The following is a 56,049-nucleotide window of genomic DNA, read 5'->3' as shown; positions in this document are numbered from 1 at the left end:
CTCTTGCCAGGCAAGAGCGCCCTTGTTCAGTTTTCTGACGGCCGACCGGCCCTGGAATCCTGAGAAGCGCCGAGATGGGGTGAACATCGGCTGGTTTGCATGAGAGAGATGCAGGTTGCGGAGTGCTGACGCGCGACAGAACGACGCGACGAATCAAACGAAAAACATTGGTTCATTATCTGGTATCACCTCCACACCGCCCTGCGACAGGGTCGGCGACAAGCCAAAGCTATACATACCGGGCAACAGGCGCTACGCCGCTGCGAGATTCTGTAAATACAGACTGCTTAACCCGGCTGGAAGTGGCACCACAGGGCCATGCCCCGTGCGCTTTTTTAATGAGCCGCGCGCGGCGTTTTATACCGAGAAGCGGGGTAAAAAGCAAAATAAAAATGTGCCTGTTTGCGCGGTTGTCAGGAAATTTTGCCAGGCGGGTTTTCCCATAAATGCGACCGCCATCAAAAAAGGCTGGAAATGGGCTCAAGATTTGACCTAAAATGGCCGTCCAGAAGTTAATCCGTCTATACTGATTAACACTCAGACTGCTCGTGTCGCTACCTGCGCGGCTTTGCGCTGATTATCCACCAAAGCCACATTACACAACAGTATGAGCTATCCGAATCGTCCACAGGTGAAATAAAATATGGCAAAACACCTTTTTACGTCTGAGTCCGTATCAGAAGGGCATCCTGACAAAATTGCTGACCAAATCTCCGATGCCGTGCTGGATGCGATCCTCGAGCAGGATCCAAAAGCGCGTGTCGCATGTGAAACCTATGTCAAAACCGGCATGGTGCTGGTAGGCGGCGAAATCACCACCAGCGCATGGGTTGATATCGAAGAGATCACCCGCAACACCGTCCGCGAAATTGGCTACGTGCATTCCGATATGGGCTTTGACGCCAACTCGTGCGCCGTACTGAGCGCCATTGGTAAACAGTCTCCGGACATTAACCAGGGCGTTGACCGTGCCGATCCGCTGGAACAGGGCGCCGGCGACCAGGGGCTGATGTTTGGCTACGCCACTAACGAAACCGACGTGCTGATGCCGGCGCCGGTGACTTACGCTCACCGTCTGGTGCAACGTCAGGCTGAAGTGCGTAAAAACGGCACCCTGCCGTGGCTGCGCCCGGATGCGAAAAGCCAGGTGACCTTCCAGTATGACGACGGCAAAATCGTCGGCATCGACGCGGTCGTTCTGTCGACTCAGCACGCGGAAGATATCGATCAGAAATCCCTGCAGGAAGCAGTGATGGAAGAGATCATCAAGCCGATTCTGCCGACCGAATGGCTCAACGCGTCCACCAAATTCTTCATCAACCCGACCGGCCGTTTCGTTATTGGCGGCCCGATGGGCGACTGCGGTCTGACCGGTCGTAAGATCATCGTTGATACCTACGGCGGCATGGCTCGCCACGGCGGCGGCGCGTTCTCCGGTAAAGATCCATCTAAAGTTGACCGTTCCGCAGCCTACGCGGCGCGCTATGTGGCGAAGAACATCGTTGCCGCAGGCCTGGCCGATCGTTGCGAAATTCAGGTTTCCTACGCTATCGGCGTTGCAGAACCAACGTCCATCATGGTGGAAACCTTTGGCACCGAGAAAGTGCCTTCTGAACAGCTGACCCTGCTGGTGCGCGAGTTCTTCGACCTGCGTCCATACGGCCTGATTCAGATGCTGGATCTGCTGCACCCGATCTACAAAGAAACCGCAGCCTACGGTCACTTTGGTCGCGAACATTTCCCATGGGAAAAAACCGACAAAGCGGCGCTGCTGCGGGAAGCGGCCGGTCTGAAATAATATCCGCGCTTCCTCTCTTCAAGGCCAGCCTCGCGCTGGCCTTTTTATTTACGCCCCCCTTTTCTGCGCCCCCATTTCAACGCGCGGCCGCCACAAAATGAAAGCGATTACATAGTAAAGACTGTCACCTTCTGCCCAAAGACGCTATCTCCTGTACCCATTTTTCACAATGTTACATATTGTTTCGGTCAACTCTGATTACCGTTTTTCAAAATGTCGTCTATCCTTGTTTATATTGCTGATTTAAAAAGCATTTAATGAATTACGTTTCTTTACCTTTGTGGAAGCGATTACACAGCCGTGATTATAGTCACGTTTTTTTACCGACGAGTGTCCTACCCTAACCATCGACAGAATCAATAACTCAACTGGAGGGCGTTATGCCTGACAACAAAAAACAAGGGCGTTCGAACAAGACTATGACGTTCTTCGTCTGTTTCCTCGCCGCGCTGGCTGGCCTGCTGTTCGGCCTTGATATCGGTGTTATTGCGGGTGCCTTACCCTTTATTGCCAATGAGTTCCAGATTTCCGCCCACACCCAGGAGTGGGTGGTCAGCTCCATGATGTTCGGGGCTGCCGTCGGCGCGGTCGGCAGCGGCTGGCTCTCTTTCAAACTGGGCCGGAAAAAGAGCCTGATGATCGGCGCCATCCTCTTCGTCGCCGGTTCGCTGTTCTCTGCCGCCGCGCCAAACGTCGAGATCCTGCTGGTTTCCCGTGTGCTGCTCGGCCTGGCGGTGGGCGTCGCCTCATATACGGCTCCGCTGTATCTGTCGGAAATCGCCCCAGAAAAAATTCGCGGCAGTATGATTTCCATGTACCAGCTGATGATCACCATCGGGATCCTTGGCGCCTATCTCTCTGACACCGCTTTCAGCTACAGCGGCGCATGGCGCTGGATGCTCGGGGTTATCATCATTCCGGCGGTATTGCTGCTGATCGGTGTTATCTTCCTGCCGGACAGCCCGCGCTGGTTCGCCGCCAAACGTCGCTTTGTCGATGCGGAACGCGTGCTGCTGCGCCTGCGCGATACCAGCGCCGAAGCGAAACGCGAGCTCGATGAAATCCGTGAAAGCCTGAAGGTAAAACAGTCCGGCTGGTCGCTGTTTAAAGACAACAGCAACTTCCGCCGCGCGGTGTTCCTCGGCATCCTGCTGCAGGTGATGCAACAGTTCACCGGGATGAACGTCATCATGTACTACGCGCCGAAGATCTTTGAGCTGGCGGGTTATGCCAACACCACTGAGCAAATGTGGGGGACAGTGATCGTCGGTCTGACTAACGTGCTGGCCACCTTTATCGCCATCGGTCTGGTCGACCGCTGGGGCCGTAAACCGACGCTGATCCTTGGCTTTATCGTGATGGCCGCGGGTATGGGCGTCCTGGGTACCATGATGCACATCGGCATTCACTCCTCTACCGCCCAGTACATCGCCGTCCTGATGCTGCTGATGTTCATCGTCGGTTTCGCCATGAGCGCCGGCCCGCTGATTTGGGTACTGTGCTCCGAAATCCAGCCGCTGAAAGGCCGCGACTTCGGTATCACCTGCTCCACAGCGACCAACTGGATTGCCAACATGATTGTCGGCGCCACCTTCCTGACCATGCTCAACTCGCTGGGCAGCGCCAATACCTTCTGGGTGTACGGCGGTCTGAACGTGCTGTTTATCCTGCTGACGCTGTGGCTGATCCCGGAAACCAAAAACGTCTCGCTGGAACATATTGAACGTAACCTGATGCAGGGTCGTCCACTGCGCGAGATCGGTGCCCGCGATTAACCTTCCTGAGCTTCCTCCCATCCCGGGAGGAAGCTTCCTCTTGCTCTCCCCCCTCCGCCGCACTATCCTCTGGCGCTATGAAAACGCCCCGTATTCCCATCGCTATTCAGCAGGCCGTCATGCGCAGCCTGCGGGAGCATCTCGCCAATGCGAATCGCAAGCTGGAACGCCGCTATGCGGAACCGACGCTGGTCTACCAGCAGCGTGGTACTTCCGCCGGCACCGCCTGGCTGGAGAAAAACGAAATTCGTTTAAACCCGGTGCTGCTGCTGGAAAATCAGCGGGAGTTTATCGATGAAGTGGTGCCGCATGAGCTGGCGCACCTGCTGGTCTGGCAGCATTTCGGCCGCGTCGCGCCGCACGGGAAAGAGTGGAAATGGATGATGGAGAGCGTCCTTGGCGTTCCCGCGCGTCGCACCCACCGCTTTGAACTCGCTTCGGTCCGCCAGAACACCTTCCCCTATCGCTGTCGCTGTCAGCAGCACCAGCTCACCGTCCGTCGCCATAACCGGGTGGTTCGCGGCGAGGCCACCTACCGCTGCGTTCGCTGCGGCGATCTGCTGGTGGCTGAAAAATAACCATCGGAATTAATTAGAAACTTTCTGATCTGACTGATTGCATCCGGCACCCTCATTCGCTACGTTGCGGGCTCGTTTTGACACGGAGTTAACGATGTCCCGTATGCATGTTTTAGCCGTAGCGGTATTGAGCGCGGCAGTCAGTGGTCCGCTTGCGGCCGCTGGTATTAATAGTTTTTCCCAGGCCAAAGCCGCTGGCGTCAAAGTGAATGCCGACGTTCCGGGCGATTTTTATTGCGGCTGTAAAATCGACTGGCAGGGGAAAAAAGGCGTTATCGATTTGGAATCCTGCGGCTATAAAGTGCGTAAAAATGAGAACCGCGCCAGCCGGGTTGAATGGGAGCACGTAGTGCCGGCATGGCAGTTCGGCCATCAGCGTCAGTGCTGGCAGGAGGGTGGACGTAAAAACTGCGCCAAAGATCCGGAATACCGCAAGATGGAAAGCGATATGCACAACCTGCAGCCGGCGGTGGGAGAAGTGAATGGCGATCGCGGCAACTTTATGTACAGCCAGTGGAACGGCGGTGAAGGCCAGTACGGCCAGTGCACCATGAAGGTCGATTTTAAAGATAAAATTGCCGAGCCCCCTGCCCGCGCTCGCGGCGCCATCGCCCGCACCTACTTCTATATGCGCGACCGCTATCAGCTGAATCTTTCCCGCCAGCAAACTCAGCTGTTTACCGCCTGGAATAAACAGTACCCGGTCACCGCCTGGGAATGTGAACGTGATGAGCGCATCGCGAAAGTGCAGGGCAACCATAATCCGTATGTCCAACAGGCTTGCCAGGCGCAAAAGAGCTAACCTACACTAGCGGCAATTGTTAATTTGCAGCCCTGTGCTTCCCGCCCGATGGCGGGAAGCTGGCATCTGCGCAACGAACGGAATATCAAGCATGCGCATTCCTCGCATCCATCATCCAGAACGCCTCATTGTCGGCAGCCAGATCGCGCTGAGCGATGACGCGGCCAACCACGTCGGCCGCGTCCTGCGCATGACCGCCGGTCAGCACCTACAGCTTTTTGACGGCAGTAACCAGGTGTTTGACGCGGTCATCACCGAGGCCGGTAAGAAAAACGTTACGGTTGAGGTGCTCAGTGGCGAACCTGACGATCGGGAATCGCCGCTGCATATCCATTTAGGCCAGGTGATGTCCCGCGGCGAAAAAATGGAATTCACCATCCAGAAATCGATCGAACTCGGGGTAAGCCTCATAACGCCACTGTTTTCCGAGCGCTGCGGCGTTAAACTGGATGCCGAACGTTTGCAGAAAAAGATCCAGCAGTGGCAGAAAATCGCTATTGCCGCCTGCGAACAGAGCGGTCGTAACGTGGTACCGGAAATACGTCCGGCGATGCAGCTGGAGGCGTGGTGCGCCGAGCAGGACAGCGGGCTGAAGCTCAACCTGCACCCGCGCGCCAGCGCCAGCATTAACACGCTGCCGCTGCCGGTTGAACGCGTCCGTCTGCTGATTGGCCCGGAAGGCGGGCTGTCGGCTGAAGAGATAGCGATGACCGCGCAATACCAGTTTACTGATATCCTGTTGGGACCGCGCGTTCTGCGTACAGAGACTACTGCGCTCACCGCCATCACCGCCCTACAGGTGCGTTTTGGCGACTTAGGTTGAGGCGTTAACGGAGAAGAACCATGATCAAGCTCGGCATCGTGATGGATCCCATCGCAACCATCAACATCAAGAAAGACACCAGCTTCGCTATGTTGCTGGAGGCGCAGCGTCGCGGCTATGAACTCCATTATATGGAGATGAACGACCTCTATTTGATCAACGGCGAAGCCCGCGCCCGGACGCGCACGCTGAGCGTCGAACAGAACTACGATAAATGGTATGACTTCACCGGCGAGCAGGATCTGCCGCTGGCGGACCTTGACGTCATCCTGATGCGTAAGGATCCGCCGTTTGATACCGAATTTATTTATGCCACCTACATCCTGGAGCGAGCGGAAGAGAAAGGCACGCTTATCGTCAACAAGCCGCAGAGTCTGCGCGACTGTAACGAGAAGCTGTTCACCGCCTGGTTCTCTGAACTGACTCCGGAAACGTTGGTCACCCGCAATAAAGCCCAGCTGAAAGCCTTCTGGGAAAAGCACGGCGATATCATCATGAAACCGCTCGACGGCATGGGCGGCGCCTCTATTTTCCGTGTTAAAGCCGGCGATCCAAACCTTGGGGTGATTGCCGAGACGCTGACCGAACTGGGCAGCCGCTACTGCATGGCGCAGAACTATCTGCCGGCCATTAAAGATGGCGACAAGCGCGTGTTGGTAGTGGATGGAGAGCCCGTGCCTTACTGCCTGGCGCGAATTCCGCAGGGTGGCGAGACCCGCGGCAATCTGGCCGCCGGCGGCCGCGGCGAAGCCCGCCCGTTGACCGAAAGCGACTGGGAAATCGCCCGCCGCGTCGGCCCGACGCTGAAGGCCAAAGGCCTTATCTTCGTCGGCCTGGATATCATCGGCGACCGTCTGACGGAAATTAACGTCACCAGCCCCACCTGCGTACGCGAAATCGAAGCCGCCTTCCCGGATATTTCGATCACCGGTATGCTGATGGACGCTATCGAAAGACGTATCGATAAATAAGCACGACGGCGGACCAACGTCCGCTTTTGGCGCAGCGAGCGCGGATTACCGCGCTCGTGAAACGTTGCCAGCCTGACGCCACTCGGGCGCCGGCCAGATAAAGTGCATCGACACCATTCTACTTTGCCCGCATACTGGGTGTTGCTTTTTTGAACCAGGAACGAACCTCTGACAATGAATTTACAGCATCACTTTCTGATTGCCATGCCCGCGCTTCAGGACCCCATTTTCCGCCGCTCCGTAGTCTATATCTGCGAGTACAACGACGAGGGTGCCATGGGCATTATTATCAATAAGCCGCTGGAAAATCTGCAGGTGGAAGGGATCCTTGAGAAGCTCAAAATTGTCCCGGAGCCGCGCAATCCAGAGATCCGTCTGGATAAACCGGTGATGCTGGGAGGCCCGCTGGCGGAAGACCGCGGCTTCATTTTGCATACCCCGCCCTCTGACTTTTCCTCGAGCATTCGCATCTCGGATAACACGGTGATTACCACCTCGCGGGATGTTCTTGAAACCTTAGGAACCGATCGGCAGCCGGGCAACGTGCTGGTTGCGTTGGGCTACTCTTCGTGGGAGAAAGGGCAGCTGGAGCAGGAGATTTTAGATAATGCCTGGCTCACCGCCCCGGCGGATCAGAATATTCTTTTCCGTACGCCGATCGCCGATCGCTGGCGCGAGGCGGCTAAACTAATTGGTATCGACATTGTGACGATGCCAGGCGTCGCGGGGCATGCGTGATGAGCGGAACCTTTCTCGGCTTTGACTTTGGCACCAAAAGCATCGGCGTGGCGGTGGGACAACGCATCACCGCGACCGCACGACCATTACCGGCGCTGAAGGCGCAGGATGGTAAACCGGACTGGAACGTCATCGAAAAACTGCTTAAAGAGTGGCAGCCTGAGGCGGTAATCGTCGGCCTGCCGCTCAATATGGACGGCACCGAGCAACCGCTGACGGCGCGCGCGCGTAATTTCGCCAATAAAATTCATGGCCGCTTTGGCGTCGCGATCCTTCTCCACGATGAACGGCTGAGTACGGTTGAGGCCCGCGCGGGCCTGTTTGAACACGGCGGCTACCGGGCGCTGAATAAAGGCAGCGTCGATTCAGCCTCTGCCGTAGTCATACTGGAAAGCTACTTCGAGCAGAGCTTTTAAACTCTGCCCTCCTGCGCCGCCGGCGGACCGCTGACGGCGCACGTTTACCCGCTTAGTGGCGCAGATGTTCGTTAGCCCAGCTCACCGCCTGGGTGCGATTTTTCACGCTCAGTTTACGAAACACATTGTACAGGTGCGTCCGCACCGTGTTCTCGCTGATAAACAGCGCGCGGGCGATATCCAGGTTCGTTGCGCCGCAGCGCAGTTCGTTGAGGATCTCGCATTCCCGCTCGGTCAGCGGCGAGTTCTCTACTGGAGTCGATGCATGGTCCGCAGCGTACATCGCCGGGTGCATCACGCTCAATTCAGCCGTCTGCTCGCCGTTCAGCACGGCCTTAACGCCCTCAATTAAGCGCGATTCATCATCGTCATGACGGAACACGCCATATAAAGCCGGCCACTGCGCCATTTCGTATAGCTCATACTTTTGTGCGCTATTAATAATCAACAAACGAGGATTATCTGCCTGCAGGCGAATAATATCCCGCCACACCCCGTTTAATTTCTTATTTGACACTGCAATATCAAATAATATTACAGAATCTTTTGCCAAACTCTGCGCCAGCGGTTTATTAATATTTTGTAAAACCACCGGTGCCATCAGGGTTTCGCTCAGATAGCTGGCAAAGGCTTTGCTTTGAATAGACGGGTGGGTAATAAAGGTTACCTGACGAGAAGATGATGAATTTCCATTTAAATTAATCACTTAAAACTCTCCTTAGCTGTTACCCACCGCCATGGTGGTTAAATGAATAAAAAAAGATACAAACAGTCGTGAATTTATAAATCACCAAGGTAATTTACAAACTGAAACGTTATTCCATGAGAATCATCCTATTCCCACAAACAGCATAAATCGAATGACTCAAAGCTGTCAAAAGATAATCAAACTTTTTTCCTGGAAATGCGTATTCACTGTCGACATATCTAATCTGAATGTGTTATTTGAATTTATAATCAAAAGTTATTTGTATTACCAAATAATATTAATAAACAACAAATAAACATTCATCTAACATATCATTTAACCTGTCATATCAATCTCTTTCTCATCTTATAGCGCGCCTGCAGCGACACGTTGCTGAAAACTCTGGGTAAAGGTCAACATTCCGGCCTGCATCCCGGTCTGCATCACACCAGGCAATTGATGTACTTTTCCTTCACGGATCAAATTCGCCACCGCTGGCGTGTTGACCAGAAGCTCGTATAGCGCAACTCTCCCGCCCTGACGTGCAGGTAACAATTTTTGCGCCAGCACCGCGCACAGGCTTCCGGCAAGCTGGCTACGAACCTGATCTTTCTCCTCCGCCGGAAAGACATCGATCAATCTCTCCACCGCCGGCGCCGCGCCGCGGGTATGTAATGTCGCCATTACCAGGTGCCCGGTCTCCGCCGCGGTTAACGCCAGGCGAATGGTTTCGCTGTCGCGTAGCTCCCCGAGCAGGATCACATCCGGATCCTGGCGCAGCGCCACGCGGAGCGCCGCGGCGAACGAAGGACAGTGACGGCCAACTTCCCGCTGCTGGATCAGACAGCGCTCGCTGTGATGAATAAATTCCACCGGATCTTCAAGCGTCAGAATATGGCCATCAAGATGCTGATTGAGGTGCCCCACCATTGCCGCCAGGGTGGTCGACTTGCCGCTGCCCGTCGCTCCGGTGACCAACAGCAAACCACTCTCTTCCGCCAGCAGTTCGCTCAGCGCAGGCGGGGCGCCGAGCGTGTCCAGACGCGGGCACTGTTCAGGAAGGAGGCGCAGCACCAGCGATATCCCACGCGTATGGGCGAAGGCGCTGGCGCGCAGCCGCGCACCGCAGGCCAGGGTCAGCGCAAAGTCAATCTGGCCGTGTTCCTGCCAGTGCAGTAACTGTGCGGCATCGAGCCAGTCGTTGAGTAAATTCGCAATATCCGGCGCGGGAAAGGGCGCGGGCTCCAGCCTGCCCTGCCGCCGCCAGCGTGGTGCGGCGGAATTGCACAGGTGTAGATCGGAGACATTATGCTTTACACTAAGGGCTACGATTTCTTCCAGCTTCATAACTCATCCTCGGAATATGAACGATATTGCGCATAACCTGGCACAGGTCCGGGACAAAATCTCCGGTGCTGCCGCCCGATGCGGGCGTGCGCCAGAAGAAGTGACATTGCTTGCAGTGAGTAAAACGAAACCTGCGAGCGCGATCGAAGAAGCCATTGCGGCAGGCCAGCGGGCATTTGGTGAAAACTACGTCCAGGAGGGCGTGGAGAAGATTAACCATTTCCAGCAGGCTGGCGTCAGCGGGCTGCAGTGGCACTTTATTGGCCCCCTGCAGTCCAACAAAAGCCGGTTGGTGGCAGAGCATTTTGACTGGTGCCACACCGTCGATCGGCTGAAAATCGCCACCCGCCTGAACGAGCAGCGCCCGGCGCATTTGCCGCCGCTGAAGGTGCTGATTCAAATTAACATCAGCGATGAGCAGAGCAAATCCGGCATCCCGCTGGAAGCGCTCGACGGCTTAGCGGCGGAGATCGCTGAGTTACCTCATCTGGAACTGCGCGGCCTGATGGCCATCCCCGCGCCTGAGTCAGAATATGTAAGGCAGTTTGCCGTCGCCCGGCAAATGGCGGTAGCATTTGCGCGATTAAAAACGCGGTACCCCACGGTCGATACGTTGTCTCTGGGAATGTCGAACGATATGGAAGCCGCAATCGCGGCGGGAAGCACGATGGTGCGCATCGGTACTGCCATTTTTGGTGCGCGCGACTACAGCAAATAATAAGGAATCTGAGGAACGCCATGAAGACGTTGACTTTCCTGCTTTCAACGGTCATTGAGCTTTACACGATGGTCGTGTTGTTACGCGTCTGGATGCAGTGGGCGCGCTGCGACTTTTACAACCCGTTTTCGCAGTTTGTGGTGAAAGCCACGCAGCCGATTGTCGGACCGCTGCGCCGGATTATCCCGGCAATGGGGCCGATTGACAGCGCCTCGCTGCTGGTGGCATTTATTCTCTGCGTCATCAAAGCGATCGTGCTGTTTATGGTGATCACCTTCCAGCCGATCATCTGGATCTCCGCTCTGCTTATTCTGCTGAAAACCATCGGCTCGTTGATCTTCTGGGTACTGCTGTTGATGGCGATCATGAGCTGGGTCAGCCAGGGCCGTAGCCCGGTGGAGTATGTGCTGATGCAGCTGGCGGACCCGCTGCTGCGCCCTATCCGCAACCTGCTGCCGTCGATGGGCGGTATCGATTTCTCGCCGATGGTGCTGGTATTGCTGTTGTACGTAATCAATATGGGCATCGCCGAAGTGCTGCAGGCCACCGGTAATGTACTGCTGCCGGGGCTGTGGATGGCGCTATGAGTGCCGTTGAAACCTGCGCTGACGGGCTGGTGCTGAGGCTGTACATTCAGCCTAAGGCCAGCCGCGATAGCATCGTGGGCGTACATGGCGACGAGCTTAAAGTCGCCATTACCGCCCCGCCCGTTGATGGCCAGGCCAATGCCCACCTGGTGAAATTTCTCGCCAAACAGTTCCGCGTCGCCAAAAGCCAGGTACTGATTGAAAAAGGCGAGCTGGGCCGCCATAAGCAAGTTAAAATCATCGCCCCACAACAGATCCCGACTGCGGTCGCGGCGCTAACTGAATAAACAGGATTCATCATGCAAAAAGTCGTCCTCGCTACCGGCAACGCCGGCAAAGTGCGCGAACTGGCCTCGCTGCTGGAAGATTTTGGTCTCGATATCGTCGCTCAGACCGAGCTGGGCGTGGACTCTGCGGAAGAGACCGGCCTGACCTTCATTGAAAACGCGATTCTGAAAGCGCGCCACGCGGCGCAGATCACCGGCCTGCCAGCCATCGCTGACGATTCCGGTCTGGCCGTCGATGCTCTTGGCGGCGCGCCGGGTATTTACTCCGCCCGCTATTCCGGCGTCGACGCCAGCGACCAGCAGAATCTTGAGAAGCTGCTCGACGCGTTAAAGGACGTGCCGGACGACCAGCGTCAGGCCCAGTTCCACTGCGTGCTGGTCTATCTGCGCCATGCCGAAGATCCCACGCCGCTGGTGTGCCACGGCAGCTGGCCTGGGGTAATCACCCGACAAGCCGCCGGTCATGGCGGCTTCGGTTACGACCCGATCTTCTTCGTCCCGTCAGAAGGGAAAACCGCGGCCGAACTGAGCCGTGAAGAAAAGAGCGCCATTTCCCATCGCGGGCAGGCGCTGAAACTGTTACTGGAAGCATTACGTAATGGCTAATTTGCCGCCGCTGAGTCTCTATATCCATATTCCCTGGTGCGTGCAGAAATGCCCGTACTGCGATTTTAATTCGCATGCGCTGAAAGGCGAGGTGCCGCATGATGACTACGTCCAGCATCTGCTGAACGATCTGCAGGCTGATGCGCACTATGCCCAGGGACGGGAAATAGGCACTATTTTTATCGGCGGCGGAACGCCGAGCCTGCTGTCCGGCCCGGCCATGCAAACCCTTCTGGATGGCGTCCGCGCCTGCCTGCCGCTGGCCGCCGGGGCGGAAATCACCATGGAAGCCAACCCGGGTACCGTGGAGGCCGATCGCTTCGTTGATTATCAGCGCGCCGGGGTGAACCGCATCTCCATCGGCGTACAAAGCTTTAGCGAACCGAAGCTGCAGCGCCTGGGGCGGATCCACGGCCCGGAGGAAGCCAAGCGCGCAGCACGTCTCGCCAGCGGCCTCGGCTTGCGCAGCTTCAACCTCGACCTGATGCACGGTCTGCCGGACCAGTCGCTGGAGGAGGCGCTGGACGATCTGCGTCAGGCGATTGCCCTCAACCCGCCGCACCTGTCGTGGTACCAGCTGACCATTGAGCCGAACACCTTGTTCGGCTCCCGGCCGCCGGTGCTGCCGGATGACGACGCGCTATGGGATATTTTCGAGCAGGGGCATCAGCTGCTGAGCGCCGCCGGCTATCAGCAGTACGAGACGTCCGCCTATGCTAAGCCAGGCTTCCAGTGTCAGCATAATCTCAACTACTGGCGCTTTGGCGACTACCTCGGCATCGGCTGCGGCGCGCACGGCAAGATCACCTTCCCTGACGGACGCATTCTGCGAACCGCCAAAACCCGCCACCCGCGCGGGTATATGGAAGGCCGTTACCTTGAGCGTCAGCATGATGTGGAAGAAGCGGATAAACCGTTTGAGTTCTTTATGAACCGTTTTCGCCTGCTGGAGGCCGCGCCGCGCGCTGAATTTAGCCGCTATACCGGACTTGAGGAAGCGGCGATCCGCCCGCAGCTGGACGCGGCGATAGCCCAGGGCTACCTGCAGGAAGACGAGCAGAACTGGCAGATTACCGAGCACGGTAAGCTGTTCCTGAATTCCCTGCTTGAGTTGTTTCTGAACGAGTAAACGCAGCGGCGGTCCTGCCGGGAAGCGGACCGCCATGGCATTATTTCAGCGAGCCAACCAGCGCTTTGCGGCTGTCCTCCAGCGATACCACCCGGCTGCAGACGTCCTTACCAAACTGCTGGAAATCGGCCTCCTGGTTTTTCCATTCCTCCTGAATCGCCGTTTGCAGGCCGCCGAGGCTGCCGAGAATGCCCTGTAGCGGATTACCGCCGCCTTTGAGCACCGCTTTGGCGCCCATCTCGTTAATGCTGTCCTGCAGAATGCCGCCCATCGCCTGATTCACCAGCTGCTGGCCATCGGCGCGTACCTGGTCGATGGCTTTATAGTGGAAGGTCAGGCCATCGCTGCGGCGCTCAATTATGCGGTTCATCTGTTCTTTCAGCTGCGCGTCCAGTTTGGTCAGGCGACCGTGCATGCTGCTGTTGGCGCCAACCTGTTCGGTAATGATTTTATCCAGCGCCTTGCGGCTTTTTTCGACTCGCGAACGCGCGCCTTCGTCAATCCACGGCAGGCTGCTGCGCAGGCTGGCCTGATAATCCTGCGCCTGTTCGCGCTGGGCGGCGCTGAGCGCATAGGCCTTGCCGTTAAAGGTCAGATTGCCGTCCGGCTTTATCACCAGATCGCCGTTTTCCCCTTTCACCTGCACCTGCTGCGGGCTGAGGATCACATCGTCACGCGGCGTGACGCTACACTGGTAGTCCGCATGGGCAGACAAAGCGGTGACGGAGAGCGCCACCGCCAGCAGCGTTTTACGCATCATAAAACTCCCTTAAGACAAAACGGGCCGGCAATTGCCGACCCTTGTCAAACTTAGTCCCACCAGACGTCAAAAAGTTCGCTGGTGCGCACATCCTCTAACTTACGCGCTTCCAGCCATTTGCGTACGATAGCCTGATGCTCTTCAGTGCACTTACCAATCTCCTGCATGCAGATGAGCCCTTCCCAGGAGAGATAACCGCTGCCGTCGAAGGCCAGCTTGTTCGGCTCTATCACCTCTTCGATCAGATCGTTGACCGTCTGGTCGATCTGCTCTTCGCTGGTCCCTTCCGGGAAACGCCAGGCGACGGAGAAGCCTAACTCCTGAAACTCATCGATATGCATTTTTTTACGCAGACGACGGCTACGATTCTTGGCCATTATTTCACCCTCTCGAACATTAAGTCCCATACGCCGTGGCCGAGACGATGGCCACGCTGTTCAAATTTGGTTACCGGGCGCGATTCCGGGCGCGGTACGTAATCGTTGCTTGCCGACTGGTTACGATAGCCTTCCAGCGAGGACATAACTTCCAGCATATGCACGGCATAGGCTTCCCAGTCGGTCGCCATATGGAAGACGCCGCCGAGCTTCAACTTGCTTTTCACCAGCTCAGCGAAAGGCGGCTGCACGATACGACGTTTATTATGACGCGCTTTATGCCACGGATCAGGGAAAAACAGTTGCACCATATTCAGCGAGTTATCCGGGATCATGGTATGCAGCACTTCCACCGCATCGTGACACATTACGCGCAGGTTTTGTACGCCTTCTTCTTCCGCAGAAGCCAGACAAGCGCCAACGCCCGGGGAGTGTACTTCAATGCCGAGGAAATTCTGTTCCGGTTTGGCTTTCGCCATCGCCACCAGCGAGGCGCCCATCCCGAAGCCAATTTCTAAGGTGACCGGCGCGTCACGGCCAAACAGGGCGGCGAAATCGAGCGGCGCATCGTTGAATTCAACGCCCATCACCGGCCAAATGTTATCCAGCGCATGCTGCTGCCCTTTCGTCAGGCGGCCCTGGCGACGGACGAAGCTACGAATACGGCGCAGCGGGCGACCGTTTTCATCGAATTCCGGAGAGATGACGTCGTTTTTCATAAAAGTTTGGTCTGCTTGTGAATGTGTTCGGAAAACGGGCATTATCCAAAGTTACCCGGCGGATGCAAGGGTTTACAGCCACTCGCCCTTATGCTGCAATCTGCCCCCCTGTAATCGCGATCCCGGAGCCGTAGCTTTGACTTTTCTCGCCACGCAATTTTCAGCCCAGGTTCTGGACTGGTACGATAAATACGGGCGTAAAACCCTGCCCTGGCAAATCGCCAAGACGCCCTACAAAGTATGGCTCTCCGAAGTGATGTTGCAACAAACCCAGGTGACCACGGTAATCCCCTATTTTGAACGCTTTATGGCGCGTTTCCCCACGGTGGTGGATCTCGCCAACGCGCCGCTGGATGAAGTGCTGCATCTGTGGACCGGTCTGGGCTACTATGCGCGGGCGCGCAACTTACATAAAGCCGCACAGCAAGTCGCCACACTGCACGGCGGGGAATTCCCCCGGACCTTTGACGAAGTGGCGGCGCTGCCCGGCGTCGGGCGCTCAACGGCGGGGGCGATTTTATCCCTTTCGCTCGGTCAGCATTATCCGATTCTCGACGGCAACGTGAAGCGCGTGCTCGCCCGCTGCTATGCTGTCAGCGGCTGGCCGGGGAAAAAAGAGGTGGAAAAACGGCTGTGGGACATCAGCGAAGAGGTCACCCCGGCAGAGGGCGTCGAGCGCTTCAACCAGGCGATGATGGATCTCGGGGCAATGGTTTGCACCCGCTCGAAGCCGAAGTGCGAGCTGTGTCCGCTGAGCAACGGCTGCGTGGCCTACGCGAACCATTCATGGGCGGAATATCCGGGCAAAAAACCGAAGCAGACCCTCCCGGAACGCACCGGCTACTTCCTGCTGATGCAGCACGGCGACGAGGTGTTTCTTTCCCAGCGTCCGCCGGTGGGTCTGTGGGGCGGGTTGTTCTGTTTTCCGCAGTTTGCAGACGAAGCGGAGCTACGCGAGTGGCTGGCGCAGCGCCAGATTAAGGCCGATAATCTGACGCAATTAACCGCTTTTCGCCACACTTTCAGCCATTTCCACCTGGATATTATTCCGATGTGGCTTACAGTGCACTCATCTGGCGCATGCATGGATGAAGGCAACGCACTCTGGTATAACTTAGCGCAGCCGCCGTCGGTCGGTCTGGCGGCCCCCGTGGAGCGCTTGTTGCAACAGCTAAAAGCCGGAGCGCCGGTATAAATTTTTCGGCTATCAAAGAGGATTAATTATGAGCAGAACCATTTTTTGTACCTTCCTGCAGCGTGAAGCGGACGGCCAGGATTTCCAGCTGTATCCGGGCGAGCTCGGAAAGCGTATTTACAACGAAATCTCCAAAGAAGCCTGGGCGCAGTGGCAGCACAAGCAGACCATGCTGATCAACGAGAAAAAGCTCAGCATGATGAACCCGGAGCACCGCAAACTGCTTGAGCAGGAGATGGTGCAGTTCCTGTTTGAAGGGAAAGACGTGCACATCGAAGGCTACACGCCGCCGGAAAAACAGTAAGGGCCCTGCGGCCTTTAAAAAAACAAACACAACACGCACGCCCGGAATGATGAAAAAATACTTAGCGCTCGCGCTGATTGCGCCGTTGCTCGTTTCGTGTTCCAGCTCCAATAAAAAAGGCGCCGAATACAACGAGGCCTGGGTCAAGGACACGAACGGATTCGATATTTTGATGGGCCAGTTCGCCCACAACATCGAGAACATTTGGGGGTACAACGAAGTCCTGCTCGCCGGGCCAAAGGACTACGTCAAGTACACCGACCAGTATCAAACCCGCAGCCACATCAACTTCGATGAAGGGACGATCACCGTCGAGACCATTGCCGGCACCGACCCTCGCGGACGACTGCGCCAGGCGATCATCAAAACCCTGTTGATGGGCGATGACCCCAACTCCATTGACCTCTATTCCGATGTCGATGACATCCAGATCTCCAAAGAGCCGTTCCTCTATGGCCAGGTGGTGGATAACACCGGGGCGTCGATTCGCTGGGAGTGGCGCGCCGCGCGCTTTGCCGACTATCTGCTGCAAACCCGTCTGAAGAGCCGCAACAACGGCCTGCGCGTGGTCTACAGCATCACCATTAACCTGGTGCCGAACCACCTCGACAAACGTGCGCATAAATACCTCGGCATGGTGCGTCAGGCCTCGCGTAAGTATGGGGTTGATGAGTCGCTGATCCTCGCGATTATGCAGACCGAATCCTCCTTTAACCCCTATGCGGTCAGCCATGCCGACGCCATGGGGCTGATGCAGGTGGTCCAGCACAGCGCCGGCAGAGACGTCTTCCGCTCCCAGGGTAAATCCGGCCTGCCAAGCCGCAGCTATCTGTTTGACCCGGCGAATAACATCGACACCGGTACCGCCTACCTGGCGATGCTGAACAATGTTTACCTCGCCGGCATCGATAACCCCACCTCGCGTCGCTACGCGGTGATCACTGCCTATAACGGCGGCGCCGGCAGCGTACTGCGGGTCTTCTCCAGCGATAAAGTGCAGGCGGCCAATATTATCAACAGCATGGCGCCAGGGGACGTCTACCAGACGCTGACCACCCGCCATCCGTCGGCGGAATCGCGCCGCTATCTGTACAAAGTTAATACGGCGCAGAAAAGCTACCGCCGTAAATAGCCCTCCTCCCGACTCCGGCCTCAGCCCCGCGCTGAGGCCGCGCTTATTCTCCGCCATACTCTGTAATATCTTTCGGTTTTCTGCGGCAGTTAACAGAAGCATTAAGCTAGTGAATGATAGAATCGCATCAAAATAACGGGATTAATGTTATTTTAAAAACATAACAAGCCCACATTCGTGAGGATAACTACATGAATCTTAAGCTGCAGCTCAAAATACTGTCGTTCCTGCAGTTCTGCCTTTGGGGGAGCTGGCTCACCACGCTTGGCTCGTACATGTTTGTCACGCTGAAGTTTGACGGCGCGGCAATCGGCGCAGTGTATAGCTCGCTCGGTATCGCCGCGGTGTTGATGCCGACGCTACTCGGCATCGTCGCCGATAAGTGGATCAGCGCCAAATGGGTATACGCCATCTGCCACCTGGTCGGCGCGTTAACGCTGTACCTCGCGGCGCAGGTCACCACGCCGGGCGAGATGTTCCTCGTGATCCTGCTTAACTCGCTGGCCTATATGCCGACGCTTGGCTTGATCAATACCATCTCCTACTACCGCCTGCAGTCGGCGGGGCTGGATATTGTCACCGATTTCCCGCCAATTCGTATCTGGGGCACCATCGGCTTTATCCTCGCCATGTGGGGCGTGAGCTTCTCCGGCTTTGAACTGAGCCATATGCAGCTGTACATTGGCGCGACGCTGTCGGTCCTGCTGACTCTGTTCACCCTGACGCTGCCGCATATTCCGGTCGCCAACGCCCAGCGCAATCAAAGCTGGACGGAGATGCTCGGCCTGAACGCTTTTGCGCTGTTTAAAAACAAGCGTATGGCTATCTTCTTTATCTTCTCGATGATGCTCGGCGCCGAGCTGCAAATCACTAACATGTTCGGTAACACCTTCCTGCACAGCTTCGATAAAGATCCGCTGTTTGCCGGCAGCTTTATCGTCGAGCACGCGTCAGTGCTGATGTCGATTTCGCAGATTTCCGAAACGCTGTTTATCCTGACCATCCCATTCTTCCTTAGCCGCTACGGCATTAAGAACGTGATGCTTATCAGTATTGTGGCGTGGATGCTGCGCTTCGGCCTGTTCGCCTTTGGCGACCCGACGCCGTTCGGCACTGTACTGCTGGTGCTGTCGATGATCGTCTACGGCTGCGCCTTCGACTTCTTTAACATCTCCGGTTCGGTGTTCGTTGAGAAAGAGGTGCGCCCGGAAATCCGCGCCAGCGCTCAGGGGATGTTCCTGATGATGACCAACGGCTTCGGCTGTATTCTCGGCGGGATGGTGAGCGGCAAAGTCGTCGAACACTTTACCGTCGAGGGGATCACTGACTGGCAGAGCGTGTGGCTGATTTTCGCCGGCTATTCGCTGGTGCTGGCCTTTGCCTTCGTGGCGCTGTTCAAATACAAACACGTCAGACAACCGACCGCCGCCCAGCAGAGCGTGTGATCGGCAAAAGTAAAACGCCCCGCCTGTTCGGCGGGGCGTTTTTTTATCCCTTCAGCACGTAGCCATACAGCCGCTTAATGCCGTCCGGATCCGTCTCGCTGTAAACCCCCTGCAGCTCCGGCGAGAAGCCAGGCAGCATATTGACTCCCTCCTCCAGCGCGAGGAAATAGCGCAGCACGGCGCCGCCCCAGACCTCGCCGGGCACCACGCACAGCACGCCCGGCGGATACGGCAGCGCCCCCTCCGCCGCGACGCGGCCTTCCGCCTCGCTCAGACGCACCAGCTCAACGTTGCCGCGAATAAACTCGTGGTTGGCATCCTGGGGATTCATCACCACCCTTGGGAAGCTCCGTTTACGGAACATCTCTTTTTGCAGGCTCTTCACGTCAAAGCTAACGTACAGATCGTGCATCTCCTGGCACAGCTCGCGCAGGGTATAGTCGCGATAACGCACCGGATATTTGTTATAGATGGTCGGCAACACATCGGCCAGCGGCGTATCCGCTTCAATATGCTGTTCAAACTGCCCGAGCATCGCTACCAGCTGCGCCATTTTTTCGGCACTTTCCGCCGGCGTCAGCAGGAACAGAATCGAGTTGAGATCGCACTTCTCCGGCACGATGCCGTTTTCACGCAGATAATGCGCCAGAATAGTCGCCGGAATGCCGAACTCACTGTACTCCCCACTCTCCGCGTCGATGCCCGGGGTGGTCAGCAGCAGCTTGCACGGGTCGACAAAATACTGGTCGTCCGCATAGCCCTCAAAACCATGCCAGCGCGCGCCCGGCTCGAAGCTGAAGAAGCGGCGCTCCCGGGCGATCGCCTCGGTCGGGTGATCCTGCCACGGGCGCCCCGCCACCATCGGCGGAATAAAGGGCTGGATCATCTTGCAGTTGGCGATGATCGCTTTGCGCGCCTCAATGCCCAGCGCCACACACTCGGCCCACAGGCGACGGCCGCTCTCACCTTCATGGATTTTAGCGTTGACGTCCAGTGCGGCGAACAGCGGATAGAACGGGCTGGTGGAAGCATGCAGCATAAAGGCGTTATTCAGCCGCTTGTGCGGACAGAAGCGCGCCTGGCCGCGCAGATGGTTATCCTTTTTATGGATCTGCGACGTCTGTGAGAAGCCGGCCTGCTGCTTGTGCACGGACTGGGTGACAAAAATACCCGGATCGTCGGGGGTCAGCTCCAGCAGCAGCGGCGAGCAGTCGGCCATCATTGGGATAAACTGCTCATAGCCCACCCACGCCGAGTCGAACAAGATGTAATCGCAGAGGTGGCCGATCTTATCCACCACCTGGCGGGCGTTATAGACCGTGCCGTCATAGGTTCCGAGCTGGATCACCGCCAGACGAAACGGGCGAGAGGCCGTGGCTTTCTCTGGCGACGCTTCGCGGATGAGATCCCGCAGGTAATGCTCATCAAAGCAGCGCTCGTCAATGCCGCCGATAAAGCCGAACGGATTGCGCGCAGCTTCCAGATAGACAGGCGTCGCTCCCGCCTGGATCAGCGCCCCGTGATGGTTTGACTTGTGGTTGTTGCGATCGAACAGCACCAGATCGCCGCGGGTCAATAGCGCGTTGGTCACGACTTTGTTGGCCGCCGAGGTGCCATTGAGGACGAAGTAGGTTTTATCCGCGTTGAACACCTTCGCAGCGAACTTCTGCGCGTGCTTGGCCGATCCTTCGTGGATCAGCAGATCGCCTAATTTCACATCGGCGTTGCACATGTCGGCGCGAAAGACATTTTCGCCAAAAAAGTCATAGAACTGACGGCCTGCAGGGTGCTTTTTGAAAAACGCCCCGTGCTGATGCCCCGGACAGGCAAAGGTGCTGTTATCCATCTCGACGTACTGGGTCAGGGTATTGAAAAACGGCGGCAGCAGACGCGCTTCATAATCACAGGCCGCCGCCTCCAGCTCCAGCCACTCCTGATCTTTACCGGCGATCACCGCCTGCACCCCCTCCGGCTTGTCGACCGCCGTCTCACTCAGCAGGTAGACCGGCAGGTTAAATCCGCTACGCCTGAGGAGAGTAAGGATGCCGCTGCGACTGTCGGCCACGGAGATGACGACTGCCGCCACATCGGTAAAATCGGTACTGTCCAGCGCCACAACGCGACGGTGGGTGGACAAGCGGGTGACCAGCTCGCAGCTGGCGGCAATGTGCATGGATTTCATAAGCGCAAATGCCCGTATCGGGAGTGTAAAAATCTCAGACAAGGGAGACCTTGCCCAACGATGTGTCCGGGTCTGACGGATTCAGCTCCGACCGCCGGACATCAGTAAAAGCAGACGCGTCCGATCTTACTGTTGCCCTACAGTGAGCATACGTGTCCTTCACCGCATGGTGAACAGAGGGGTAAGCGTAGCAAGATGAGGCAGCCCGCGCATCTGGGCGCGGCGTCGCTGGCGAGATAATGGCTGTGTCGTCATCGGCGGCCTCATATCAGGGAGGAGAAAATTCGCGCAATCATGGCACCTTTCCCGAACAGGCGCAAGATGAAAACCGTATGCACTTATATCACGGATACACAAGCTTTCCCGGTAAGTTAACGCCATAATAATGCGGTTATCAGGGATTTTTAACAGGAGTCAGCGTGGTTACAGGACCTTTTATTAACGCCAGCGCGGTGCTGGTCGGCGGTGTGCTGGGCGCCTTACTCAGCCAACGGTTGCCGGAACGGATCCGCACCGCAATGACCTCTATTTTTGGCCTGGCGTCATTGGGCATCGGCATTTTACTGGTCATTAAGTGCGCCAATCTGCCGGTGATGGTGCTGTCGACCCTGGTGGGGACGCTGCTCGGCGAAATATGCAATATGGAAAAAGGCATCAATACGCTGGTCAGTAAACTCCAGCAGTTGATGTCAGCGAAAGGCAAGAAAAAGGCTTCGGCTCATGAGTCTTATATTCAGAGCTATGTGGCGATTATCGTCCTGTTCTGCGCCAGCGGCACCGGCGTCTTCGGCGCCATGCGCGAAGGGATGACCGGCGACGCCAGCATTCTGATTGCCAAAGCGTTTCTCGACTTTTTCACCGCCACCATCTTCGCCTGCACCCTGGGCATTGCCGTCGCCGCCATCAGCGTACCGATGCTGCTTATCCAGCTGACTCTTGCAGCCTGCGCGGCGCTCATTATGCCGCTTACCACGCCGATGATGCTGGCGGATTTCAGCGCCGTCGGCGGCATGCTGCTGGTGGCCACCGGGCTGCGCATCTGCGGGATAAAAATGTTTGCCGTAGTGAATATGCTGCCTGCGCTGGTGCTGGCGATGCCAATTTCCGCGGCCTGGACGCTGTTTTTTGCCTGAAAACGCGTGCTTTTAGCGCAATGTGGTGATAGATTGTTCAGTCTGCTGCAAAACAGATAAATTTCGTTGACGAGGCGCGGCGATTACGGTTTAATGCGCCCCGTTGCCCGGATAGCTCAGTCGGTAGAGCAGGGGATTGAAAATCCCCGTGTCCTTGGTTCGATTCCGAGTCCGGGCACCACTATTTAAAGAACCCGCCCAAAAGGCGGGTTTTTGCTTTTCTGCATACGGACTCTCCATCGAACTGCGTTAACCCGTGATTTCCCTGCTGCGTTTTTCTCCTGGCCAGCCCGCTGCTAGTTAACGACAAGCGCAGGCCTATTCTCCATAGAATCTTTTCGCAAATACATTTTCAGATATCAGATAACACACTGATTAAAATCGCCATTTTCCCGCTAAAAGCGGCTAGAAACGCCCTTTTCTGGAAATCGATCCGCCCAGGTGGCTGCCCTGCTTTCCCTCCAGATGGCCAAATAGCATCTTATATTCCATTTTGCGCTAAATGACAGAGAAATATTCTTTAAATAACCGTTTTCACAGCTCTAGCATGCAAAAATATCTTAAACGAGTGGGTAAATGGTTATGTCACTGTTTCATTCCGTGAGCGACCTGATCGGTCATACTCCCCTGCTCCAGTTGCACAAACTGGATACCGGGCCCTGCAGTCTGTTTTTAAAACTGGAAAATCAGAACCCCGGCGGGTCAATTAAAGATCGGGTTGCGCTGTCGATGATTAATGAAGCCGAGCGCCAGGGAAAACTGGCGCCCGGGGGAACGATTATCGAAGCCACCGCCGGCAATACCGGCCTCGGTCTGGCGCTGATTGCGGCGCAGAAAAATTACCGCCTGATCCTGGTGGTGCCGGACAAAATGAGCCGCGAGAAAATCTTTCACCTTCGGGCGCTGGGCGCGACGGTGCTGCTCACCCGCTCCGACGTCAATAAAGGCCACCCGGCCTACTACCAGGATTATGCCCGCCGCCTTGCCGATGAAACGCCGGGCGCCTTTTATATCGACCAGTTTAATAACGACGCCAATCCGCTGGCCCATGCCACCTCCACTGCGCCGGAGCTTTATCAGCAGCTGGAGGGCGACATCGACGCCATCGTCGTCGGCGTCGGCTCCGGCGGCACGCTGGGTGGGCTTCAGGCCTGGTTTGCTGAACACTCGCCGAAAACGGAATTTATTCTCGCCGATCCGGCGGGTTCGATCCTTGCCGATCAGGTCGATACCGGACGCTACGGCGAAACGGGATCCTGGCTGGTCGAAGGGATCGGCGAAGATTTTATCCCGCCGCTGGCCAGGCTGGAGGGGGTACATACCGCGTATCGCGTCAGCGACCGCGAAGCGTTCCAGACTGCGCGCCAGCTGCTGCAGGTCGAGGGCGTGCTGGCCGGCTCTTCCACCGGCACCTTGCTCAGCGCCGCCCTGCGCTACTGCCGGACGCAAAGCCGTCCGAAGCGGGTGGTGACCTTCGCCTGCGACAGCGGCAATAAATACCTGTCCAAAATGTTCAACGACGACTGGATGCGCCAGCAAGGACTGATCGCCCGCCCCGAACAGGGCGATCTCAGTGATTTTATCGCCCTGCGCCATGACGAAGGCGCTACCGTCACGGCCGCGCCGGACGACACCCTGGCCGCGGTCTTTACTCGCATGCGGCTGTATGACATCTCCCAACTGCCGGTACTGGAGGATGGCCGCGTGGTCGGCATCGTCGATGAGTGGGATTTGATCCGCCACGTACAGGGCGATCGCCAACGCTTCTCCCTGCCGGTCAGCGAAGCGATGAGCCGCCATGTTGAAACTCTCGATAAGCGTGCGCCAGAGAGTGAACTGCAGGCCATTCTCGATCGCGGTCTGGTGGCGGTGATCGCTGACAACACCCGTTTTCTTGGCCTGGTCACCCGCAGCGATGTATTGACCGCCTGGCGTAACCGAGTCGCACAATAAGGAATTTTTTATGTCATCTATCCACACCCTGAGTGTACATAGCGGAACCTTCACCGACAGCCATGGCGCAGTGATGCCGCCGATTTATGCCACCTCCACTTTTGCTCAGCCAGCGCCGGGGCAGCATACCGGTTATGAATATTCCCGCAGCGGGAATCCCACCCGTCACGCGCTGGAGACGGCGATCGCCGACCTGGAAAACGGCACGCGCGGCTACGCGTTCGCCTCCGGGCTGGCCGCCATCTCCACCGTGCTGGAGCTGCTGGATAAGGACAGTCATCTGGTGGCGGTCGATGATGTGTATGGCGGCACTTACCGCCTGCTGGAAAACGTTCGCCGCCGTAGCGCTGGTCTGCAGGTGAGCTGGGTGAAACCCGACGACCTGGCGGGAATTGAAGCGGCGATCCGCCCCGATACGCGCATGATCTGGGTGGAAACGCCCACCAACCCGCTGCTGAAGCTCGCGGATCTCAGCGCCATCGCCGCCATCGCGCGCCGCCATAACCTGATCAGCGTCGCCGATAACACCTTTGCTTCGCCGGCGATCCATCGCCCGCTGGAGCATGGGTTTGATATTGTGGTGCACTCCGCGACCAAGTACCTCAACGGCCATTCCGATGTCGTCGCCGGCCTGGCGGTGGTTGGCGATAACTCCGGGCTCGCGGAAAAGCTTGGCTATCTGCAGAATGCGGTAGGCGGCGTGCTTGACCCGTTCAGCAGCTTCCTGACGCTGCGCGGCATCCGTACCCTGGCGCTGCGGATGGAGCGCCACAGCGCGAACGCGCTGCAGCTCGCCGAATGGCTGGAACAGCAGCCGGAAGTGGAGCGAGTCTGGTTTCCCTGGCTGGCCTCGCACCCGCATCATCAGCTGGCGCGCCAGCAAATGGCCCTGCCCGGCGGCATGATTTCGGTGGTGGTGAAGGGCGATGAAGGTTACGCCGAGCGCATCATCAGCAAGCTGCGCTGGTTTACGCTTGCGGAGAGCCTGGGCGGCGTGGAGAGTCTGGTGAGCCAGCCCTTCAGCATGACCCATGCCTCGATCCCGCTGGAGAAACGCCTGGCGAACGGTATCACACCGCAGCTGATCCGCCTGTCGGTGGGGATCGAAGATCCCAACGATCTGATTGCCGACTGGCAGCAGGCGCTGCGGGCGGAGTGATTATTCCGACGCGCGGGTCGTTGTCAGCGCGTCGGCCATTCCCTGCTGAAGGTGGGCGATAAACTGCGTCAGCTTCGGCAGGGGCCGACGATCCTGGCGCCAGAGCAGATGCACAGGCCGCGGCTGCGGAGTCCACGCCTCCAGCACGCGCACCAGGCTGCCGCTGGCCAGCGCATCGGCCAGCAGTACCTCCGGCTGCATCAGCAGCCCGGCCCCGGCGATCGCCGCCTGGCGCAGCGCGTAGCCATCGTTGCAGCGCAAAACCGCATCGCGTTTCCAGCGCACTTCTCCCTCTACGCCCGGCAGCCGCCACTCGTTGCGGGCGGTCCAGACCGTATGGGACAGGCAGAGATGATCGGTGAGATCTTCCGGCGTCCCGGGCGTTCCGTAACGCGCCAGATAAGCCGGCGCGGCGCAGATCACCATCCGATACGGCGCCAGGTAGCGAGCCACCAGATCCTCCTGATGGATCTCGCCGATACGGATCGCCAGATCGACCCCCTCATCCACCAGATCGACCATCCGGTTAGTCAGATCCAGTTCCACCCGGACCGCAGGCCAGGCCTGCAGGAAGGTGGCGGTCAGGGGCGCGATCACGCTGGCGCCGAACGAGGTGGGAGCGCTCACCCGCAGGGTGCCGGCCGGCGCCAGCCGCAGCCGCTCGACCGCGCTTTCGGCGATGGAGACCTGCTCCATCACCCGTTTCGCTTCGTCAAAATAGACTCGCCCGGCGTCGGTGAGGCTCTGGCGTCGGGTGTTACGCTCCAGCAGACGCGTCGCCAGCTGGCTTTCCAACTGGGCGATATATTTCCCAACCATCACCGCCGACAGCCCCAGGCGCGACGCCGCCCCGGTAAAGCTGCCGCACTCCACCACGGCAATAAACGTCTCCATCCCTCGTAATTTGTCCATATTGCTAACCTCTGGTTAGTAATGTTCTAACTTTTAGCCAGTTTATCCGAGATTACTTTTATTAAAAAATAGCCTCTCACCTCATCAGGAGTCTGCCATGAAAATTATCGTTATCGGTGCCAGCGGCACCATCGGTCGCGCGGTCAGCGAAGAACTGAGTCAGAGACATGAGGTTATCCGCGTCGGCCGCACCCGGGGAGATTATCAGGTGGATATCACCTCGCAGGAGAGCGTCGAGGCGCTATTTGCCCAAACGGGTGAAGTAGATGCCATCGTCTCCACCACCGGCAATCTGCACTTTGGGCCGTTAAGCACCATGACCGACAGCCAGTTCAACCTCGGTCTGCAGGACAAGCTGCTGGGGCAAATTCGCCTGGCGCTGGTCGGCCAGCATTTTCTGCGCGACGGCGGGTCGATTACCCTGGTCAGCGGTATCGTCGCGCAGGAACCCATTGCTCAGGGGGTCAATGCCACGACGGTCAACGCCGGTCTGGAAGGCTTTGTCCGCGCCGCCGCCTGCGAGCTGCCGCGCGGGATCCGCATCAATCTCATCAGCCCCACCGTGCTCAGCGAGTCGCTGGCAGCCTACGGCGACTTTTTCCCGGGCTTCCCCAGCGTTCCCGCCGCCGCCGTGGCGCAGGCCTATCGCCGCAGCATTGAAGGCGTTCAGACCGGCCGCATCTACCCGGTCGGCTACTAGCCTGTGCCGGCCCGCCGGGGCCGGCGCTTACATCAGGCCGTCGTTGCAGGTACACTGACGGCTGATTGTCTCCGGCCGAAAAACTGATGTTGAAAAAATTATCCTTAATTATCCCGCTACTGGCGCTTATCGCGCTGCTGATCTGGTGGTTCACCCCGCATTACACCGAGGAAGATGAAGCTTACTACCGGGCGGTATTTTGCATAATCGATCATGACGACAGCCGCCAGTTCCTCCACGATATGCAGAATATCGTCGAGGGGGGAAATTCTGACTACGCGCTGCATAAAACCCATTACCTTCCGGCGCTGGGGCAGCGGATGCTGGATACCTGGCGCCAGCTCAGCCCGCAGGAACAGCAGGCGCTGCGTCAGGACAAGCAGCGCTGCGGCGAGATATTGCGCGAAAAACAACAGGGGAAATCATCCTGACGAGTTGGCAAAATTGCAGCATATCGCCAGCGTCGAATAAGATTGTGCTGTTGATGACCGGATCGCTGTCACAAAATATCCGGTCGTCGTCGCGTCACAGTACGACGTTTTTTCTGCGGCGGAATACGATAAAAAGTAGTTGATCTGGTACGAACTAACTCTTATTTTGCTTCACAGTTTTCAAAATGAGATAAAACTGATGCCTGTCATTATTGCCAGTAGTGTTAAAGAAGCCAAAGCGTTAATTAACGGTGGAAAATACAGGGAAATTATTCTTAACTTCGATATTGATGCCGATGACTTTTTCTCTCTCGCCAGCCATTCCGCCGGAACTAAAATCTCCATCGCCGACCGCAACGATCGCTCTCCGGTAGAATCAGCAAAATAATTAACCCGCGAGGGACGTCTATGTGGTTGTTTATTGGAACCTTTGCGCTGGCTTTTCTCGCAGCGCTGATGCTGGTCTGGCTCGATGACCGGATCGCCGAAACGGATTGACCCTGCGCTGGACGTTAACGTCACGCAGGGCTGCGCGCCGCCGAAAAGCGGCGCACAGCAGAGACGTTACAGGGAGGCCGCCAGCCGCTCAACGGCCGTCAGCAATCCGGCTTCTGACACCGTGGAGTAAGAAAGACGCAGGGTACGGGTATCCGGCTTATCGTGATAGAACGCTTCACCCGGGACGTACACCACGCCGTTTTCCAGCGTTTTCTTCATCCATTCCATGGTATCGAACGGATAGCGGAAACGCGCCCACAGGAACATCCCCCCCTGCGGGCGGCTGAATTCCAGGTGCTCGCCAAGGCGGCTTTCCAGCGCATCGGCCAGCGCCACGCACTTCTTGCGGTAGTCTTCGCGAATCAACGCAATCTGGTTATCCAGCCGGTTCAGACTGAGGTATTCCGCAGTGATCACCTGCGACAGCATATTGGTATGCAGATCCGCCGCCTGCTTCACAATCACCGTCTGCTGCGCCAGCCAGTCCGGCATGACGATCCAGCCGATGCGCATTCCCGGCGCGAGGATCTTCGAAAAGGTCGAGGTGTAAACCACCTGATCTTCACAGCCCAGCTCGACAGCATGCTGATAGAGCGGGCGCCGAACGGCGTCAGTAAAGCTAATTTCGCCGTAGGGATCGTCTTCCAGAATGACGAAATCATATTTTTTCGCCAGCTCAACCAGCCGGCGACGACGCGCCTCGCTCAGCGTTTTGCCGCCGGGATTGCCGAACGTCGGCACCAGGTAAACAGCTTTGACGCGGGTGGTCTCCAGCAGGTCGGCCAGCTGCTCCACCAGCATCCCGTCATCGTCGGTGTCAACGCTGAGAATATTGGCCTGCGCCAGCTGAAATACCTGCAGCGCCGCCAGATAAGTGGGACGCTCAACGACGATAGTATCGCCCGGATCGAGCAGCGTACGGGTAACGATATCCAGCGATTGCTGGGAGCCGGAGGTGATATAGACCTGGGCGGCTGAACAGGCGACGCCACGGGAGTGGCAAATTTCACTCACCGCCTGGCGCAGCGGCGGGTAGCCTTCCGTCAGACCGTACTGGAATGCGTCATTAAAACGCTCGCTCATCACCTTCTGCACCGCCAGCTCCAGGCCTTCGGTATCAAACAGTTCCGGGGCCGGAATGCCGCCGCCAAGCGAAATCACGCCGGGCAGTTTACTGTGCTTGAGAAGTTCGCGGACGGCGGAGGGCTTGAGTTCACCCGCGCGGGCGGCGAGACGCCGATCGTGCATACTATTTTCCTTTTCTGTCTTGTTGTTGTGTTAATTATCTTGGCTTTGTTGCAGGTGCTCCCCGGCAGCGCTTACCATGCCGGGGCTATCCTTTTCAGTACGTTGTCACCCGGACAGGGGTATGCCGCTACCCGGGTTTCGTACGTCATGCTTTGTCTTTCAAAACGATTAACGGCTCGATATCGCTCTCTTTTTTCACCACCAGCGACGAATCGCCGCGCAGGCAGGTACCGCCGTAGTTACCGCCGACGGTAAATGTGCACACCTGAATGTACTTACCGTCCACTTTCGGCAGGCACCACAGCTGCTGGTAGATATTCTTGCGATCGACAAACTGGCCGCTGGTCTTATCCAGAAGTTCATCCTGAGGGCCGATCAGGTCGATATTGTTCCCGCAGCGCCCGGAAATAGGCTTCACCGCATAGCCGGTTTTCGCCAGCTCGTCGTTAACCTCAAAATCGGTATCCAGCAGATAGCGATGATGCGGGAACAGCGACCACAGCACCGGCAGAATGGCTTTGTTGCCGGGGATCACCGTCCACAGGGGTTCGAATACCAATACTTCAGGACGCAGCAGGACGTCAATCAGCCGCACCTCATTCTGCGGATGTCCGGTACGAATCGGTACCGCCGCGTACTCCTCGGCGCTGACTTCACGCACCTGCTCAATGGCGGTTTCCCATGCCCAGGTTTTCCAGACGCAGTTGACCAGCCGCCCGTCGGCGTCGATCAGCTGACCGGCAGCGTCCCAGCGCAGCTCATCAAGGCCAAAGAGAATTTTGCTCTCAAAACCGGCCTGGGTCAGCGAACGCTGAATAAACTGCGCGTGGTAGTTCTCTTCCAGATCCTTGTCCTGCATGATGTGGACGAAGGGCCGCGCCCGGCTGTGTTTCCACGCCCCCGCCAGCTCATCGAGCAGACCTTCCGCCGGATTGTGGCCGGTGCCGTAGTAGCCCTGCTTCAGCCACTGTTCGAGGATCAGCCCGCCTTCGGTATGGCAGGAAGCGGAATCGGCATTGTACTCGTACACCTTCAGCCCGCGCTCGTCCATGCAAAAATCCATGCGCCCGGTGATCATATGATGACGGCGGCGCTGCCACGAGAGGCGCAGACGAGGCCAGAGAATTTTCGGAATATCGAACAGCGCCAGCAGGTTGTCATCCTTCATCACCTTATCGGTGGCGTGCAGATACATCAGGTGCAGCTCGTTGGTGGCTTTGATCAGCTCCTGTTCGGCACTTTCGCTGATGGTGAAATACTGATAGGGATCCTGGTTGATGAAATGACCGTTGGCTGCCACATAGGCTTTCTGCAGCGGGTCTTTCTCGTTCAGCCATTTACCGCGAAACTGGCCGTTGTTTGGCAGCCGCGCGCCTTTGATGGCCATCGCCTCGCCCGGCAGCACCGGCTGCGGCAGGCTGTGTTCGGTATCGGCGGTCTGGATCATCCAGCCTAAAATTTCGGTATCGGCAAAGGTATCTTTGATGGTGTACCGGCCGTCGTTGACCTCGAGGGTCAGCTCGCGGGTCCACTGCTGGCCCTGCGGCAGCGGCGAGTGAATCACGTTCTGCTCGGCGATACGCACCTTATTGCCGACAAGCTGGGTGATCACCGCCACATGGCCGGTGTGCTTAAACTCGCCCCCCTTCTGCCAGATCAGCAGCGAACCAGCGATAGGCGGACGGCGGGAGCCGTTGGCGAAGGCCTGCAGCGGCAGAATATTGTCATTGACCACTTCGCGCAGGAAACGCAGGGAGAAGATTTCATAAGCCATCCCCACATCGGTGAAGACAAAGCCATAGGTCAGGAACAGAAAGCGGCGCGCAAACTCCACGCACTGCCATTTATGCCCCATATACTCATTACCGATGTAGCTGCGAAACGTCGCGTCATCCGGGTAGTCCTGCGGATTTAAGCTACTGTAATTCGATGAATAAATCGCTACGCCACCGGGTGCATAGCCTAACAATGTCCCAAACGGGGCGTCACTGCTTGTCGATCCTTTGCTCATTTAGCCTGACCTCAAATTAATGCAGCCCGGGCAGTTGGCGAAACAAAACTCCCTCTTCTTATCCTGCCGCAGGCACTTACCAGACAGAGGTGTAACGATGATACCACTCATTCGTTTCGCTAATCGTGCCGTTAAGGAAAATAACCCTGCAGCCGGAAACAAAAGTGATATCGTTATCGGTGATATAACAAAAAAACAACGCAACATCAGGAGTCGACAATGAGCACACCCTCGCATCTGAATGCCCAACCGCTGGTCTGGGGACACGGCCCGCGGACGTTTGAGGTGTTCCTTGAGCCCACCTGCCCCTACTCTGTCCGCGCGTTTAATAAACTCGACGATCTGCTCGATAAGGTCGGCGCCGATAACGTGACCATCAAGATACGCCTGCAGTCGCAGCCGTGGCATCTGTTCTCCGGGGTTATCGTCCGCTGCATCCTCGCCGCGTCCACCCTGCCGCACGGCAGAGAGCAGGCGCATAAGGTGATGCAGGCCGTGGCCGACCATCGGGAAGAGTTTGAGTTTACCGATCACTGCAGCGGGCCGAATATGAACGCCACGCCGCAGCAAATCATTGAGCGCATTGAACGCTACAGTCACGTGCTGCTGGGGGCCGCCTTTGCCCGCCCGGAGCTGCAGGACGTGATCAAGTGGCACAGTAAATACGCCCGTCAGAACGGCATCCATGTCTCGCCGACCTTTATGGTCAACGGCCTGGTGCAGCCGGATCTGGGCAGCGGCGATGATGTCAGCGTGTGGGCCGCGCGGATTATGGCCTGAGGTCACCTGCTACACTTTTTGTACATCCACGAAAAAGGCAAACCAGCATGTCAGAGCAAAACTACCAGCCACCAAAAGTGTGGGAATGGAAGCAAAACAGCGGCGGCGCGTTCGCCAACATCAACCGTCCCGTTTCCGGCGCGACTCATGAACGCGTCCTGCCGGTGGGAACCCATCCGCTCCAGCTATACTCACTCGGCACGCCCAACGGCCAGAAGGTGACGATCATGCTGGAAGAGCTGCTGGCGCTGGGCGTCAGCGGCGCGGAGTACGACGCCTGGCTGATACGCATTGGCGAAGGGGATCAGTTTTCCAGCGGCTTTGTCGAGATCAACCCGAACTCGAAGATCCCGGCCCTCAGCGACCATTCCACCACGCCGCCGACCCGGGTATTTGAGTCCGGCAACATTCTCCTGTATTTAGCGGAAAAATTTGGTTTCTTCCTGCCGAAAGATCCTGCCGGTCGCACCGAAACCCTCAACTGGCTGTTCTGGCTGCAGGGCGCGGCACCGTTCCTCGGCGGCGGCTTCGGCCACTTCTATAACTATGCGCCAGTGAAGATCGAGTACGCGATCGACCGCTTTACGATGGAAGCCAAACGCCAGCTCGACGTGCTGGACAAACAGCTCGCCCGCGGTCGCTATGTGGCCGGCGAGGAGTACACCATCGCCGATATGGCTGTCTGGCCGTGGTATGGCAACGTAGTGCTGGGCAATGTCTATAACGCGGCGGAGTTCCTCGACGCCGGGAGCTATAAAAACGTGCTGCGCTGGGCGCAGGATGTCGGCAACCGCCCGGCCGTCAAGCGCGGACGCATCGTCAACCGCACCAACGGCCCGCTCAATGAGCAGCTGCATGAGCGCCATGACGCCCGCGACTTTGACACCCAAACGGAAGATAAGCGCCAGGCGTAAGATCTTCACCCTTTCCCGTTGACGGGAAAGGGTTCCCACTACAGGACGGTTCCGCCTGCGAAGCCGTCCTGTTTAGCTTTCCAGCCGATAGCCCGCCAGAAAATAGCGCATCGCCATACCCGACCCACCTTCTTTGAAGAAATCCATCACCATATCCCTGTCCAGGCCATAGCGACGGGTGAGGATCCCCGCTTCCCAGGCGCTGAGCTGGCGGTCGCCGGTTTTTTCAAACATGCGGTGCGAGTAGCCGAGCACAAACCCGCGTTTATAGTCGGCGCAAAAATTCGCCGCATGCGCGGCGGTGTCAGCATAGGATGCCTGTAGCCCCGCCATTAAGCCTTTGCCAAAATGATTTTCCATCGCGCCCTCCCAATCGTTATATAATAAATTATATAGCGTTTTTTTGAGCGAGCGGTAGCGCTATTTATGACGGTTGCGCTAGCGTAAATACTTCTCAAACCATGCCAGCGTGCGTTGCCAGGCCAGATCAGCCGCAGCCCGATCGTAGCGCGGCGTGGAATCATTATGAAAGCCGTGATTCACGCCCTGATAGAAATAGGCCTCGTAGACTTTATGGTGTTCCTTCAACGCCTGTTCATAGGCAGGCCAGCCTTCATTAATGCCGCTATCGAGGCCGGCATAGTGCAGCAGCAGCGGTGCTTTAATTTTATCAACCTCCTTCAGCGGCGGCTGGCGACCGTAAAACGGCACCGCGCAGGCCAGCTCCGGGATAGCCACCGCCGCCGCGTTGCTGACGCCGCCGCCGTAGCAAAAACCGGTGATACCGACCTTCCCCGTCGCCTGTGGATAGTTCGCCATAAACGCGACCGCCGCAAAAAAATCATTCATCAGCTTCACGGGATCGACTTTCTGCTGTAGGGCGCGGCCTTCATCATCATTCCCCGGATAGCCGCCGACGGCGCTCAGGCCATCCGGCGCCAGCGCGATGTACCCCGCTTTCGCTACCCGCCGGGCTACATCTTCAATATAGGGGTTCAGGCCGCGGTTCTCATGCACCACCACCACAGCGGGCGCTTTGTCGGCTATTTTTGTCGGCGTCACCAGGTAAGCCCGCACTTCGCCGTGACCGTCAGGAGAGGGATAATGAATATACTCCGGGCGGATATCCGGGTCGGTGAACGGTACCTGCTCTGCCAGGGCATAATCGGGCTTCAGCAGATTAAACAGCGCCAGCGCGGTCATCCCGCCGACAGTATATTTCCCCGCCAGCTGGAGAAACTCGCGTTTACTGATTTTGCCGTGGGCATAGTAGTCATAATATTCGAGCAACTGCTGCGGGAAATCTTTGGCCGTTAATCGCGTCATCACCCTGCCTCCGTTGTTAAGCGCTCTTTAAGCAAAGCAGAAGCCCGGACATACGCCAGCCCAGAAAAGCATGATACGGGGAGAAACAGCCCAGCGGCTAACACCGCCGGGAGAGAAGGGATCAGTGTTTCACTTTGGTCAGACGATCAAGGTAGCCCATCACAAAGGCCGAAAGCACGAAGGTCAGGTGGATAATCACGTACCACATCAGCTTATTGTCCGGGACGTTTTTCGCATCCATAAACACCCGCAGCAGGTGAATAGAGGAGATCGCCACGATGGAGGCGGCAACCTTATTTTTCAGCGAAGTCGCGTCCATTTTGCCCAGCCAGCTGAGTTTTTCTTTACCCTCGTTAATATCCAGCTGCGAGACAAAATTTTCATACCCGGAGAACATCACCATCACCAGCAAACCGCCCACCAGGGTCATATCCACCAGCGACAGCAGGGTCAGAATCATATCCGACTCGCTGACGCTAAAAATATGCGGCAGTATGTGGAAGATCTCCTGAAAAAATTTGATGGTCAGCGCAATCAGACCGAGCGAGAGGCCAAAATAAACCGGCGCCAGCAGCCAGCGCGAGGCGTACATAGCATTTTCCAGAAAGCGTTCCATAAGATCCTGTCAGTTAACATAAACGGCCGCCATTATATCGCAACAGGGTAACGCTTATGCAACATCAGCCGCCCGCGTCATCTGCAGGCGGCCAGAAACGGTTTCTTTAAAGTATGACCTCAAAGTCCTGCAAAGCGGAGTAGCCCTCGCTTTGTAGGCCAACCATTGAAGCAGCCAGCAGGCCAAATTTCGCGCCGACCCATTTTCCCTTCCCGGCAGCAAAACAAAGAGGAACCTTCCGCCACTCCTCCTCGGCTCGCCAGGAAAATTGACACAGTCCGCCTTCGCCTACGGCCACCTGCAGCTGACACTTGCCGCACTTAAGCTCAGCAAGAACCTGACGAGTTTCGCGCACCACGCCCGCATCGCTCATCCAACCGTGTCGCCACACGAGCCGGTAACTCCCTTGCCTAAACTCCACCAGCAAAGCGGCGTAGCGTTCGCCGTATACGATCAGGCCTCCGGCATCACCGTCCTGAGCGGCATATAACGTTACGCTTGTTTTCGCGCTAAAAGTTAGCGCCGGGAATTTCTGCAGCAACAGCTGCGGTGCCCAGTATAACGCTCTCTGTCCATCGACTTCGGATAATGGGACGCAGCGTAATCGAAGTTCGCCTTTCGCCGGCAGCAGCCACTCAGGGCTAGGGTTAGCCTGCCACTGCCACTGTATTCCCGGTTGGCCTTGCGCAAAATAGTCGCTGGTTTGCGGCGCCAATGCCGGTGAAGGCGTTAACCCTTTAGGACGAGGCCAACGTAAAACCGGCTGTCCGACGCCGCAGTTGCCAATCTGCTCCCCGATACGCGGCCAGCCATCGTTACCCCAGGACATCGGCTGGAGGTGAACCACGCGGCCATAGAGGTGTAAGTCCTGGAAATGAACAAACCAGCATTCGCCCTCCTCACCCTCCACCCAGCCGCCCTGATGTGGTCCGTTTATCGAGGTGTTTCCCTGGAAAAGCACGTTTTTGGCTTCCCAGGGCCCCGTCATCTGGCGCGCGCGCAGTACCGTCTGCCAGCCATTTTCAACCCCGCCCGCAGGAGCAAAGATGTAGTACCAACCGGCGCGTTGATAAACCTTTGGCCCCTCAAGGGTAGGTAAATCGCAGCAGCCGTCATAGATAATCTGCCCTTCGCCCAGCAATTCGCTGGCGTCCGGCGCCATCGCAAACAACTGCAGTTTATGCTTGATGCCGCTGCGGCTATGGGCGAAGGCATGTACCAACCAGGCCTGACCATTGTCGTCCCAGAACGGGCAGGGATCTATCCAACCTCTGGCCTCGCGCAGGCAGTGCGGAGCGCTCCATTTCCCCCACGGATCCTCGGTATGGCAGATAAAAATACCTTCATCTGGCGTGCTGAAGCAGACCCACAGCTTGCCATCGTGCCAGCGAATCGACGGCGCCCATACGCCCTTACCCGGCTGATACCGGTCATAACCAGGTAGCGGCAGTTCATCCATAACGTGGTTGATGATAGTCCAATTAACCAGGTCCGTTGAATGCAGGATCGGTAAAGCGGGCACATGGTTAAAACTGGAAGAGACCATAAAGAAATCATCGCCTACGCGCACGATATCCGGGTCGGAATAATCGGCGCATAAGATAGGATTTTGGTATTCAGAAGGGGTCATATTTCGCATCTCCTCAGGCCTTTTCCGGAACGGCGTTTAGCGGCAAATGCGTCTCTGAATGCCCCTGCTGCTGACGCATGGACAGCTCGCGCTGAATTGTCTGCATCATTTTGTCATCCAGCTTATAGAAACGCGCCAGCCACCACAGGAGCAGGTAAGATAGTGATGGACCGAGGGTTAACAGCCCCACAATTCCCATTGTCGCCAGCGGAGTCTGCGCCGTTACGCCCGCCTGATAGCCAAATAGCCCAAGCGAAAAACCTACGGCGGCGCCAGCAACCGCCATGCCCATTTTCAAAGCAAACAGATTACCGGAATAGGATAATCCCGTGATGCGACGGCCAAACTTCCATTCGCCATAATCGGCAGCGTTGGCCATCATGTTCCATTTAAACGGCTGGTACATCGGATGGAAGAAGCCGACCAGGAAGTATAAAGGGAACACCACCGGCAGCCAGGTCGGCGGCACAAAGAACATTACGACGCCAACGAGGACCAGCAGGAGGTTGATATTTTTAAACAGCGATACCGCGCGATAGCGCTTGGCCAGCCATCCGGCGGCGATGCTGCCGATAATCGTGCCAACGACGCTGGTGGAAACAAATGCTGATTTCATGGCCGTTCCCGCCGCTGACTCCACACCGCCTAACATCAGGTAGGTTGCATAATAGAGCGTGGCGGCGCTGCGCATAACCCCGGCCATACTGGAGAAAAAAGTAATTATCGCCACAATACGCCACTGGTCATTCGCCAGCAGCTGACGGAGGTCTTCGCGTATGCTCCCCTGCTGTTCAACAGCTGGAGCCACGCGTTCTTTGGTAGAGAAGAAGCAAAAAGCCAGCATTACAATAGCGATCGCGCCCATGATTCCCATTGTCGCCTGAAAACCAAACTGCTTATTTTCTTTACCGAAAAAATCCACCAGGAACAGGGTTGCGACAGAAACCATCAGACCGGCCAGAGATGAGATCGTAAAACGATATGACTGGGCTGAAAGGCGATCCTTCTCATCACGCGTAATGACTCCGCCCAATGCGCAGTAGGGAATATTGATAAAGGTGTAACACAGCATGAGTAAGGTGTAGGTCAGGTAGGCATAAACCAGTTTACCCGATGCGCCAAATTCCGGAGTCGTGAAGGTCATTACCGCCAGCACGGCATAAGGTACGGCAAACCAGATAAGCCACGGGCGAAAATGGCCCCAGCGGGTCTTTACACGGTCTGCAACAATGCCGGTTAGCGGATCGGTAATCGCATCCAGAACCCGCGTCACCAGGAACATCACTCCGACTGCGGCAGCAGAAAGCCCGTAAATATCCGTATAAAACCATGTCAGAAACATGGTTACCGAAGAGTAAACGATACCGCAGGCTGCATCCCCCATGCCATATCCCAGCTTCTCCGCAAATGACAGTTTATTATCGTGATTCACAATATAATCCCTCTCAGATGAAGTGGTATTCACTGTAGAGGCAGGATAAAAACTATCCTATTGTCATTTTTCGCATCGGGTTTATGTTTTCTGTTAACTGAGAAAGTTGTCACACATCTATAAGATTGGTCTTACAAGTTATTGCGCCACCTATTAAAAAGCTGGCGCAAGGCCAGCCTGAGGAGAAAAGTGGAAAGGGGGAGGTTACTTCGCTTTGACGGTCTCTTCGCCCACCAGCCCGATCTTGAGATAGCCCGCCTGATGCAGGGTATCCATCACTTTCATCATCGTCTCGTAATCGACGGTTTTATCCGCGCGGAAGAAGACGGTGGTATCTTTTTTGCCGGCGGTCAGGCTATCCAGGGCGTTAATCATATTCGCTTCGGTAACCGGGTCGTTGCCGAGGAACATGCTCTTATCCGCCTTCACCGACAGGTAGATGGGTTTTTCCGGTCGCGGTTGCGGCTGGCTGGAGGAGGCCGGCAGATTGACCTTCACGTCGACCGTCGCCAGCGGCGCGGCCACCATAAAGATAATCAGCAGAACCAGCATGACGTCGATAAACGGCGTCACGTTGATCTCATGCATTTCGCCGTTATCGTCCAGGTTTTCATTAAGACGCATCGCCATAGCCGATCAACCTACCCGTAATTTCTGCGCGCTGCGCACCGGCTTCACGCCGCTGGCGCTGAGGTCCAGATCGCGGCTTTGCAGCAGGAGTACCTGAGCGGCGACGTCGCCGAGCGAGGCCTTGTAGCTGCCGATCATGCGGGCGAAGATGTTATAGATGACCACCGCCGGGATGGCGGCGAACAGGCCGATGGCCGTCGCCAGCAGCGCTTCTGCGATGCCCGGCGCTACCACCGCAAGATTGGTGGTCTGGGTCTGGGCGATGCCGATAAAGCTGTTCATGATGCCCCAGACGGTACCAAACAGGCCCACAAACGGGGAAATGGCGCCGATGGTCGCCAGATAGCCGTTACCGCGCCCCATATGGCGACCGACCGCCGCAACGCGGCGCTCAAGTCGAAAACCGGTTCGTTCCTTGATGCCTTCATTGTCTTCGGCACCGGCAGAGAGTTCGAGTTCGTTCTGCGCTTCATTGATAAGCTGGGTGGTGAGGCTTTTCGCCTCAAAGGCGCTGGCGATATCGCTGGCCTGATCGAGAGAGCGGGCTTCCGCCAGCTGCTGCTGTTCACGTTTGAGGCGACGCTTGCTGGCGAGGATTTCCGCCCCTTTACCGAAGAAGATGGCCCATGTGACGACCGACGCCAGAATCAGGCCAATCATCACCACCTTAACGACAATATCGGCATGATGATACATACCCCAAACGGAGAGATCCGCCTGCATCAAATTATTACCCACGCTCTATCTCCACGACGATAATCACAAAATCTGCCCACAATAATATCAAAACGACATCGAATTGATAGTGGTTCTCATTAGTATTTACACTGTGCAGCAAATCACGTTTATTTTCCTTGCGCTTACGCAGTAAAAAAGCGGCTAACCGCGGGCCTGGTAAAATTTTCGCCTGTATCGGCGGTGCGCTGGTACAGAAAAGCAGATTCATGTTAGTTTAGACGTCCAGACGTATAAAAACAGGTCCGTCAACATGGCTGATAAACATCTTGATACCGCGCTGGTCAACGCCGGGCGGAGCAAAAAGTACACCCAGGGCTCAGTGAACAGCGTTATCCAGCGCGCGTCATCGCTGGTTTTCGACACCGTCGAGGCCAAAAAGCACGCCACCCGCAATCGGGCCAACGGCGAGCTGTTCTACGGTCGTCGCGGCACCCTGACCCATTTCTCGCTGCAGGAAGCGATGTGCGAGCTGGAAGGCGGCGCCGGCTGCGCCCTCTTCCCCTGCGGCGCCGCGGCGGTGGCTAACACTATCCTGGCGTTTGTCGAGCAAGGCGACCATGTGCTGATGACCAATACCGCCTATGAGCCAAGCCAGGACTTTTGTACCAAAATTCTCGCCAAACTCGGCGTCACCACCAGCTGGTTCGATCCCTTAATCGGCGCCGATATCGCCCGTCTGGTTCGCCCTGAGACCCGCGTGGTGTTCCTCGAATCGCCCGGCTCGATCACCATGGAAGTGCACGATGTGCCGGCGATAGTCGCCGCCGTGCGTCAGGTCGCCCCGGAAGCGATTATCATGATCGATAACACCTGGGCGGCGGGGATCCTGTTTAAAGCCCTGGATTTTGGCATTGATATTTCCATTCAGGCAGGCACCAAATACCTGATCGGCCATTCCGACGCCATGGTGGGCACCGCGGTGGCGAACGCGCGCTGCTGGCCGCAGCTGCGTGAAAATGCCTACCTGATGGGGCAAATGCTGGACGCCGATACTGCCTATATGACCAGCCGCGGCCTGCGCACCCTGGGCGTGCGCCTGCGTCAGCATCATGAAAGCAGCCTGCGCATCGCCGAGTGGCTGGCGCAGCACCCGCAGGTGGCGCGGGTAAACCACCCCGCCCTGCCCGGCAGTAAAGGTCATGAGTTCTGGAAACGTGATTTCACCGGCAGCAGCGGGCTATTCTCGTTTGTGCTCAGCAAGCGCCTCAATGATGCCGAACTGGCGGAGTACCTCGACAATTTCAGCCTGTTCAGTATGGCCTATTCGTGGGGCGGCTTTGAGTCGCTGATTCTCGCCAACCAGCCGGAGCAAATCGCCCACATTCGACCGGATGCTGAAGTCGACTTCAGCGGCACGCTGATCCGCCTGCACATTGGTCTCGAAAATGTTGACGATCTGCAGGCGGATTTAGCAGCGGGCTTCGCGCGTATCGTGTAAAGTGACAGTCAGTGGCAACAATAGCGGACGCTTTTTAGCAAAGCGGCCGCTTTTGTTGCGCCCGGGATCAAGGTGCTCGGGCCTCTTCAGGAGTACACTAGTCAACAATACGGTACCACTTAGGAAAGTCCATGGTTGTCATTCAAGAGATTGTCGCCGCGCTGTGGCAACATGATTTTGCCGCATTGGCGAACCCTCACGTTGTGGGCGTTGTATATCTGGTTATGTTCGCGACCCTGTTTCTGGAAAACGGGCTGCTGCCCGCCTCCTTTTTACCGGGAGACAGCCTGCTGCTGCTCGCCGGCGCGCTGATTGCTAAAGGCGTCATGGACTTTGTGCCCACTATCGCCATTCTGACCGCCGCCGCCAGCCTCGGCTGCTGGCTGAGCTATGTGCAAGGGCGCTGGCTGGGCAATACGCAAACGGTGAAAGGCTGGCTGGCGCATCTGCCGCATAAGTACCATCAGCGCGCCACCTGCATGTTTGACCGCCACGGCCTGCTGGCGCTGCTCGCGGGCCGTTTTCTGGCGTTTGTCCGCACCCTGCTGCCAACCATGGCCGGGATTTCTGGCCTGCCGAACCGCCGCTTCCAGTTCTTCAACTGGCTGAGCGCCCTGCTGTGGGTCTGTGTGGTGACGGGTCTTGGCTATGCGCTGAGCATGATCCCGTTTGTGAAGCGCCATGAAGATCAGGTGATGACCTGTCTGATGATCCTGCCGATTGCCCTGCTGCTGGCTGGCCTGCTCGGCACGCTGTTCGTGGTCATTAAAAAGAAATATTGCAGCGCCTGACGCTTATCTGCCGGGGGGCCTGCGCCCGCCCGGCCGCCCTTTCCCGGTATTACATCCCCTGCATCGTGCGAATACGCGCGGCGTCTTCTCCCGGCGTCAAACCGAAGTAGCGCTTAAACTCGCGGCTGAACTGCGAAGGGCTTTCATATCCCACGCGCATCGCCGCCGCGCTGGCCTTCATGCCGTCATGGATCATCAGCATTCGTGCTTTGTGCAAACGGTAGTTTTTCAGATACTGCAAAGGAGAAGTGCTGGTCACCGCTTTAAAATTATGGTGAAACGCTGACACACTCATATTCGCTTCCGCCGCCAGCCGATCGACGCTGAGGTTTTCGGTGTACTGGCTTTCGATATGCTTGAGCACGCGACTTATCAGGCTGAAGTGGGTCTGCCGGCTGACCAGCGCCAACAGCGCGCCGCCGCAGGGCCCCGTCAGCACATAATACAGAATTTCGCGGACGATTTGCTTGCCAAGGATCCGTGCGTCCAGCGGCCGCTCCATCACGTCAAGCAGCCGTTCGGCAGCGCACAGAATATCCTCCGAGAGTACCGCGGAGTTTATCCCGCTGGAGGCGACCGCGGGCTGAAACAGCGGATCTTCGCCAATATCCATCAGCAGCTCTTGCAGTTGCAGGATATCGACGTTCAGGCGCATCCCGGCGAGGGGCACCTCCGGGGTGGCAAAGGTTTCGCACTCGAAAGGTAGCGGCACGGTCAGCAGTAAATATTCGTTTGTATCGTAGCGAAAAGTCCGCTCATTGATATAACCAATTTTATGGCCCGAAAAGAGAAAAACGATCCCCGGCTGATACATCACCGGCGTCCGGGGCCCCGGTTGCGTTCCGTACAGCAAACGGACGTCAGGCAGCAACGAACTGAACATTTCGTGCTTATCTTTCAGCAGGTTAATCTTCTCCGTTAATGTCCGACATATCTCTGCGTGTTGCATTGCCACCGTCTCTCCCGATGTTTCTTCACCTGTACATTGTGCGCAGGCCGCTACAAATTCTCCAGCCATATGGAGAAATAGGCAAGACATCGGCAGGAATGTGCATTGAGGGTCAACGGCGCCAGGACCACAATAACCTTCATCGGGCAGCGGTATCGTCCCTGTCGACGGTTTTACTCTTTGGAGGACTTAAGCAATGAATAATTTCGACCTGCATACCCCAACCCGCATTCTGTTTGGCAAAGGCGCGATTGAAAAGCTGCGTGAACAGATCCCGGCGGAAGCCCGCGTACTGATCACCTACGGCGGCGGCAGCGTCAAAAAAACAGGCGTCCTGGATCAGGTCCTCACCGCTCTGAATGGCCTGGATGTCCTTGAATTTGACGGCATCGAGCCGAACCCGTCTTACGAAACCCTGATGAATGCGGTGAAACTCGCCCGGGAAGAGAAAGTGACCTTCCTGCTGGCGGTCGGCGGCGGTTCGGTGCTGGATGGCACCAAGTTTATCGCTGCAGCAGCCCACTACGACGCGGATATCGATCCGTGGGAAATTCTGGAAACCTATGGCAGCAAAATTGCCAGCGCCATTCCAATGGGCTCGGTACTGACTCTGCCGGCGACCGGTTCTGAATCCAACAAAGGCGCGGTCATATCGCGGAAAACCACCGGCGACAAACGCGCGTTTATGTCTTCGCACGTCCAGCCGCAGTTCGCGATCCTCGATCCGGTTTATACCTATACCCTGCCACCGCGCCAGGTCGCGAACGGCGTGGTTGACGCCTTCGTCCATACCGTCGAGCAGTACGTGACCTACCCGGTTGACGGCAAAATCCAGGACCGCTTCGCCGAAGGCATTCTCCTGACCCTGATCGAGGATGGCCCGAAAGCCCTGCAGGAACCGGAGAACTATAACGTGCGCGCCAATATTATGTGGGCGGCGACGCAGGCGCTGAACGGCCTGATCGGCGCAGGCGTGCCACAGGACTGGGCGACGCATATGCTCGGCCACGAGCTGACGGCGATGCACGGCCTGGATCACGCCCAGACGCTGGCTATCGTGCTGCCGGCGCTGTGGAATGAGAAACGCGATGCCAAGCGCGAGAAGCTGCTGCAGTATGCCGAGCGCGTGTGGAATCTTACCGAAGGCTCTGACGACCAACGTATCGATGCCGCCATCGCCGCAACGCGTCAGTTCTTCGAGCAGATGGGCGTGCCGACCCGCCTTTCCGATTACGGTCTCGACGGTAGCTCCATCCCGGCGCTGCTGGCGAAACTGGAAGAGCACGGCATGACTAAACTTGGCGAACATCAGGATATCACCCTGGACGTCAGCCGCCGTATTTACGAGGCTGCACGCTAAGCGCTCCCCGCCTGATTCACCTCTCCTTACGTTAAACAAACGCCGGGGAGAGGTGTTTTTACTACCGTTTTTAGCTATTTCGTCCAGACTTAATGCTACCCCTCGGCGGATCCTGCTTCGCCGAGTTCATTAACAGGAGGAAGGCATGACACATCCAACCGTTATAAAACTGCACGACGGCAACCTGATGCCGCAGCTGGGTCTCGGCGTGTGGAAAGCTGGCAACGAGGAAGTCGTCTCCGCCATTCATAAGGCGCTGGAAGTCGGTTATCGCTCTTTTGACACCGCCGCCGCGTACCAAAATGAGACCGGCGTCGGCAATGCGCTGCACAGCGCTGGCGTCAACCGCGATGAGCTCTTCATCACCACTAAGCTGTGGAACGACGATCAAAAACGGCCGCACGAGGCGCTGAAAGAGAGCCTCAGCAAACTGAAGCTGGACTATGTGGATCTCTATTTAATCCACTGGCCGGTACCGGCTATCGGCCATTACGTCGAGGCCTGGCAGGCGCTGATCGAGCTGCAGCAGCAGGGGCTGACCAAAAGCATTGGCGTGTGTAATTTCCAGGTACCGCATCTGCAGAAGCTGATTGATGAAACCGGCGTCGCCCCGGTGATCAATCAGATAGAACTCCATCCACTTATGCAGCAGCGTCAGCTGCACGCGTGGAACGCCACCCACAAGATCCAGACCGAATCCTGGAGCCCGCTGGCCCAGGGCGGCGAAGGCGTCTTCGATCAAAAAGTCATCCACCAGCTCGCCGATAAGTACGGCAAAACGCCGGCGCAAATCGTCATCCGCTGGCATCTCGACAGCGGTCTGGTGGTGATCCCGAAATCCGTCACGCCGTCGCGTATCGCGGAAAACTTTGACGTCTGGGACTTCCGTCTCGACAAAGATGAGCTGGGAGCGATCGCGAAGCTGGACCAGGGTAAACGTCTCGGTCCTGACCCGGATCAGTTCGGCGGATAATGCTCTCTCTTGCCATCGCCTTTAGCGCCTCGGCGTTAAAGGCGATGGCAGACCAGATGAATATCCTCTGGCTCCAGCGCAAACAGCGCCGGGTCGGGCTTATCCGCTAAGCGACATCCCTGAGCCAGATAAAAATCGACGGTGTTTTTGTTGGGGATCGACGAGATATAGAGGCCGGACGCCCCCATTTCTGGCAGCTGGTGCAGGGCATACTGAAACAGTCGCCGCCCCCAGCCCTGGCCGCGCTTTCCCGCCCCGACATAAAAGAATAATAGCTGGCGCAGCTCGCCATTCATGCCGCGAGGCAGCGTATCCAGCGCCGCTGCGGCAATCATCTGCTCATCGTCAAAAAAGGCGAAAAAAATACCGCCGCGATCGTAACAGGCCTCGTGAATCGGAGTATAAACCTGACGATCGTGAGGGTCCCAGCCACGCACGTCATAATATTCCCGATAAGCCCGCAGCTGACCGTTATCGAGACGGTAGAGCGTATCGATAATTTCGCTGCGGTCTATCTCCCAGAGCTGGTCCAGTTGTTGTCGCGACAGGATGACCGGCGTCATCACCTCTCTCCTTTTTTCACAGATGTTCCCGGCGAGCGATCCCGCCGGGCCAGCCGCTTAGCGTGATACGGCCTTCGGCTTAACGCGTTTTTTCGCGCCCGCAGCGGCAGGCGTCTGGCGCTGATGGGCGATCGGCGTGTGCTTGGTCAACGCCGGACGAGTATGGCGGTTCTGGCGACGCGCTTCACGCATTTCGTCCAGGGTTGGCGCTGGCACCAGGCAGTCGCGGCGGGAGCCAATCAGGTGCTTCTTGCCCATCGCCTCCAGCGCCTGACGGATCAGCGGCCAGTTTGCCGGATCGTGGTAGCGGAGCAGCGCTTTGTGCAGACGGCGCTGTTTATCGCCCTTCGGCACTACCACCTCTTCGCTCTTATAACCAATTTTACCCAGCGGGTTCTTGCCGGTGTAATACATGGTGGTCGAGTTCGCCAGCGGCGACGGATAGAAGTTCTGCACCTGGTCGAGGCGGAAGCGATGCTTCTTCAGCCACAGCGCCAGGTTCACCATATCTTCATCACGGGTCCCCGGATGAGCGGAGATAAAGTACGGGATCAGATACTGCTCTTTACCCGCCTGCTTCGAATAGGTGTCGAACAGCTCTTTAAAGCGGTCGTAGCTGCCCATTCCCGGCTTCATCATCTTCGACAGCGGTCCCTCTTCGGTATGCTCCGGGGCGATCTTCAGATAGCCGCCGACGTGGTGGGTCGCCAGCTCTTTGATATAGCGCGGATCTTCGACCGCGATGTCATAGCGTACCCCGGAGGCGATAAGGATCTTCTTGATGCCCTTCAGCTCGCGAGCGCGGCGATAAAGATTGATCGTCGGCTCATGGTTGGTATCCATGTGCGGGCAAATATCCGGATAGACGCAGGAGAGACGGCGGCAGGTCTGCTCAGCGCGCGGCGATTTACAGCGCAGCATATACATGTTGGCCGTTGGCCCGCCGAGATCGGAGATCACCCCGGTAAAGCCGGGCACGGTGTCGCGAATGGCTTCGATCTCATTAATGATCGAATCCTCAGAACGGCTCTGGATTATGCGTCCTTCGTGCTCGGTGATCGAGCAGAACGAACAGCCGCCGAAGCAGCCGCGCATGATGTTGATTGAGAAGCGGATCATCTCATACGCCGGAATACGCGCATCGCCATAGGAAGGATGCGGCACCCGCTTGTACGGCAGCGCGAAGACGCTGTCCATCTCTTCGGTGGAGAGCGGGATTGCCGGCGGGTTGATCCAGATGTAGCGCTCGCCGTGCTTTTGCATCAGCGCCCGGGCGCAGCCGGGGTTGGTTTCGTGGTGCAAAATGCGCGAGGCGTGAGCGTACAGGACCTTATCGCCTTTCACCTTCTCGAAGGAAGGCAGCAGCACATAGGTTTTTTCCCACGGTTTGGGCCGCGGCGGCTGCACAGTAATGCTTTTCGCTTCCTGTTTTTTCGGCGCGACCGGTTTGTTATCGGCGCACGGCAGATCTTCACCGTACGGATGCGGGATGGGGTCAATTTTACCGGGCGTATCCAGACGGGTGGAGTCCACGCCGCTCCAGCCCGGCAGCGCCTCTTTCACCATGATGGCGGTATTGCGCACATCGCGGATCTGGTCGATGGTTTCGCCCATTGCCAGGCGATGAGCCACTTCCACCAGCGGACGCTCGCCGTTGCCGAACATCAGCATATCGGCCTTGGAGTCCACCAGCACCGAGCGGCGCACGGTGTCGGACCAGTAATCATAGTGGGCGGTACGACGCAGGCTGGCTTCGATGCCGCCGAGGATCACCGGCACATCTTTCCACGCCTCTTTACAGCGCTGGGTATAGACGAGGGTAGCGCGGTCCGGACGTTTGCCCGCCACGTTACCCGCCGTATAGGCATCGTCATGACGTAGTTTACGGTCGGCGGTGTAACGGTTGATCATTGAGTCCATGTTGCCGGCGGTCACGCCGAAGAACAGGTTCGGTTTGCCCAGACGCATAAAGTCGTCTTTGCTGTTCCAGTCCGGCTGGGAGATGATCCCTACCCGGAAACCCTGCGCTTCCAGCATGCGGCCGCAGATAGCCATCCCGAAGCTCGGGTGGTCGACATAGGCGTCGCCGGTGACCAGAATAATGTCGCAGCTATCCCAGCCAAGTTGATCCATCTCTTCACGCGACATCGGTAAAAAGGGCGCAGGGCCAAAACAGGCAGCCCAGTATTGCGGCCAGGAAAAAAGGTCACGATCCGGTTGGATCAGGGATATTGCGCTCATATTGCTTCCGGGGAAAATGATAAAAAAATAACCAAAAGGGCGTGGATTATAAGCCGGAATGATAGTGGAAATGAAGGAGGATTTTCTCAAACCCTGACCGTGCGCCGGCCAGGGTCAAAGAGATTACGGCGCGGGATTCACCAGCATCTGGCCGATCGAGCCGCGATCGGCAAGCTCCAGCGTCTGGCTCAGATACTGGAACGGGAAGTGCGGCCACGACGGTTGAGCGTAATAGACCAGCAGCTCAACCTGCCCGTCGACCCACACGGTGTCCTTCCAGCCGCGATCTTCCGGGAAAGGAGACGAGCCGTTGACATTACGGATCTGGAACATCACCCCTTCAATATGGAACGACTGCGGGCGGTCGGCGCGCACCGTCCAGCGCTCCCAGGTCCCCTGCTGCGCCGTGATATCGATACGCTGCGGATCCCACAGCTGACCGTTGATGCCCGGATCGTCGCCAAGGGTGATATCCCGGCTGCGGATCGGCGTACCGGAGAGCAGCTCGGTCGGCAGCAGGCGCACCGGCAGACTGTCGGTCACCAGCGGCAGCAGCCCGGTCGGACGCAGCGTCAGCACCAGCGTGGAGACCAGGATGCTTGACGGTTCAAAAAAACCGCGGATACGGTCGACGATACTCGCCGCTTCGCCGCAGGTAATGGACACTTCATCGCCGTTAGTCATATCGACCAGAATTTCACGCCGCTCCCCCGGGGCCAGCGATAGCTGCTTGAGCGAAACCGGCGCCGGCAGGAACCCCTGATCGCCGGAAATCACATGCAGCAGTCGGCCATCGCTCATCTGCAGCTGATAGCGCCGGGAGTTGGAAGCGTTCAGCAGGCGCAGGCGCACCCAGCCGCGCGACACTTCAACATACGGGCTCTGCACGCCGTTAACCAGCAGCGTGTCGCCCACAAAGCCGCCGCTGCCCGGTTCGCTATATTCCGGCGTGCCGAAGTTATCCAGCCGTTTATCCTGAATAATCACCGGGAAGTCATCGACGCCATAGTGGTTAGGGATCGGCAGGTTCTTGCTGACCTCGTCTTCCACCAGCCACATGCCCGCCAGACCGTTGTAAACCTGTTTCGCCATCCGGTTCGGCGTGTTGGCCTGATACCACAGCGTCGCCGCGCTCTGGCGGATAGGCAGCACCGGCGCCCAGTCGGCGTTCGGCGACATCATGCGCGCCGCGCCGCCAATCAGCGGGCCAGGCACCTGCAGACCGCGGATGGTCATCGCCACGTTCTCCGTCAGGCGGTTGCTGTAGATAAGCTTGACGTCGTCTCCGTTCCAGACGCGGATCGTCGGCCCCATATAGCGGCCATTGATCCCCCAGACGGGGGCGCGGGTGCCGGGGGTAAACGACCAGTGGGAACGCTGCAGCGTCAGAAACAGCGGCTGGCCGCGACGAGATTCCAGCAGCGGCGGAACCGGCAGCGCAGGCTGCTGGCCGGCGGCATGGGCCTTCAGCGGCGCGGCGCCAGCGCACAGCGCTACGCCGGAAGCCTTAATAAACTGACGCCGACTGAGTGACATATTAACTCCATGACATACTGACAAATGAAAAAGGGAATTCGTTTCCCGCCAGCAATACGCGCGCGTTGGCGGCGTTTCCTGTCTTATTGCTTTCCAGCCGCTTCGCGCTCGGCCACTTCGTTGTCCAGATCAGCGATTTTGGCGGCCATCAGCTCGCGGCAATGCGTCGCCAGCGCGCGCACGTTGTCTTTACCAAACTGCGTGGTATCTACCGGCGGCAGCATTTCCACAATCACCAGACCGTTGTTCCAGCGATTGAGCTTTATTTTATTCGATGTATTCGAGACACACACCGGAATAATCGGCACCCCAGCGGCAATAGCCGCGTGAAAAGCCCCGGTTTTAAACGGCAGCAGGCCGCGGCCGCGGCTACGGGTCCCTTCCGGGAACATCCAGAACGAAATTTTACGCTTTTTAAAAGCGTTGACGACTTCGGCAATAGTGCCGTGCGCTTTGGTTCGGTTATTACGGTCAATCAGCAAATTGCCCGTCAGCCAGTACAGTTGGCCAAAGAACGGGATCCATAGCAGGCTCTTTTTACCTACGGTGACCGTCGGAGCCTGCACGATATTCGACGCCGTCACCATATCATAGTTGTTCTGGTGGTTAGCGATGTAGATCGCGTTGCCATAGCTTTCCGCGTCGGCGGGTTTGCGTAGCTCTACCTTGAGGCCAAATACCGGAGATAAACGGCCAAACAGATGGCCGAAAGTGGCAACGTGTTTTGGATTACGTGGGCTGAACAAGCAGTACAGACAGCCAAGTACGCACACTACGATGCAATAAATGACCACGAAAATTACTCGAAAAATGAATAGCATAGCTACCTCTAAAACCCAAACCGCTTAGAATTATTCGCTGCTGGCAGAAGGCAGGCTCACAAGTTCTGCGCAGGCCGGGACCGTTCTTCCTGGGTCCCTGATGATGGACATTGTTAATCGCAACGCCTGAATAAACAACGATTTTGCGGCATTTTTTCGTCTCCTCCCGTCAAAGACGGGAGGAGACGCGCTTACTCTTCGCTATCGCCTGCCGCGGCACGACGCGGCGAGTCAATTTCCACGCGGTCAATTTTCTGCAGCCCGCGCATCAGCGAACCGCGGCGGCCGCGCTCGCCGGTGACTTTTTGCAGCTCTTCCGGACGCAGTTTGATCTTCCGTTTGCCGACGTGAATGGTCAGCGTACTCTGCGGCGGCAGAACAAACAGATGTGCCAGACCGTCCTGGCCGGCTGCGGCTTCCGCCGCCGGAATGCTGATAATTTTGTTGCCCTTGCCTTTCGACAGCTGCGGCAGATCGCTGACCGGGAACATCAGCATCCGCCCGGCGGCGGTGATGGCCAGCAGCATATCGGACTCATCCTCAATCACCAGCGGCGGCATCACGTGCGCGTTGTCAGGCAGGGTGATTAGCGCTTTACCGGCACGGTTGCGCGCCACCAGATCGTTGAAGGTACAGACGAAACCGTAGCCCGCGTCGGAAGCCATCAGCAGTTTCTGATCGTCGCTTTCCATTAGCATATGCTCCACGGTCGCGCCCGGCGGCAGGGTCAGTTTGCCGGTAAGCGGTTCACCCTGGCCACGCGCGGAAGGCAGAGTAATCGGATCGATGGCATAGCTGCGTCCGGTGGTATCGATAAACACCACCGGCTGGTTGCTCTTGCCCTTCGCCGAGGCTTTCCAGCTGTCGCCCGCCTTATAGCTCAAGCCCTGGGCGTCAATGTCGTGTCCTTTGGCGCTGCGCACCCAGCCCATCTGCGACAGAACGATAGTCACCGGCTCAGACGGCAGCATGTCATGCTCGCTCATCGCTTTCGCTTCTTCACGCTCGTGAAGCGGCGAGCGACGGTCGTCGCCGAAGGCATCGGCATCGGCCTGCAGCTCTTTTTTCAGCAGATTGTTCATCTTACGTTCAGACGCCAGAATCGCCTGCAGCTGGTCGCGCTCTTTTTCCAGCTCGCTCTGCTCGCCGCGGATCTTCATCTCTTCCAGTTTGGCGAGGTGGCGCAGTTTTAATTCCAGAATCGCTTCCGCCTGGGTTTCGCTGATGCCAAAGCGCGACATCAGGGCCGGCTTCGGTTCATCTTCAGTGCGGATGATCTCAATCACTTCATCGATATTAAGAAACGCCACCAGCAAACCTTCGAGGATATGCAGGCGCTTCAGCACTTTCTCTAACCGATGGTTTAGACGGCGACGCACGGTATCGCGACGGAACACCAGCCACTCGCTGAGGATCTCCAGCAGGTTTTTCACCGCCGGGCGGCCGTCAAGGCCGATCATATTGAGGTTGATGCGGTAGCTCTTCTCCAGATCGGTGGTGGCGAACAGGTGGTTCATCACCTGTTCCATATCCACCCGGTTGGAGCGCGGGACAATCACCAGACGGGTCGGGTTTTCGTGGTCCGATTCGTCGCGCAGATCGTCAACCATCGGCAGCTTTTTATTGCGCATCTGCGCCGCAATCTGCTCCAGCACTTTGGCGCCAGAGACCTGATGCGGCAGCGCGCTGATCACCACCGCGCCGTCCTCTTTACTCCACACCGCGCGCATGCGCACTGAGCCGCGCCCGTTTTGGTAGATTTTGCGAATTTCCGCCCGCGAGGTGATGATCTCCGCCTCGGTCGGGAAATCCGGCCCCTGTACGATATCCAGCAGTTCGTCGAGGGTGGTTTTCGGCTGCTCAATCAGCGTAATCGCCGCTTTGGCCACTTCCCGCAGGTTGTGCGGAGGAATATCGGTCGCCATGCCTACCGCGATGCCGGTGGTGCCGTTCAGCAGGATGTTCGGCAGACGCGCTGGCAGCATTTTCGGCTCCTGCAGCGTGCCGTCAAAGTTTGGCACCCAGTCGACCGTCCCCTGCCCCAGCTCGCTGAGCAGCAGCTCGGCATACTTCGACAGGCGGGATTCGGTGTAACGCATGGCGGCGAAAGATTTGGGATCGTCCGGCGCCCCCCAGTTTCCCTGACCATCCACCAGCGGATAGCGGTAAGAGAACGGCTGCGCCATCAGCACCATCGCTTCATAGCAGGCGCTGTCGCCGTGCGGGTGATATTTACCCAACACGTCGCCGACGGTGCGGGCGGACTTTTTGAATTTCGCGCTGGCGTTCAGCCCCAGCTCGGACATCGCATAGACGATGCGACGCTGGACCGGTTTTAAGCCATCGCCAATAAACGGTAATGCCCTGTCCATGATCACGTACATGGAGTAGTTCAGGTAAGCATTTTCCGTAAATTCATGCAGCGCAAGGCGCTCTGCCATATCGCTCATTAATCGTGGATCCTCAATCTGGGTACCGACCGTTCGGACGGCAAAACTACCCGCGATAATACCCGATCTCACGCCCTGAGTCACAGGCCGTGAGATCGGCTGAGGATTCCGCCACGCTTAATCAGGCCAGCGGCAGATAAATATCGGTTTGCAGTTCATGCTCAGCCACCTCATGGACAAAATTGAGGTAACGGAAGTACACCGGAAAATCCCGTAACGTCTCGCCTGAAGCGGGTAACCAGTCGCGATAGAGAAACCAAACGCTGTTCGCCAGCGTGTCCAGCGAGCCGTGATGGCGCACGACGGCGCAGCGTCCGCCGGGGATTTCGCCGTTAATCACGCCAAAGGCGTTTTCACCAACCGGCCGATCGACCGTACCGCAGATATCAAAACGAAATGCCTCCTGCGGGGTGGTCTGCGGATCGTCCCAGGCGATCCCCCAGGTATCGCTGGTGGCGACGGGCGATAGTCCGCTCGTCTTACGCCAGGCGATAAAACGCGCGGCGGTGGCGTTGACAAGGTCCGGGCTACCGCGATGTTGCAGTACGGCTATCCGGGTGGAGGGGCACGAAATAATGTTGACGTCCATCGACGTTTGCTCCTGTAGCGTATGTTTCGGTACGCGTCGATGCCACTCGGCCCAGTCCGGTTGTTGACGGAATTGGGTCGGGCTTTGGTCAAACGCGGTACGGAAGGCACGACTGAACGACTCCGCATTCTGAAATCCGGCATCAAGGGCAATATCGATGACTTTATCGCGGGGGTTGAACGCCAGGCGCCAACAGGCGCGTCGCAGACGCAACCACTGAATATACCGGTACAATGGAATGCCGGTATAAGCGCTAAATTGCCGGTGAAAATGGTAAGGCGAACTGTGCGCTATCGCGCTCAGCGTCTCCAGCGACAGCGGCTCATCAAGATGGCGCGCAATGTACCTACAGACGCGCTGGAAGCGCCCGACATACGCCGGGCTGGCCTTAATATCGTTCATCGTCTCCTCCTCGCGACATACTCTGACAGAGCGAGGATCGCGATTCCTGACCGATCTTGCGCTTATCCGACGGAGACTTATGGCGCGATTTTACGGATCTGTTTAACGTCGATTTCTACCGAGTTCCAGTCCTTATCGACTTCCCCCTGAATTTCTACTGTGTCCTGCGGGCCGACGGTCACGCCGTTCCAGCGCTTGTGGTCGATATCGACATTGATCACCCCGGAAGCATCCTGGAATTTATACAGGTCATCAGAGATGCGCTCGACGATTTTACCGCGCAGGGTCACCCAGGTGTCATCACGCAGCGACTTGGCGTTCGCCACGGTGGTCACCGCGCCGCTCGGCCCGGTGAAGCCGCCAGCCTGGGTGGTAGTGGTAGTCGACGGTCCGGTGAATCCTCCCTGCCCGGCGGCCAGTACCGGCATGGAAACCAAAGCAATAATCGCGGTCATCGCAGCAATTTTTTTCATCTTATATTCTCCCTTTTGTGTTGGTATGGCTCCTATTACGCCCGACAAAACTTAACGACTTCTTAAGCGGAAAAAAGAAATTTTAATGCTGTACATCACCCGCTTCAACGCGGTTTACTGCGCAAAGAAACGGGATCGTCGGAGGGAAACATGCGCATATTACTGGTGGAAGATGACAAGCTTATCGGCGACGGCATCAAAGCCGGGCTGAGCAAAATGGGCTTTAGCATTGACTGGTTTACCGCCGGGCTGGAGGGCAAAAATGCCTTATACAGCGCCCCCTACGACGCCGCAATCCTTGACCTCACCCTACCCGGCATCGATGGCCTCGATATTCTGCGCGAATGGCGCGATAAAGGCCGCCATGAGCCGGTGCTGATCCTCACCGCCCGCGATGCCCTCAGCCAGCGGGTGGAGGGCCTGCGCCTGGGCGCCGATGACTACCTGTGCAAACCTTTCGCCCTGATTGAGGTGGCAGCGCGCCTCGAAGCGTTGATCCGCCGCGCGCACGGCCAGAGCAGCAGCGAACTGCGCCACGGCAAGGTGATCCTCGATCCGAACCGCTTAACCGCCAGCCTCGACGGCGAAAGCCTTGCGCTGAAGCCGAAGGAGTTCGCCCTGCTGGAACTGCTTATGCGCAACGCCGGGCGCGTATTGCCGCGTAAGCTTATCGAGGAAAAGCTCTACACCTGGGACGACGAGGTCTCCAGCAACGCCGTGGAAGTTCACGTCCATCATCTGCGCCGCAAGCTCGGCAGCGACTTTATCCGTACCGTCCACGGCATCGGCTATACCCTGGGTGACGCATGAAACGACTTGCCCGCCTGAGCCTGCGCCTGCGCCTGACGCTGCTGTTTGCCGTACTGACCACCGCCGCCTGGGGGATGGCCAGCGTTATCGCCTGGCAGCAGACCAGCAAAAAGCTGGATAAGCTGTTCGATACCCAGCAGCTGCTGTTCGCTCGCCGCCTGAGCGTCATGCATTTCGATGAACTGCGCGCCCCGCCCGCCTTGCTCGGGGAAAAGAAAAAGGTACGCCACGGGCACATCGACGACGACGCGCTGGCGTTCGCCATCTTCACCCGCGACGGCAAAATGGTGCTTAATGACGGCGAGAACGGAGAGGATATTCAGTGGAATTCGCAGCGCGAGGGATTCAGCGATGGCTATCTGCGTGACGACGATGACGAGTGGCGTTTCCTGTGGTTAACCACCGCCGACGGCCGCTACCGCATCGCCGTCGGCCAGGAGTGGGATTACCGGCGCGAAATGGCGATGGATATCGTGACCTCGCAGCTCACCCCGTGGATGGTTGCCCTGCCGCTGATGTTCGTGCTGCTCATCGTGCTGTTAAGCCGCGAGCTGGCGTCATTGAAAAATCTGGCGCGCACGCTGCGCCTGCGCGCGCCGGACTCGGCGGATTCGCTCAGCGTGGAGAAGATCCCCGCCGAAGTTCGCCCGCTGGTCGAAGCGCTGAATCAGCTGTTCCGACGCACTCACGACGCCATGCTGCGCGAGCGTCGGTTTACCTCTGATGCCGCCCATGAGCTACGCAGCCCGCTGGCGGCGCTGAAGGTGCAGACCGAAGTCGCCCAACTCTCCCTGGACGATCCCGAAGGGCGTGAGAAAGCGTTGGATCAGCTCCACCAGGGGATCGATCGCGCCACCCGACTGGTGGATCAGCTGCTGACGCTGTCGCGGCTGGACTCGCTCGCCCAACTGGATGATGTGCAGCAGGTCGCTATCGCCGATCTGCTGCAGTCGGCAGTGATGGAGATGTATCACCCGGCGCAGCAGTCCGGGATTGAGCTGCGCCTGCATCTTAATGCCAGCCACATCGTCCGCATCGGCCAGCCGCTGCTGCTCAGTCTGCTGGTGCGCAATCTGCTGGATAACGCCGTACGCTATAGCCCTCGCGGCAGCCAGGTCGATATCACGCTCAACGCCCGCGAGTTCCGGGTGCGCGATAACGGCCC

The 56,049-nt window shown here is 57.4% G+C and carries 55 protein-coding genes, 1 tRNA gene and 1 pseudogene (1 of these 57 only partly in view); 32 read left to right on the top strand and 25 right to left on the bottom strand.

Going from position 1 to position 56,049, the window contains the following annotated elements; all coding sequences use genetic code 11:
- Positions 1 to 643 precede the first annotated feature (643 nt).
- The 8 genes from metK to ruvX all read left to right on the top strand — a co-directional run bounded on the left by metK (position 644) and on the right by ruvX (position 7,901).
- Positions 644 to 1,798 (top strand): methionine adenosyltransferase, encoded by a 1,155-nt coding sequence (gene metK, locus KHQ26_RS15210; protein WP_004149807.1) that lies wholly within the window; start codon positions 644 to 646, stop codon positions 1,796 to 1,798.
- Positions 1,799 to 2,178: 380 nt separating this feature from the next.
- The gene (locus KHQ26_RS15205) at positions 2,179 to 3,573 is read left to right on the top strand and encodes a sugar porter family MFS transporter (RefSeq protein ID WP_002916587.1); all 1,395 of its coding nucleotides are present in this window, start codon (positions 2,179 to 2,181) and stop codon (positions 3,571 to 3,573) included.
- Positions 3,574 to 3,650: 77 nt separating this feature from the next.
- Positions 3,651 to 4,151: a SprT family zinc-dependent metalloprotease gene (locus tag KHQ26_RS15200; protein WP_002916588.1), complete on the top strand. Its 501-nt coding sequence runs from the start codon at positions 3,651 to 3,653 to the stop codon at positions 4,149 to 4,151.
- 94 nt (positions 4,152 to 4,245) lie between these two features.
- The gene (gene endA / locus KHQ26_RS15195) at positions 4,246 to 4,953 is read left to right on the top strand and encodes a deoxyribonuclease I (protein ID WP_002916589.1); all 708 of its coding nucleotides are present in this window, start codon (positions 4,246 to 4,248) and stop codon (positions 4,951 to 4,953) included.
- A 91-nt stretch (positions 4,954 to 5,044) separates the two neighbouring features.
- Positions 5,045 to 5,776, top strand: coding sequence for a 16S rRNA (uracil(1498)-N(3))-methyltransferase (rsmE, locus tag KHQ26_RS15190; protein WP_002916597.1), 732 nt, complete (start codon positions 5,045 to 5,047; stop codon positions 5,774 to 5,776).
- A gap of 20 nt (positions 5,777 to 5,796) precedes the next feature.
- Positions 5,797 to 6,747, top strand: coding sequence for a glutathione synthase (gshB, locus tag KHQ26_RS15185; RefSeq protein WP_002916600.1), 951 nt, complete (start codon positions 5,797 to 5,799; stop codon positions 6,745 to 6,747).
- Between the two features lie 174 nt (positions 6,748 to 6,921).
- The gene (locus tag KHQ26_RS15180) at positions 6,922 to 7,485 is read left to right on the top strand and encodes a YqgE/AlgH family protein (RefSeq protein ID WP_002916603.1); all 564 of its coding nucleotides are present in this window, start codon (positions 6,922 to 6,924) and stop codon (positions 7,483 to 7,485) included.
- Positions 7,485 to 7,901 carry a Holliday junction resolvase RuvX gene (gene ruvX / locus KHQ26_RS15175; RefSeq protein ID WP_002916605.1) on the top strand — a complete coding sequence of 139 codons (417 nt, stop codon included), beginning with the start codon at positions 7,485 to 7,487 and terminating at the stop codon, positions 7,899 to 7,901. Before KHQ26_RS15180 ends, ruvX begins: the two co-directional genes overlap by 1 nt.
- A 52-nt stretch (positions 7,902 to 7,953) precedes the next feature.
- Here the strand turns inward: ruvX and KHQ26_RS15170 are convergent, their stop codons facing one another.
- Both KHQ26_RS15170 and KHQ26_RS15165 read right to left on the bottom strand, forming a co-directional pair.
- Positions 7,954 to 8,607, bottom strand: a complete 654-nt coding sequence (locus KHQ26_RS15170; RefSeq protein WP_020803826.1) for a LuxR family transcriptional regulator — start codon at positions 8,605 to 8,607, stop codon at positions 7,954 to 7,956.
- A gap of 348 nt (positions 8,608 to 8,955) precedes the next feature.
- Positions 8,956 to 9,936, bottom strand: a complete 981-nt coding sequence (locus KHQ26_RS15165; protein ID WP_020801960.1) for a type IV pilus twitching motility protein PilT — start codon at positions 9,934 to 9,936, stop codon at positions 8,956 to 8,958.
- Positions 9,937 to 9,952: 16 nt separating this feature from the next.
- On the opposite strand from KHQ26_RS15165, the gene KHQ26_RS15160 reads away from it, so the two are divergent.
- From KHQ26_RS15160 to hemW, 5 genes are read left to right on the top strand one after another with little or no spacing between them, the layout of a single operon-like run.
- Positions 9,953 to 10,654, top strand: coding sequence for a YggS family pyridoxal phosphate-dependent enzyme (locus tag KHQ26_RS15160; protein ID WP_020803833.1), 702 nt, complete (start codon positions 9,953 to 9,955; stop codon positions 10,652 to 10,654).
- 20 nt (positions 10,655 to 10,674) lie between these two features.
- A complete protein-coding gene (locus tag KHQ26_RS15155) occupies positions 10,675 to 11,241 on the top strand; it encodes a YggT family protein (protein WP_002916613.1) in 567 nt (188 codons plus the stop codon).
- Positions 11,238 to 11,528, top strand: coding sequence for a DUF167 family protein YggU (gene yggU, locus KHQ26_RS15150; RefSeq protein ID WP_002916614.1), 291 nt, complete (start codon positions 11,238 to 11,240; stop codon positions 11,526 to 11,528). Before KHQ26_RS15155 ends, yggU begins: the two co-directional genes overlap by 4 nt.
- Positions 11,529 to 11,540: 12 nt before the next feature.
- Positions 11,541 to 12,134 carry an XTP/dITP diphosphatase gene (locus KHQ26_RS15145; RefSeq protein ID WP_002916615.1) on the top strand — a complete coding sequence of 198 codons (594 nt, stop codon included), beginning with the start codon at positions 11,541 to 11,543 and terminating at the stop codon, positions 12,132 to 12,134.
- Positions 12,127 to 13,263, top strand: coding sequence for a radical SAM family heme chaperone HemW (gene hemW / locus KHQ26_RS15140; protein WP_004149812.1), 1,137 nt, complete (start codon positions 12,127 to 12,129; stop codon positions 13,261 to 13,263). Before KHQ26_RS15145 ends, hemW begins: the two co-directional genes overlap by 8 nt.
- Before the next feature lie 40 nt (positions 13,264 to 13,303).
- On the opposite strand, the gene KHQ26_RS15135 is transcribed toward hemW, so the two are convergent.
- The 3 genes from KHQ26_RS15135 to trmB are packed head-to-tail and all read right to left on the bottom strand — an operon-like array spanning position 13,304 to position 15,119.
- Positions 13,304 to 14,023 (bottom strand): DUF2884 domain-containing protein, encoded by a 720-nt coding sequence (locus tag KHQ26_RS15135; protein WP_002916619.1) that lies wholly within the window; start codon positions 14,021 to 14,023, stop codon positions 13,304 to 13,306.
- A 50-nt stretch (positions 14,024 to 14,073) separates the two neighbouring features.
- A complete protein-coding gene (locus KHQ26_RS15130) occupies positions 14,074 to 14,400 on the bottom strand; it encodes a YggL family protein (protein WP_002916620.1) in 327 nt (108 codons plus the stop codon).
- On the bottom strand, positions 14,400 to 15,119 hold the full coding sequence (trmB, locus tag KHQ26_RS15125) for a tRNA (guanosine(46)-N7)-methyltransferase TrmB (RefSeq protein WP_002916627.1): 720 nt from the start codon (positions 15,117 to 15,119) through the stop codon (positions 14,400 to 14,402). Before trmB ends, KHQ26_RS15130 begins: the two co-directional genes overlap by 1 nt.
- Positions 15,120 to 15,255: 136 nt before the next feature.
- On the opposite strand from trmB, the gene mutY reads away from it, so the two are divergent.
- The 4 genes from mutY to KHQ26_RS15105 all read left to right on the top strand — a co-directional run bounded on the left by mutY (position 15,256) and on the right by KHQ26_RS15105 (position 19,195).
- Positions 15,256 to 16,314: an A/G-specific adenine glycosylase gene (mutY, locus tag KHQ26_RS15120; protein ID WP_004144785.1), complete on the top strand. Its 1,059-nt coding sequence runs from the start codon at positions 15,256 to 15,258 to the stop codon at positions 16,312 to 16,314.
- 28 nt (positions 16,315 to 16,342) lie between these two features.
- Positions 16,343 to 16,618 (top strand): oxidative damage protection protein, encoded by a 276-nt coding sequence (locus KHQ26_RS15115; RefSeq protein WP_004105744.1) that lies wholly within the window; start codon positions 16,343 to 16,345, stop codon positions 16,616 to 16,618.
- Positions 16,619 to 16,667: 49 nt separating this feature from the next.
- Entirely contained in the window at positions 16,668 to 17,750 is a 1,083-nt protein-coding gene (gene mltC, locus KHQ26_RS15110) for a membrane-bound lytic murein transglycosylase MltC (RefSeq protein ID WP_004900580.1), read from the top strand.
- A gap of 191 nt (positions 17,751 to 17,941) precedes the next feature.
- On the top strand, positions 17,942 to 19,195 hold the full coding sequence (locus KHQ26_RS15105; RefSeq protein WP_004144787.1) for a nucleoside permease: 1,254 nt from the start codon (positions 17,942 to 17,944) through the stop codon (positions 19,193 to 19,195).
- Positions 19,196 to 19,238: 43 nt separating this feature from the next.
- Here the strand turns inward: KHQ26_RS15105 and KHQ26_RS15100 are convergent, their stop codons facing one another.
- Positions 19,239 to 21,377 (bottom strand): ornithine decarboxylase, encoded by a 2,139-nt coding sequence (locus tag KHQ26_RS15100; protein ID WP_004174419.1) that lies wholly within the window; start codon positions 21,375 to 21,377, stop codon positions 19,239 to 19,241.
- Positions 21,378 to 21,796: 419 nt separating this feature from the next.
- Here KHQ26_RS15100 and KHQ26_RS15095 point away from each other — a divergent pair, with 419 nt between their 5' ends.
- The 4 genes from KHQ26_RS15095 (at position 21,797) to KHQ26_RS15080 (ending at position 25,622) form a co-directional block, all read left to right on the top strand.
- Complete coding sequence (locus KHQ26_RS15095) at positions 21,797 to 22,510, top strand: DUF554 domain-containing protein (RefSeq protein WP_004174418.1); 714 nt, start codon at positions 21,797 to 21,799, stop codon at positions 22,508 to 22,510.
- A 105-nt stretch (positions 22,511 to 22,615) separates the two neighbouring features.
- Positions 22,616 to 22,691, top strand: a tRNA-Phe gene (locus KHQ26_RS15090).
- A gap of 395 nt (positions 22,692 to 23,086) precedes the next feature.
- A complete protein-coding gene (locus tag KHQ26_RS15085; protein WP_020803715.1) occupies positions 23,087 to 24,463 on the top strand; it encodes a pyridoxal-phosphate dependent enzyme in 1,377 nt (458 codons plus the stop codon).
- Between the two features lie 10 nt (positions 24,464 to 24,473).
- A complete protein-coding gene (locus KHQ26_RS15080; RefSeq protein WP_020316731.1) occupies positions 24,474 to 25,622 on the top strand; it encodes a trans-sulfuration enzyme family protein in 1,149 nt (382 codons plus the stop codon).
- Here KHQ26_RS15080 and KHQ26_RS15075 read toward each other — a convergent pair whose 3' ends face one another.
- Complete coding sequence (locus KHQ26_RS15075; RefSeq protein ID WP_015958983.1) at positions 25,623 to 26,534, bottom strand: LysR family transcriptional regulator; 912 nt, start codon at positions 26,532 to 26,534, stop codon at positions 25,623 to 25,625. It lies immediately after the preceding gene.
- 97 nt (positions 26,535 to 26,631) lie between these two features.
- Here KHQ26_RS15075 and KHQ26_RS15070 point away from each other — a divergent pair, with 97 nt between their 5' ends.
- From KHQ26_RS15070 to KHQ26_RS15060, 3 genes are all read left to right on the top strand, one after another.
- Positions 26,632 to 27,234: a short chain dehydrogenase gene (locus KHQ26_RS15070; protein WP_004174410.1), complete on the top strand. Its 603-nt coding sequence runs from the start codon at positions 26,632 to 26,634 to the stop codon at positions 27,232 to 27,234.
- An 86-nt stretch (positions 27,235 to 27,320) separates the two neighbouring features.
- The gene (locus tag KHQ26_RS15065) at positions 27,321 to 27,665 is read left to right on the top strand and encodes a hypothetical protein (protein ID WP_004181311.1); all 345 of its coding nucleotides are present in this window, start codon (positions 27,321 to 27,323) and stop codon (positions 27,663 to 27,665) included.
- A gap of 199 nt (positions 27,666 to 27,864) precedes the next feature.
- Positions 27,865 to 28,053 (top strand): hypothetical protein, encoded by a 189-nt coding sequence (locus tag KHQ26_RS15060; protein WP_002916738.1) that lies wholly within the window; start codon positions 27,865 to 27,867, stop codon positions 28,051 to 28,053.
- Positions 28,054 to 28,229: 176 nt separating this feature from the next.
- Here KHQ26_RS15060 and KHQ26_RS15055 read toward each other — a convergent pair whose 3' ends face one another.
- From KHQ26_RS15055 to KHQ26_RS15045, 3 genes are all read right to left on the bottom strand, one after another.
- Positions 28,230 to 29,411: a PLP-dependent aminotransferase family protein gene (locus KHQ26_RS15055; protein WP_009485591.1), complete on the bottom strand. Its 1,182-nt coding sequence runs from the start codon at positions 29,409 to 29,411 to the stop codon at positions 28,230 to 28,232.
- Between the two features lie 145 nt (positions 29,412 to 29,556).
- Positions 29,557 to 31,422: a bifunctional glutathionylspermidine amidase/synthase gene (gss, locus tag KHQ26_RS15050; RefSeq protein WP_002916740.1), complete on the bottom strand. Its 1,866-nt coding sequence runs from the start codon at positions 31,420 to 31,422 to the stop codon at positions 29,557 to 29,559.
- A gap of 76 nt (positions 31,423 to 31,498) precedes the next feature.
- Positions 31,499 to 31,621: a hypothetical protein gene (locus tag KHQ26_RS15045; protein WP_004217169.1), complete on the bottom strand. Its 123-nt coding sequence runs from the start codon at positions 31,619 to 31,621 to the stop codon at positions 31,499 to 31,501.
- Between the two features lie 20 nt (positions 31,622 to 31,641).
- On the opposite strand from KHQ26_RS15045, the gene KHQ26_RS15040 reads away from it, so the two are divergent.
- Together KHQ26_RS15040 and yghU are read left to right on the top strand one after the other, a co-directional pair.
- Positions 31,642 to 32,202: a DsbA family protein gene (locus KHQ26_RS15040; protein ID WP_020803701.1), complete on the top strand. Its 561-nt coding sequence runs from the start codon at positions 31,642 to 31,644 to the stop codon at positions 32,200 to 32,202.
- A gap of 47 nt (positions 32,203 to 32,249) precedes the next feature.
- A complete protein-coding gene (yghU, locus tag KHQ26_RS15035; protein WP_002916742.1) occupies positions 32,250 to 33,116 on the top strand; it encodes a glutathione-dependent disulfide-bond oxidoreductase in 867 nt (288 codons plus the stop codon).
- A 72-nt stretch (positions 33,117 to 33,188) separates the two neighbouring features.
- Here yghU and KHQ26_RS15030 read toward each other — a convergent pair whose 3' ends face one another.
- The 7 genes from KHQ26_RS15030 to exbB form a co-directional block, all read right to left on the bottom strand.
- On the bottom strand, positions 33,189 to 33,476 hold the full coding sequence (locus KHQ26_RS15030; RefSeq protein WP_002916743.1) for a DUF2623 domain-containing protein: 288 nt from the start codon (positions 33,474 to 33,476) through the stop codon (positions 33,189 to 33,191).
- A gap of 78 nt (positions 33,477 to 33,554) precedes the next feature.
- Entirely contained in the window at positions 33,555 to 34,442 is an 888-nt protein-coding gene (yghX, locus tag KHQ26_RS15025) for a YghX family hydrolase (protein ID WP_004144560.1), read from the bottom strand.
- 121 nt (positions 34,443 to 34,563) lie between these two features.
- Positions 34,564 to 35,058, bottom strand: a complete 495-nt coding sequence (locus tag KHQ26_RS15020; RefSeq protein ID WP_004105804.1) for a TIGR00645 family protein — start codon at positions 35,056 to 35,058, stop codon at positions 34,564 to 34,566.
- Between the two features lie 106 nt (positions 35,059 to 35,164).
- Entirely contained in the window at positions 35,165 to 36,688 is a 1,524-nt protein-coding gene (locus KHQ26_RS15015; RefSeq protein ID WP_020803684.1) for a glycoside hydrolase 43 family protein, read from the bottom strand.
- 13 nt (positions 36,689 to 36,701) lie between these two features.
- Positions 36,702 to 38,120, bottom strand: a complete 1,419-nt coding sequence (locus KHQ26_RS15010) for a glycoside-pentoside-hexuronide (GPH):cation symporter (protein WP_049124604.1) — start codon at positions 38,118 to 38,120, stop codon at positions 36,702 to 36,704.
- A gap of 204 nt (positions 38,121 to 38,324) precedes the next feature.
- Positions 38,325 to 38,750: a TonB system transport protein ExbD gene (gene exbD, locus KHQ26_RS15005; RefSeq protein WP_002916785.1), complete on the bottom strand. Its 426-nt coding sequence runs from the start codon at positions 38,748 to 38,750 to the stop codon at positions 38,325 to 38,327.
- A gap of 6 nt (positions 38,751 to 38,756) precedes the next feature.
- Positions 38,757 to 39,488 carry a tol-pal system-associated acyl-CoA thioesterase gene (gene exbB / locus KHQ26_RS15000; protein WP_004174395.1) on the bottom strand — a complete coding sequence of 244 codons (732 nt, stop codon included), beginning with the start codon at positions 39,486 to 39,488 and terminating at the stop codon, positions 38,757 to 38,759.
- 250 nt (positions 39,489 to 39,738) lie between these two features.
- On the opposite strand from exbB, the gene metC reads away from it, so the two are divergent.
- Complete coding sequence (gene metC, locus KHQ26_RS14995) at positions 39,739 to 40,926, top strand: cystathionine beta-lyase (protein ID WP_004149836.1); 1,188 nt, start codon at positions 39,739 to 39,741, stop codon at positions 40,924 to 40,926.
- A 131-nt stretch (positions 40,927 to 41,057) separates the two neighbouring features.
- On the top strand, positions 41,058 to 41,717 hold the full coding sequence (yghB, locus tag KHQ26_RS14990) for a DedA family general envelope maintenance protein YghB (protein ID WP_002916791.1): 660 nt from the start codon (positions 41,058 to 41,060) through the stop codon (positions 41,715 to 41,717).
- Between the two features lie 49 nt (positions 41,718 to 41,766).
- On the opposite strand, the gene KHQ26_RS14985 is transcribed toward yghB, so the two are convergent.
- Complete coding sequence (locus KHQ26_RS14985; protein ID WP_032410532.1) at positions 41,767 to 42,666, bottom strand: AraC family transcriptional regulator; 900 nt, start codon at positions 42,664 to 42,666, stop codon at positions 41,767 to 41,769.
- Between the two features lie 196 nt (positions 42,667 to 42,862).
- Here KHQ26_RS14985 and yqhD point away from each other — a divergent pair, with 196 nt between their 5' ends.
- Both yqhD and dkgA read left to right on the top strand, forming a co-directional pair.
- On the top strand, positions 42,863 to 44,026 hold the full coding sequence (gene yqhD, locus KHQ26_RS14980) for an alcohol dehydrogenase (RefSeq protein WP_049124607.1): 1,164 nt from the start codon (positions 42,863 to 42,865) through the stop codon (positions 44,024 to 44,026).
- Between the two features lie 145 nt (positions 44,027 to 44,171).
- Positions 44,172 to 44,999: a 2,5-didehydrogluconate reductase DkgA gene (dkgA, locus tag KHQ26_RS14975; protein WP_002916796.1), complete on the top strand. Its 828-nt coding sequence runs from the start codon at positions 44,172 to 44,174 to the stop codon at positions 44,997 to 44,999.
- Positions 45,000 to 45,034: 35 nt separating this feature from the next.
- Here the strand turns inward: dkgA and KHQ26_RS14970 are convergent, their stop codons facing one another.
- The 7 genes and pseudogenes from KHQ26_RS14970 to KHQ26_RS14940 form a co-directional block, all read right to left on the bottom strand.
- Complete coding sequence (locus KHQ26_RS14970) at positions 45,035 to 45,562, bottom strand: GNAT family N-acetyltransferase (protein ID WP_004150920.1); 528 nt, start codon at positions 45,560 to 45,562, stop codon at positions 45,035 to 45,037.
- Positions 45,562 to 47,893 (bottom strand): annotated as a pseudogene (locus KHQ26_RS14965) (YgiQ family radical SAM protein). The gene KHQ26_RS14970 and the pseudogene KHQ26_RS14965 overlap by 1 nt, the downstream one beginning before the upstream one ends.
- A gap of 33 nt (positions 47,894 to 47,926) precedes the next feature.
- Positions 47,927 to 49,339 (bottom strand): cell division protein FtsP, encoded by a 1,413-nt coding sequence (gene ftsP / locus KHQ26_RS14960; protein WP_004144547.1) that lies wholly within the window; start codon positions 49,337 to 49,339, stop codon positions 47,927 to 47,929.
- An 83-nt stretch (positions 49,340 to 49,422) separates the two neighbouring features.
- A complete protein-coding gene (gene plsC, locus KHQ26_RS14955; protein WP_002916826.1) occupies positions 49,423 to 50,160 on the bottom strand; it encodes a 1-acylglycerol-3-phosphate O-acyltransferase in 738 nt (245 codons plus the stop codon).
- 191 nt (positions 50,161 to 50,351) lie between these two features.
- Entirely contained in the window at positions 50,352 to 52,610 is a 2,259-nt protein-coding gene (parC, locus tag KHQ26_RS14950; protein WP_004181324.1) for a DNA topoisomerase IV subunit A, read from the bottom strand.
- A 121-nt stretch (positions 52,611 to 52,731) separates the two neighbouring features.
- Positions 52,732 to 53,601, bottom strand: a complete 870-nt coding sequence (locus KHQ26_RS14945; RefSeq protein ID WP_002916831.1) for an AraC family transcriptional regulator — start codon at positions 53,599 to 53,601, stop codon at positions 52,732 to 52,734.
- A gap of 77 nt (positions 53,602 to 53,678) precedes the next feature.
- On the bottom strand, positions 53,679 to 54,074 hold the full coding sequence (locus KHQ26_RS14940) for a YgiW/YdeI family stress tolerance OB fold protein (RefSeq protein ID WP_002916833.1): 396 nt from the start codon (positions 54,072 to 54,074) through the stop codon (positions 53,679 to 53,681).
- 150 nt (positions 54,075 to 54,224) lie between these two features.
- Here KHQ26_RS14940 and qseB point away from each other — a divergent pair, with 150 nt between their 5' ends.
- Positions 54,225 to 54,884 (top strand): quorum sensing response regulator transcription factor QseB, encoded by a 660-nt coding sequence (gene qseB, locus KHQ26_RS14935; protein WP_002916836.1) that lies wholly within the window; start codon positions 54,225 to 54,227, stop codon positions 54,882 to 54,884.
- Positions 54,881 to 56,049: the 5' portion of a quorum sensing histidine kinase QseC gene (gene qseC, locus KHQ26_RS14930; protein ID WP_020803683.1), read on the top strand. It continues 181 nt past the right edge of the window; 1,169 of the gene's 1,350 nt are visible here — the first part of the coding sequence; the start codon lies at positions 54,881 to 54,883; its stop codon lies off the right edge, out of view. The genes qseB and qseC overlap by 4 nt, the downstream gene beginning before the upstream one ends.

The sequence above is a fragment of the Klebsiella sp. 10 genome, from assembly GCF_018223925.1.
In the GTDB taxonomy this organism is placed as follows: domain Bacteria; phylum Pseudomonadota; class Gammaproteobacteria; order Enterobacterales; family Enterobacteriaceae; genus Klebsiella; species Klebsiella pneumoniae.
Note: the sequence above shows the minus strand (reverse complement) of the source record. Positions and strands in the feature narration are given on the sequence as shown.

What these genes read in the sequence shown, in the direction of transcription:
- KHQ26_RS15100 (WP_004174419.1), bottom strand. Translation starts at nt 21,377, where the DNA reads ATGAAATCCATGCACATTGCCGCCAGCTGCGAGCTGGTCACCCGCTTG.
- KHQ26_RS14970 (WP_004150920.1), bottom strand. Translation starts at nt 45,562, where the DNA reads ATGACGCCGGTCATCCTGTCGCGACAACAACTGGACCAGCTCTGGGAG.
- metK (WP_004149807.1), top strand. Translation starts at nt 644, where the DNA reads ATGGCAAAACACCTTTTTACGTCTGAGTCCGTATCAGAAGGGCATCCT.
- dkgA (WP_002916796.1), top strand. Translation starts at nt 44,172, where the DNA reads ATGACACATCCAACCGTTATAAAACTGCACGACGGCAACCTGATGCCG.
- KHQ26_RS14945 (WP_002916831.1), bottom strand. Translation starts at nt 53,601, where the DNA reads ATGAACGATATTAAGGCCAGCCCGGCGTATGTCGGGCGCTTCCAGCGC.
- yggU (WP_002916614.1), top strand. Translation starts at nt 11,238, where the DNA reads ATGAGTGCCGTTGAAACCTGCGCTGACGGGCTGGTGCTGAGGCTGTAC.
- KHQ26_RS15020 (WP_004105804.1), bottom strand. Translation starts at nt 35,058, where the DNA reads ATGGAACGCTTTCTGGAAAATGCTATGTACGCCTCGCGCTGGCTGCTG.
- KHQ26_RS15155 (WP_002916613.1), top strand. Translation starts at nt 10,675, where the DNA reads ATGAAGACGTTGACTTTCCTGCTTTCAACGGTCATTGAGCTTTACACG.
- KHQ26_RS15180 (WP_002916603.1), top strand. Translation starts at nt 6,922, where the DNA reads ATGAATTTACAGCATCACTTTCTGATTGCCATGCCCGCGCTTCAGGAC.
- mltC (WP_004900580.1), top strand. Translation starts at nt 16,668, where the DNA reads ATGAAAAAATACTTAGCGCTCGCGCTGATTGCGCCGTTGCTCGTTTCG.
- rsmE (WP_002916597.1), top strand. Translation starts at nt 5,045, where the DNA reads ATGCGCATTCCTCGCATCCATCATCCAGAACGCCTCATTGTCGGCAGC.
- KHQ26_RS15030 (WP_002916743.1), bottom strand. Translation starts at nt 33,476, where the DNA reads ATGGAAAATCATTTTGGCAAAGGCTTAATGGCGGGGCTACAGGCATCC.
- yqhD (WP_049124607.1), top strand. Translation starts at nt 42,863, where the DNA reads ATGAATAATTTCGACCTGCATACCCCAACCCGCATTCTGTTTGGCAAA.
- KHQ26_RS15145 (WP_002916615.1), top strand. Translation starts at nt 11,541, where the DNA reads ATGCAAAAAGTCGTCCTCGCTACCGGCAACGCCGGCAAAGTGCGCGAA.
- KHQ26_RS15060 (WP_002916738.1), top strand. Translation starts at nt 27,865, where the DNA reads ATGCCTGTCATTATTGCCAGTAGTGTTAAAGAAGCCAAAGCGTTAATT.
- KHQ26_RS15065 (WP_004181311.1), top strand. Translation starts at nt 27,321, where the DNA reads ATGTTGAAAAAATTATCCTTAATTATCCCGCTACTGGCGCTTATCGCG.
- ftsP (WP_004144547.1), bottom strand. Translation starts at nt 49,339, where the DNA reads ATGTCACTCAGTCGGCGTCAGTTTATTAAGGCTTCCGGCGTAGCGCTG.
- KHQ26_RS14985 (WP_032410532.1), bottom strand. Translation starts at nt 42,666, where the DNA reads ATGCAACACGCAGAGATATGTCGGACATTAACGGAGAAGATTAACCTG.
- KHQ26_RS15055 (WP_009485591.1), bottom strand. Translation starts at nt 29,411, where the DNA reads ATGCACGATCGGCGTCTCGCCGCCCGCGCGGGTGAACTCAAGCCCTCC.
- exbD (WP_002916785.1), bottom strand. Translation starts at nt 38,750, where the DNA reads ATGGCGATGCGTCTTAATGAAAACCTGGACGATAACGGCGAAATGCAT.
- ruvX (WP_002916605.1), top strand. Translation starts at nt 7,485, where the DNA reads ATGAGCGGAACCTTTCTCGGCTTTGACTTTGGCACCAAAAGCATCGGC.
- hemW (WP_004149812.1), top strand. Translation starts at nt 12,127, where the DNA reads ATGGCTAATTTGCCGCCGCTGAGTCTCTATATCCATATTCCCTGGTGC.
- KHQ26_RS15075 (WP_015958983.1), bottom strand. Translation starts at nt 26,534, where the DNA reads ATGGACAAATTACGAGGGATGGAGACGTTTATTGCCGTGGTGGAGTGC.
- KHQ26_RS15040 (WP_020803701.1), top strand. Translation starts at nt 31,642, where the DNA reads ATGAGCACACCCTCGCATCTGAATGCCCAACCGCTGGTCTGGGGACAC.
- KHQ26_RS15130 (WP_002916620.1), bottom strand. Translation starts at nt 14,400, where the DNA reads ATGGCCAAGAATCGTAGCCGTCGTCTGCGTAAAAAAATGCATATCGAT.
- KHQ26_RS15070 (WP_004174410.1), top strand. Translation starts at nt 26,632, where the DNA reads ATGAAAATTATCGTTATCGGTGCCAGCGGCACCATCGGTCGCGCGGTC.
- KHQ26_RS15135 (WP_002916619.1), bottom strand. Translation starts at nt 14,023, where the DNA reads ATGATGCGTAAAACGCTGCTGGCGGTGGCGCTCTCCGTCACCGCTTTG.
- KHQ26_RS15115 (WP_004105744.1), top strand. Translation starts at nt 16,343, where the DNA reads ATGAGCAGAACCATTTTTTGTACCTTCCTGCAGCGTGAAGCGGACGGC.
- yghU (WP_002916742.1), top strand. Translation starts at nt 32,250, where the DNA reads ATGTCAGAGCAAAACTACCAGCCACCAAAAGTGTGGGAATGGAAGCAA.
- KHQ26_RS15160 (WP_020803833.1), top strand. Translation starts at nt 9,953, where the DNA reads ATGAACGATATTGCGCATAACCTGGCACAGGTCCGGGACAAAATCTCC.
- KHQ26_RS15200 (WP_002916588.1), top strand. Translation starts at nt 3,651, where the DNA reads ATGAAAACGCCCCGTATTCCCATCGCTATTCAGCAGGCCGTCATGCGC.
- yghB (WP_002916791.1), top strand. Translation starts at nt 41,058, where the DNA reads ATGGTTGTCATTCAAGAGATTGTCGCCGCGCTGTGGCAACATGATTTT.
- metC (WP_004149836.1), top strand. Translation starts at nt 39,739, where the DNA reads ATGGCTGATAAACATCTTGATACCGCGCTGGTCAACGCCGGGCGGAGC.
- KHQ26_RS15205 (WP_002916587.1), top strand. Translation starts at nt 2,179, where the DNA reads ATGCCTGACAACAAAAAACAAGGGCGTTCGAACAAGACTATGACGTTC.
- endA (WP_002916589.1), top strand. Translation starts at nt 4,246, where the DNA reads ATGTCCCGTATGCATGTTTTAGCCGTAGCGGTATTGAGCGCGGCAGTC.
- KHQ26_RS15165 (WP_020801960.1), bottom strand. Translation starts at nt 9,936, where the DNA reads ATGAAGCTGGAAGAAATCGTAGCCCTTAGTGTAAAGCATAATGTCTCC.
- trmB (WP_002916627.1), bottom strand. Translation starts at nt 15,119, where the DNA reads ATGAAAAACGACGTCATCTCTCCGGAATTCGATGAAAACGGTCGCCCG.
- parC (WP_004181324.1), bottom strand. Translation starts at nt 52,610, where the DNA reads ATGAGCGATATGGCAGAGCGCCTTGCGCTGCATGAATTTACGGAAAAT.
- plsC (WP_002916826.1), bottom strand. Translation starts at nt 50,160, where the DNA reads ATGCTATTCATTTTTCGAGTAATTTTCGTGGTCATTTATTGCATCGTA.
- qseB (WP_002916836.1), top strand. Translation starts at nt 54,225, where the DNA reads ATGCGCATATTACTGGTGGAAGATGACAAGCTTATCGGCGACGGCATC.
- KHQ26_RS15105 (WP_004144787.1), top strand. Translation starts at nt 17,942, where the DNA reads ATGAATCTTAAGCTGCAGCTCAAAATACTGTCGTTCCTGCAGTTCTGC.
- gss (WP_002916740.1), bottom strand. Translation starts at nt 31,422, where the DNA reads ATGAGCAAAGGATCGACAAGCAGTGACGCCCCGTTTGGGACATTGTTA.
- yghX (WP_004144560.1), bottom strand. Translation starts at nt 34,442, where the DNA reads ATGACGCGATTAACGGCCAAAGATTTCCCGCAGCAGTTGCTCGAATAT.
- gshB (WP_002916600.1), top strand. Translation starts at nt 5,797, where the DNA reads ATGATCAAGCTCGGCATCGTGATGGATCCCATCGCAACCATCAACATC.
- KHQ26_RS14940 (WP_002916833.1), bottom strand. Translation starts at nt 54,074, where the DNA reads ATGAAAAAAATTGCTGCGATGACCGCGATTATTGCTTTGGTTTCCATG.
- KHQ26_RS15080 (WP_020316731.1), top strand. Translation starts at nt 24,474, where the DNA reads ATGTCATCTATCCACACCCTGAGTGTACATAGCGGAACCTTCACCGAC.
- KHQ26_RS15085 (WP_020803715.1), top strand. Translation starts at nt 23,087, where the DNA reads ATGGTTATGTCACTGTTTCATTCCGTGAGCGACCTGATCGGTCATACT.
- KHQ26_RS15015 (WP_020803684.1), bottom strand. Translation starts at nt 36,688, where the DNA reads ATGACCCCTTCTGAATACCAAAATCCTATCTTATGCGCCGATTATTCC.